We start from the raw sequence: 50,174 nt of genomic DNA on the forward strand, positions 1-50,174 counted from the left end.
TTGGGCAGGTCGACCTTGAGCCGGGTCATCTTGGCGCCCTCGCCCGGGAGGTCGCCGTAGCCGGCCGCGGCGGCGGTCCGGGCGGAGCTGGTGGCGGACCGGGCGGCGGTCGCGGCGGTCTGGGCGGCGGTGGCGGCCTGGCTGGCCGCCTCGGCGGCCTTGTCGGCGGCGGCGCCGGCCTTGGCGGTGTCCGCACCGGCGAGTTCGGTCTCCTGGGCGGCCCGAGCCGCGGCCTCCTTGGCCTGCTTGGCCGCACCCACTGCCTGGGCTGAGGCGGTCTTGGCGGACTCGCTCTCGCGCGACGCGGCCGCGGTGGCGTCCTTGGACTGCTGCACCAGCTGCTCGACCGTGGTGCGCTCGGCGTCGCGGGCGCGCGCCACGTGCTGGCCCACCCGCAGGAACTCGCGGACGTCGTCGATGGAGCCGTTGAGCGCCAGCCTGGCCGCGGCCTGGGTGTTGGGCCCGCCCGCGCTGAGGATCTGAACCAGCTGGACCCGGTCGTCGGACTCCCGCGCCGTGAACTGGCCCTCGGTCAGGAACACCCGCAGGTCCTCGGCCGAGCCCTGAAGGGCGGCGTCCGCGGCCGTGCGCACGCCCTGGCCGGCGCCGTTCTTCAGCTGCGCCGCCTGGACCTGCTGGTCCTTCAGCAGAGCGGCTCGGTAGCCGCCGTTCAGGAAGTTCTGCAGGTCCTGGGCCGTACCCTGGAGCGCCTTCAGCCCTTCGGCCTGGACGCCCGGGCCGGCCAGGGTGTTGATCTGGGCGATCGCGACCTGGTCGTCCTTGATCTGCGCATTGGCCTGTTCGGTATCCAGGAAGCGGCGTACGTCGGCGTCGCTCCCCAGCAGCGCGGCCTCGGCCAGGGCCCGTATGCCCGGCCCGCCCGACTGCCAGAACGCCAGCACTCTCGCCCGGTCGGACACCGGGACGGCGGGCGTGGTGGGATCGGCCGTCCCGGCCGCGAAGGCCGGAGCGCTGCCCAGCAGGCCGGCGACCAGCGCCAGGGGCAGCAGACGGGCCGTCAACCGGCGTCCCGGCGCCCCCCGCGCCCTCCTCCCCCGCCCCTTCAGGAACACCGATATGTCCACTCATGGCCCCCTTTTCATTGCTTCTTCGTTCACGCCTCTTCCGGGCGCGCGACGAGCGTACCGGGGGCGCTTCAACGGAATTCGGAGAAATCCTCCGCAATGCCCTGACCGCTGGCTCGAATTGGCGCCACGTTTTCCCCGTTCGATTCACTTGCGGCCCGATTTGCCCTGCGCCGGATGCCCGGACGGGTGGCCGGAAATCCGTGGCCGGACGTCATTTTCCCTGCGACAACCGTCTGTTTCCGGCCAGCCGCGGAGCCGGGAGAACCGTTTACACAGCCCCGCGCGATCTTCTAGTCTTTGGCATCTCCGGACCTGATCGCACACTTCCGTCCCAGCGGCTCCGGAACAGTTCGGACCAACCCGGACATGTCCCGTCACCAAAGCCCGCAATCGACGACGGAACCCCAATTGAGGAAATTCACGATGAAGACTCGTACCCGGTGGGGCACCGCCGCAGCAGTCGTCGCCGTCGCCGCCGCCACCGTCGGCGGCTCTTCGCTCGCCTCCGCCGACGCCTCGTCGGGCGGCGCCGAAACGGCCCCGCCGGCCGTCGAGGACTTCAGCTACCCCGGGCCCTCGCCGTACCCCGAGCTCAAGCTGCTGCGCGGCGACGGGCACATCCTCGTCGCCGACTGCCACACCACCACGCAGATCAAGCTGTACAGCCGGGTCATCGGCGGGGCCGGCCCCAGCGTGTGCTTCCGCGTCACCGCCCCCAGCGGGTACCTCTCGCTGGAACTCCCGCAGACCTTCATCGTCCAGACCACCGACTACCCGGTGCACGCCCGCCTGACCACCAGTGACGGCGCCAGCACCAGCGTCGACGTGCCGTCGAACTCCTCGACGAACGTCGGCGAGGGTCTCGGCCAGAAGCCGACCGCCGTCGTCGAGCTCCGGGTCGGCTGACCCGGGAGGCGCACCGCACGCCCGGCCGGCCGCCCCCGAAGGGGTGGCCGGCCGCTGCCGTGTCCGCGCCGGGGCCCGCCGGACGGTGCCGCGCTCGGCAGGGCGGCACGGCCGAGCTCAGCGGCGGCCGACGGCCTGGCGGGTGCGGCGGGCGAGGCGGTGGGCGCGCTGGAGGGCGACGAAGGCGGGCATGGCGTCGGCCTGGGTGAGGCGGTACTTGAGGCGCAGTTGGGGGCTGAGGCCGGCCTGGGCCTCGGGGCCGATGGCCCGGAGGAGGCGGGTGACGTGCTGCTGGTAGGCGGCGCGGTAGGCGCCGTCGCCGTCCGGGACGGTCCAGAAGAACATCGGGATCTCCTCGACCAGGCAGTTGCGGTCGTAGGCGCGCAGGTGGTCGGCGAAGGCGGGTTCGGGGCGGGCCAGCAGCCACTCGCGGACGAGTTCCATCGAGCGGACCCGGTCGACCAGGCCGCGCGGGTCGGTCTTCTTCTGGGTGATGGAGAGGTCGCCGTCCTCGCGCACCCGCCAGTGGTAGACCGGGTCGGCGAGCACGTCGACCCGGTCGGCGAGGAAGTGGTGGGGCACGCTGACCGGGGCGTCCTCGTAGAGGATGCCCTCGGGGTAGAGCAGGCCGGCGCCGTCGAAGAAGGAGCGCCGGTAGACCTTGTTCCAGGCGGTGCGGTCGGTGACCAGGGCGGGCAGTTCGCGGACGTGGGTGCGCAGCCGGGTCTCCCGGAACGGGCGGCGGTGGGCGTGCGAGGGGCTGAGGCCGGTGGTGCGCAGGCGCAGGGCGTTGCCGGCGGCGAAGTCGGAGCCGGTCCCGTCCAGCGTGCTGATCATCAGCTGGTAGGCCTGCGGCGGCAGGGTGTCGTCGCTGTCGACGAAGGCCAGGTACTCGGTGCCGGGGGTGAGGTGGCGCCAGCCGGTGTTGCGGGCGGCGCCGAGGCCCTGGTTCTCCTGGCGGACCAGCCGGAAGCGCCGGTCCTGTTCGGCGTACGCCTCGGCGATGCGCGGGCCGCCGTCGGTCGAGCCGTCGTCGACCAGGACGCACTCGAAGTCCCCGAAGGTCTGCGCCGCGATCGAGTCCAGGCACTCCCGGAGGTAGCGCTCGACGTTGTAGACCGGGACGACCAGGGAGAGACGCGGGGCCAGCGGGGCCATCGGGCGCCCTTTCGCTCAGGAGCGGACGGGCCGGGAGGCCGTTGCCGGCCGGTCACCGGCGGTGGTCCGAGCGAGCGTAGGGAGCACACGCGACCGGCAGGCGAACGGCGGGTGGCGTCCGGCCTGCGGCGGAGTGCATCGGCTGTGTCCGGGGTCAACTCCCCTCCCGGGAAACCCCCGTGGGAGGTGAACAAGGGGAAGGTCCCGGACCGCCCGACCGGCCCGGGACCTTCCGTCACCCGATGCGGATCAGGCGCTCTTGACGGCCGCGAAGCGGTCCGAGACGTCCTGCCAGTTGACGACGTCCCACAGGCGGGTGACGTAGTCCGGGCGGACGTTGCGGTACTGCAGGTAGTAGGCGTGCTCCCACGCGTCGAAGGCCAGCAGCGGGGTGGTGTTCTGGCCGACGTTGCCGTGGTGGTCGTAGACCTGCTCGACGATCAGGCGCTGCCCGAGCGGCTCCCAGGACAGGATGCCCCAGCCGGAGCCCTGCACGCCGGTGGTGGCGGTGGTGAGCTGCTTCTTGAAGGCCTCGAAGCTGCCGAAGTGCTCGGTGATGGCGTCGGCCAGCTCGCCCTCGGGGCGGTCGCCGCCCTCGGGCGAGAGGTTCTGCCAGAACAGCGAGTGCAGCACGTGGCCCGACAGGTGGAACGCGAAGGTCTTCTGCAGGCCGACCAGACCGCCGAACTGCTCCTTGTCACGGGCCTCGGCCAGCTGGTCCAGGGTGTCGTTGGCGCCCTTGACGTACGCGGCGTGGTGCTTGGAGTGGTGCAGCTCCAGGATCTCGGCCGACATCGCCTGCTCCAGCGCGGAGTAGTCGTACGGCAGGTCGGGAAGCGTGTAGGTGCCCATTTGTCCTTCTTTCGAGAGAGCCACCGGCACGGGCCGGAAGGGGAATCAGGTCTCCTGTGCGGAGCCGAGAAGCAACGAGGCCACGGTTGTCAGTGGCCCGCGGTACGTTGCACGCATTCGGTTCCTCGGTTTCGAGGGGAGGAGGGCCGCGTTGCTGCGCGCGTACAAATTCCTGCTGCGGCCCACGAAGCGCCAAGAGCAGGCGCTCGCCGAGATGCTGGCCGATCACTGTTCGCTGTACAACGGGGCCCTGCAGGAGCGTCGTGACGCCTGGCGGCACGTCTCGAAGACAACGGTCACCTACGGCGACCAGTCGGCACAGCTCAGGGCCATCCGCACGTTCGACCCCGAGCGGCAGGGCCGCTGGTCGTTCTCCAGCCAGCAGGCCACGCTCCGCCGTCTGGATCGGGCCATGCGGGCGTTCTTCCGTCGCGTCAAAGCCGGCCAAACGCCCGGTTACCCCCGCTTCAAGGGCACAGGGCGCTTCGACACCGTCGTCTTTCCTCGGGACGGTGATGGCTGCCGGTGGGACAGTGCTCCGCACCTCACCGACACCCGGGTCCGGTTCCAGGGCGTCGGGCACGTTCGCGTGCACCAGCACCGACGTGTGCGCGGCCGGGTCAAGACGGTCTCCGTCAAGCGCGAAGGCCGCCGCTGGTACGTGGTCCTCGCCTGTGACGGCATTCCGACCGAGCCGCTCCCCGCAGTCGGCGCCGTGGCGGGCATCGACCTGGGCGTCGCCCATTTCCTCACCCTCAGCAACGGTGAGCACATCGCGAACCCGCGTTTCCTGCAGGGAGCCGCCGAGGAGATCGCCCAGGCCCAGCGGCACCTCGCCACATTCCCCGCACGCACCGATCGCCGAAGCAAGAAGCACCGCGCAGCAGCGCGGAAGGTAGCTGGACTGCATGCCCGGATTCGGCGTCAACGCCTCGATCACCACCACAAGGTCGCCCTTGCACTGGTCCGCACCTACGACGTGATCGCTCATGAACAGCTGAACACAACGGGTCTGACGAGGTCCCCCGCACCCAAGACCGACCCCGGACGCCCCGGCACCTTTCTCCCGAACGGCGCGGCCGCCAAGGCCGGACTGAACGCGGCGATCCTCGACGCGGGTTGGGGCGTCTTCCTGAGCATCCTGGCGAACAAGGCTGAGAGCGCCGGTCGCCAGGTGGTTCCGGTGGATGCTCGCAACACCTCCCGCACCTGCCCCGCCTGCGGGCACGTCGCGAAGGAGAACCGCATCAGCCAGGCGAGATTCCAATGCACGGCGTGCGGCCTCACCGCGAACGCGGACCACGTCGGCGCACAGAACGTCCTCAAGAGGGCCGGGCTGGCCCGCTGCGCCGTGGCCTAGCCATGGACGTGGGAAGCCCACGGCACCAGTCGTGGGTGGAGTCACCAGGACACGGCCCCTTTCGGCGGGTTGAACGTGGTGGTGGTGCGGTGATCGTGCCGGGACAACACTATTGCGTATCAGTTGCAGGAACGAAGCATGGGCTCCTGCTTATTCCTCACGCACCGTCGGGCACAATGGTCACCGTCCTGCGTAATGACCGATGAGGGTGAGTGACTGTGACAGGGTCGCCGGTGGTGCTGGGCATCGAGTCCTCCTGCGACGAGACCGGCGCGGGCCTGGTGCGCGACGGCGTGCTGCTCGGGCAGGCGGTGGCCTCGTCGATGGACGAGCACGCCCGCTACGGCGGGGTGGTGCCGGAGATCGCCGCTCGGGCGCACGTCCACGCGATGGCGCCGGTGGTCCGGGAGGCGCTGGACCGCGCCGGGCTCACCCTGGCGGACGTCGGCGCGGTCGCGGTGACGACCGGTCCGGGACTGGCCGGGGCGCTGCAGGTGGGCGTGGCCGCCGCCAAGGGGTACGCCTTCTCGCTGGGCGTCCCGCTGTACGGCGTGCACCACCTCGCCGGGCACGTCGTCGCCGCCGCCCTGGACGGCGGCCCGCTGCCCGACCCCTGCGTGGTGCTCATCGTCTCCGGCGGCCACACCTCACTGCTGCTGGTGCGCGACCTGGCCCGGGACCCGATCGTCCACCTCGGCGACACCCTGGACGACGCGGCCGGCGAGTGCTTCGACAAGGTCGCCCGGATCCTGGGGCTCCCCTACCCGGGCGGCCCGGCGATCGACCGCGCCGCGCGCGGGGGCGACCCGACGGCCGTCCGGCTGCCGCGCCCGCTGACCGGGCCGCGGGACGACCCGTACGCGTTCTCCTTCTCCGGCCTGAAGACCGCCGCCGCGCGCTGGGTCGAGGCGCAGCGCGAGCCCCGGGTGCCGGACGCGGCGGCCGCGCTGCAGGAGGCGATCGCGGACGTGCTGACCCGCAAGGCGGTGCGGGCCTGCCTCGACCACGGGATCGGCACCCTGGTGCTGGTCGGCGGGGTCGCGGCCAACTCCCGGGTGCGGGCGCTGGCCGAGCAGCGGTGCACGGCGGCCGGGATCGCGCTGCGGGTGCCACCGCTACGGCTGTGCACGGACAACGGCGCAATGGTGGCGGCGGTCGGGGACCTGCTGGTGCGCTCGGGCGCGGAGCCGGCCCCGGCGGACCTGTCGGTGGATCCGTCGGCGCCGCTGGAGTTCGCGGCGCTCACCCCCCGGGCGCTCGTGCGGACCTGACGCCCGTACGGACCTGGCACTCGTACGGACCGGGCACTCGTACGGACCTGACGCCCGTACGGACCTGACCGCGACGCACGCACAACCCCCGGCCGTCCACGCGAACCTGACAACGTTTCGGTCTCGCCCGCCGGCAATCCGTCCCCGGGTCTTCCCTCCGCGTTCCCCGTTGTGCCATTTTACATGTCACACAGCAAGGCCCGTGCGCCCCACGCAGCACGGCCACCCCCACCCTCACGGCCCCGGAGGCCCCCACAGATGCGCAGACTCCCAGCGCTCGGCACCGCCCTCCTGCTCTCGCTCGGCCTGTTCGCACCGGCGGCACAGGCCGCCACCGGCACCCCCGCCGCCCCCACCGAGAAGCCCACGAGCTCGGCCACCCCGGCCGCCGTCGGCAAGCCCACCGCACCGCGCACCATCCCGGTGCCCAAGTCCCCCGACACCCCCGAGGACGCCCGCCCGCTCGCCTCGGACCCGCGGGCCAAGGCGACCGCCCCGACGGCGGGCAGCTCCGTCGGCGCCGCCCCCGCCGCGCAGTCCCTCACGGCCGCCTGCGACGTCTCCGCCTTCACCGGCAAGTCCGGCGCCGCGCTGGTCCAGCAGGTCAAGTCGGCCGGGCTCGACTGCGTCAACACGCTGTTCCAGCTCACCGGCAACGACGCCAAGGGCGCCTTCAACGAGGCCCAGATGGTCACCGTCGCCAACGCCCTGCGCGACACCGCCGCCACCTACCCCGGCGACAACTCCACCTCCGTCGGCCAGTTGGTGCTCTTCCTGCGGGCCGGCTACTACGTGCAGTGGTACCACAAGGACGCCGTCGGCCCGTACGGCGACAGCCTCAAGGCCGCCGTCCGCGGCGCGCTGGACGCCTTCTACGCAGCCCCGCGCACCCGGGACATCAGCGACGCCAACGGCGCCACCCTCGCCGAGGCCGTCACCCTGATCGACAGCGCCCAGGAGAACGCCCGCTACACCGGCGTGGTCAAGCGGCTGCTGAACGACTACACCGGCAGCTGGCCGGCCCAGATGACCACCGCGGTCGCCAACACCGAGACGGTCATCGAGCGCGGCTTCGACCTGCCGGAGTTCGTCTCCGCCCTCCAGGCCGACCCGACCTTCGCCACCACCGTGCAGTCCTTCGTCACCCGCAACAGCGGCCTGATCGACGGCGGCGACGTCGTCACCAAGGTCGGCATCCAGCTCGGCAACCTGGTCGCCAACGACGCGCTGCGCGCCCAGGGCCGGCCGATCCTCAAGGACCTGATCAACCGCTACCCGCTGGTCGGCAGGACCGGTCCGCTCACCATGAACCTGCTCTGGTTCACGGAGAAGAAGGACGCCGGCAACTGCTCCTTCTACGGCACCTGCGACGTCCCGGCCAAGCTCGTCCCGCTGGTGCTCCCCGTCGACCACACCTGCAACGCCAACCTGCGCATCCGCGCCCAGGAGATGACCGCGCAGCAGCTCGCCGACACCTGCACCAGCCTGGTCAACCAGGACGCGTTCTTCCACCGGATCGTCAAGGACGGCGGCCCGGTCGCCAACGACAACAACACCGCCCTGGAGGTCGTCGCCTTCGACGACTACTACAACTACAGCCTGTACGCCTGGGAGATGTACAAGATCGACGTCGACAACGGCGGCATGTACGAGGAGGGCGACCCGAGCAAGGCCGGCAACCAGGCCCGCTTCATCGCCCACGAGGCCTCCTGGCTGCGCCCCCAGTTCCAGATCTGGAACCTCAACCACGAGTACACCCACTACCTCGACGGCCGCTACGACATGTACGGCGACTTCGAGGCCGGCATGACCACCCCGACCATCTGGTGGGTCGAGGGCCTCGCCGAGTACGTCTCCTACAGCTACCGCGGCGAGCACTACGACGCCGCCGTCGCCCAGGCCGGCAAGGGCACCTACGCGCTGAGCACCCTGTTCGACACCACCTACGACAACGCGGACTCCACCCGCATCTACAACTGGGGCTACCTGGCCGTCCGTTACATGCTCCAGTCGCACCCGGACGACGTCACCGCGCTGCTCGCCAAGTACCGCGCCGGTGACTGGAACGGCGCCCGCACCCTGCTGAAGACCACCATCGGCACCCGCTACGACGCCGACTTCGCCACCTGGCTGAAGGCCTGCGCCGCCGACAACTGCGGCTCGCTGCCCACGACCGAGCAGCCCAAGGCCCCGCTCTGCACCGCCGCCGACACCCGGCAGTACGACAAGGACTGCCGCCGGGACGGCGTCGCCGCCACCACCGGGAACTACAGCTACAGCTACCTGAACCTGCCGGCCGGCGTGAAGCAGCTGACCGTCACCACGAGCGGCGGCACCGGCAACGCCGACCTCTACTACAACGGCGGCTCCTGGGCCACCACCGGCTCGTACCTGGCCAAGTCCACCGCCGGCGGCAACGGTGAGACCCTCACCATCACCAACCCGCCGGCCGGCTACGTCTTCTTCAGCCTCTACGCCCAGCAGGGCTTCGGCGGCGTCACCGTCACCACCAGCTACAACTGACGGACCCGGATCGACCGGAACGGCCGCGCCGTACGCGCAGCAGGGCCCCGCGAAGCCGCGGGGCCCTTTCGCGTTCCCGTTCCGCGCCCCCACCGTGCTTTCCGAAAGGTTATAACGATTCGACCACCGAATAGCCTGTTAACACTGCGCAGAGATCGCATACTTCTCTGCCGAAGGGGTGTCCGAGCGGCGAAGTTTCGGTTAGGGTCCATGAACAGATGAACCCGTTCGGCAGCCCGCAACGGAATGCCGGATATCTCTGACGGCCCGGGTGCGGCATTTCCGCCGCGCCCGCGATCCCAGAAATGGAGAGTAGTCATGAAGATGATCAAGGCGCTCGTCAAGAAGTTCAAGAAGGACGAGGACCTCGCGAACCACGCGTGGGTGCTGCACGTCATCTGACGTGGTCAGCCGCTGGCGGGGGCCCGGGTCGGCCGCGCCCCCGCCGGCGCCGCGGCGCTTCCGGAACCACTCCGCAGGCCGCGCCGAACGCATTTCCCGGCCATTTCGAAATGGAGGTCAGATTCCCGTGGAAGAAATGGCGACGGCGACCGCACCCAGCCATTCCATCGCGTTCGCCCCGAGGATTCAGGACCTGCTGGCCAGGACCGAGAAGGTGTTCCGGATCGACCCGGCCAAGGTCGGCGTCGCGGACTCCCGGCTCATGGCCGAAATCGTCGCGGCCCGTCCGGTCCTTTCCACCGAGCGCTCGGTCTACAAACCCGCCGCCGGCGCCGACATCCCGCACGACAGCGCGACCCGGACGATCCGGGCGCTGGGGCAGGACGCCACGGCGGGAGTCCGCCGGCCACCGCCCCCGGCGCGCGCGATGGCCGGCCCCTGGCCCTACGCGGGCACCTCCTACCTGCGCCGCTGGCTGTTCTCCGCCGACCCGCTGCCGGTCTCGCTGCTGTCGAAGCGCGGCGTCACCCGCTCCGACACCCTCTCCCGGCTCGTCGACCGCGCCGTCACCGTCTGGCCCGGCTCCGCCGACCGGGACGGACGCACCGCGCTGGCCGGGCTGATCCGCGACGCCGGCGACCCGCTGGAGCGCAAGCAGGCGATCGCGATGTACCGGCGGGCGGCGGCCACCCTCTGCGACGGCGTGGCCGCGCTGACCGGCAACGCCCTGTGGCTCCTGGGCCCGGAGCGGGACCGGCCGGAGAGCCGGCCGGACCTCACCGCCGTCCTCTGGGAGACGCTGCGGCTGCTCCCGCCGGCCTGGATGCTGTACCGCAACGGCGGCGCGGCGTACACCGAGCTGCACCCGGAGATCCGGCCGGAGGACGACGTCGCGCTCTTCCCGCTGCTGATGCACCGCCACCCCGACTACTGGCCGGACCCGCTGGAGTTCCGCCCCGAACGGTGGGACGGCGTCGCGGACCCGGAGAAGGCGCCCGGGTTCATGCCCTTCGGCTTCGACGGCGCCCGCTGCTGGGCCAAGCACCTGGTCGTCCCGCTGGCCGAACGGATGCTGAGCGTCGCACTGGAGCACAGGCTGGCCGTCCACACCCCGCAGCCGCAGGCCGAGGTGCCGCTGCGCTCCCTGCTCTCCGTACGGTTCGAGGCGCGGATCGGGGCCTGACACCCGACGGCCTGCCGTCGGGACCGCCCCCCGCGCCCCCGGGCCACTCCCCTGACACACCACGGGACTACACCATGGAATCGCCCACACTGGCCGACTGGGTCGGCGACGTCCGGAGCTTCACCGGCCGCCAGTGGCAGCGCGAGCCCGCGCTCTTCCCCCGCCAGGGCGCGGCGGCCCCCGCCCCGCCGTTCGACCTCGACGAGCTGGACGCCGCCTTCGACGGCGGGCTGCTGCGCACCCCCTACCTGGAGCTGGTCCGCTCCGACAAGGTCACCATCCCGCCCGAGGCCTTCACCACCCCGCGCGTGGTCAACGGCGTCACCCACCACGGCTTCGCCGACCGCGCGAAGGTGCTCGCCCTGCTCCGCGGCGGGGCGACGCTGCTGCTGCGCCGCGTCGACCAGTGGCACCGCCCGACCGGCGACCTGGTGGCCCGGCTGACCGAGGAGCTCGACCGGCCGGTGGAGGCCTTCTTCTTCGTCACCCCGGCCGGCGGCCAGGGCCTCGCGGTGCACCGCGACGACGCCGACGTGTTCGTCCTCCAGGCCGCCGGGCGCAAGACCTGGTACGTCCACGACGCGCCGACGGAGGCCGACTGGCGGCTCGGCGAACTCCCGGACGACGAGCGCTCCCCGCTGCGCCTGCACGGCGTGCTCGAACCCGGCGGCGTGCTCTACGTTCCGCGCGGCTTCGCGCACCGCGCGGTCGGCGCCGGAGGGCTGTCCGCCCACCTGTCGCTGACCGTCCGCGACCTCTCCGTCCAGGACCTGCGCGCCGCCCTGGAGCGGCAGTTGACCGAGGGCCTCGGCCTCCCCGCCCGGCCGCTCGGCGAGGCCGCGATCACCGACGCCTGCGCCGCCCTGCTGGAGCACGCCCGGGCGAGGCTCGCCGCCCTCGGGCCGGAGGACCTGCTGCGCGCCGCCCGCGCCCGCCCACCGATCGCCCCGGAGAGTCCGGCGAGCCCGGAGAGCTCGGAGACCCTCGCCGCAGCGGCCAGGGCCTGGGAGCCCGGCGCGCCCGCCACCGGACGCACCGGGCCCGCCTCCCTCAGCCGCACCTGGCGCCGGCTGCGCGGCGCGTCCCGCGCCCAGGCCTGACGGACCGCCGGCGAACAGGCCGGCGGCGAACGGACCGCCACCGGACGGACCGCCGCCGGACGACCGGACGGATCACGACTCCCCCGCGGCCGTCCGCTGGGCCGGCACCGCGCGGTCCCGCTGGAGGTCCAGCAGCTCACGGAACAGCCCGTCCGGCCGGGCCGCCAGCTCGGACCACGTCCCCGACTGGACGATCCGGCCCCGGTCCATCACCAGCACCCGGTCCGCCACCGCCGCGTTGGCGATGTTGTGGGTGACCAGCAGGGTGATCCGCCCCGGGGCGAGCTCGCGCAGCGCGTGCAGGATCCGGTGCTCGGCACGCGGGTCCAGGTCGGAGGTCGGCTCGTCCAGGATCAGCAGGCCGGGGCTGCGCTCCGTGCGGTAGAGCGCCCGGGCCACCGCCGCGCGCTGCCACCCGCCGCCGGACAACTCGGCACCGCCCCACCAGCCTTGGGCCAGCAGGGTGCGCCACCCCGAGCGCAGCCGGGCGACCACCTCGTCGAAGCCGGTACGGGCCGCCGCGTGCTCGACGTCCGCCATCGCCCGCTCGGTGAGGTGCCCCAGGTGGACGTTCTCGGCGGCGCCCAGCGGCCAGCGGGCGAACTCCTGCGGCACCCGGGCCACCCGGGCCCACAGGGCGTCCGCGTCCAGCTCCTCCACCGGGACGCCGTCCCAGGTGATCCGGCCGGACTGCGGCAGGTACAGCCCGGAGAGCAGCTTCAGCAGGGTCGACTTGCCGCTGCCGTTCTGCCCGATGACGGCGACCACCTCCCCGGCCCGCAGGGTCATGCTGACCCCGCGCAGGGCCGGCTCCTGCTGCTCGCCCGGGTAGCGGTGGACCAGGTCGGTCACCTCGACCGTCCGCGGGGCGGCCGGGACCCGGCCGCCGCGCCGGATGCGGTGGCCGCCGGCCTCGTCCAGGAAGGTGAAGTAGTCGTCCAGGTAGAGGCCCATCCGGTACAGCCGGGCACCGTTGCCGACCAGGCCGTGCAGGCCGGTGGCGGCGGTGCGCAGCGCGAAGGTGGCGGTGCCGGCGGCGGCCAGGTCGATCCGGCCGCTGGCGACCAGGTAGAGCAGGGTGCCCCAGATCAGCGCGCTGCCCGCGCCGGTGCCGAGCGCGGCCAGCAGCGAGACCCTGGCGGCCTCCCGGGTCGCCCGGTCGGTGGCCGCGACGATCTTCTCCTCGGCGCGCCGGTACTTGGCCATCAGGAAGGGCGTGACCTGGTCCGAACGGACCTGGTCGGCCCGGGTCTTGTCGATCAGGAACCAGCGGTAGACGCGCAGCGCCCCGCGGTCCTCGTTGGTGGTCACCGCGGCCAGGTAGTGGATCCGGGCGGTGCGGACGGCGCCGACGCCGGTCGGCACCGAGCCGAGCAGCAGCAGTGGCACCAGCCAGGGGTGGAGGGTGGCCAGGACGCCCGCGGCGGCGGCCAGCGAGACGGTGGAGGCGATCACGTCCTGGGCGTTGGAGAGCAGGTCGGGCGTGGTCGAGGCGCCCCGGTCGGCGGCCTCCCACTGCTCGTTGTACGCGGGCTCGTCGTAGGCCTTCAGCTCGGCGGCGCACCCGGCGGCGATCAGCGCCAGCTCCGCCTCCCGGGTGATCCGCGGCGAGACCCGCCCGGACAGGCCGACCACGGCGATGCCCAGGACGGCGCGCAGGGCGGCCGAGACGGTCAGCAGCAGCAGCGAGGGGGCGGCGGTGCGCAGGTGCTCGGTGACCGGGCCGGGCACCAGCAGCGCGCCCAGGGTGCCGGTGGTGGCGTACAGCGCGAGCGCTCCGGCCACGCCGGCCAGCGCCTGGCAGACCAGCAGCAGCACGGTGGACGTGCGGTCCGCCGCCCAGGCCAGGGTCATCGCCCGGCGCACCAGGTGCGGCAGGCGGCGCAGCATGGCGCTCGCCGACATCGCGGCGCCGGCCCGGGCGCGGCGGTCGCCGGGGAAGCGCAGGCGCAGCTCCTCGTCGTGCTCGGTACCGGCCGGCTCGGCTGCGGGTTCCTCGGGTTCCACGACCTGCTGGGACACGGTGTACCTCCCTGGTAGGGCGGCCGGAGGCCGCGGCGGATCCGCACGCGGGCAGCCCTGAGCGCCGGGTGGGCGTGGTGGGGTGGCAGCGGTGCCGGGGGGGCACGCTGCGAGGGGCGGTCTGCCGGTGCGGACCCCGATCCTGGCAGCGGTCCGCGGGGCCGACCGGCGTGTCCCGGGCGGTCTCACTCGATCCGGGCAAATCCGTGTCGGGGACGGCGAGTTGGTGGCAGTCGATCACCGTGGAGGTCCGTGATGTTCGATTCCCGGCACGGCTGCGGCGGACCGGTCTCCATGCGATCGGATGATCAGCGGGACAGCCTGCCCGAGCCCGTCCTGCCGGACCTCGGACCGGTCTTCAACCGCCCGTAGGGCCGGACCGCGCCGAGGCATGGCCGCGCTGCGGACGGACCGCGCCGAGGCATGGCCGCGCGGAGGGGTGCCGCGGTGGCAGCGGCCCGTACCGGGGGCCACGATGGAAGCCCGGCCACCAGCGGCCCCGGCCCGATCGGAGCGCCATGAGCGACCAGCACAACGTCGTCCTGCTGACCTTCTCCGACGCCGAGGCCTGGCACCCGGCCTTCGAGGAGGCGCAGCGGCTGCCGGGCCTGCGGTTCGCGGCGGCTCTGGAGCGCAGCACCGACGGCCTGCTGGAGGCGAAGGACACCTTCGGCCGGGGCGCGGGCGTGGCGACCGTCGGCTCGGGGCTGCTGGGCGGCCTGGTGGGGCTGCTGGGCGGGCCGGTGGGCGCCTTCCTCGGCTTCGCGGCGGGCGCGGCGCTGGGCAGCGCGGCCGAGGAGCACTACGCGACCGAGGCCGGTGCCGCGCTGATCGTGCTCTCGCCCCGGGTACCGGACGGCGGGGCGCTGCTCGCGCTGGAGGTGCGGGAGGCCTCGCCCGCGCCGGCGGACGAGCTGGCCGCCCGGCACGGGGCGACGGTCGAGCGGATCGACGAGCACGCCTTCACCGAACAGGTCCGGGCGGCGGAACAGAAGGCCGAGGAGCAGAACGCCGAGGAGCAGAACGCCGAGGAGCGGAAGCCGGACGAGGACGCCTGAGCCGGGGGGACCCGAACGGACGGACGGGAGCCCGGGGGCGGCGAAACCCCCGGGCTCCCGTCGTCAGCGGGTGCCGGTCAGACCAGGTCGAAGCGGTCCGCGTTCATGACCTTGACCCAGGCCGCGACGAAGTCCTCGACGAACTTCTCCTTGGCGTCGTCGCTCGCGTACACCTCGGCGACGGCCCGCAGTTCGGCGTTCGAGCCGAAGACCAGGTCCGCGCGGGTGCCGGTCCACCGCACCCGGCCCGACTCGTCCCGGCCCTCGAAGGTGTGGGCGTCCTCCGAGGTGGCCTTCCAACTGGTGCCCAGGTCCAGCAGGTTGACGAAGTAGTCGTTCGTCAGCACGCCGGGGGTGTCGGTCAGCACGCCGTGCGCGGACTCGCCGTGGTTGGCGCCCAGCACGCGCAGGCCGCCGACCAGCACGGTCAGCTCGGGCGCGCTGACGCCCAGCAGGTTGGCCTTGTCGAGCAGCAGGTACTCGGCCGGCAGCCGGTTGCCCTTGCCGACCCAGTTGCGGAAGCCGTCGGCCTTGGGCTCCAGCGCGGCGAAGGAGCCGGTGTCGGTCAGCTCCTGCGTCGCGTCCACCCGGCCGGGCGCGAAGGGCACCTCGACGGCCACCCCGGCCGCCCTGGCGGCCTGCTCGATGCCGACGCCGCCGGCCAGCACCACCAGGTCCGCGAGCGAGACCTGCTTGTCGCCGGCCTGCGCGTTGAACTCCTGCTGCACGCCCTCCAGGGCGCGCAGCACCGTGGCCAGCTTGTCGGGCTCGTTGACCTCCCAGCCGATCTGCGGCTGGAGCCGGATGCGGCCGCCGTTGGCGCCGCCGCGCTTGTCGCTGGAGCGGAAGGAGGAGGCGGCCGCCCAGGCGGTGGAGACCAGCTGGGACACCGAGAGGCCGGTGGCGCCGATCCGCCGCTTGAGGTCGGCGACGTCGGCCGCGCCGATCGGCTGGTACGTGACCTCCGGCAGCGGGTCCTGCCAGAGCAGGTGCTCGCTGGGGACCTCCGGGCCGAGGTAGCGGACCACCGGGCCCATGTCGCGGTGGGTCAGCTTGTACCAGGCCCGGGCGAAGGCGTCGGCGAACTCCTCCGGGTTCTCCAGGAAGCGCCGGGAGATCGGCTCGTAGACCGGGTCGAGGCGCAGCGACAGGTCGGTGGTGAGCATGATCGGCACGTGCCGCTTGGCCGGGTCGTGCGCGTCCGGGACGGTGCCCTCGCCGCCGCCGTCCTTGGGCTTCCACTGGTACGCGCCGGCCGGGCTCTTGGTGAGCTCCCACTCGTAGCCGAACAGCGTCTCGAAGAAGCTGTTGTCCCAGGTGATCGGGGTGGGCGTCCAGGTGCCCTCCAGACCGCTGGTGATGGCGTCCCCGCCGACGCCGGTGCCGTAGCTGCTCTTCCAGCCGAGGCCCTGCTGCTCCATCGGGGCGGCCTCCGGGTCCGGGCCGACGTGGTCGGCCGGGCCGGCGCCGTGGGTCTTGCCGAAGGTGTGGCCGCCGGCGATCAGCGCGACGGTCTCCTCGTCGTTCATCGCCATCCGGTAGAAGGTCTCGCGGATGTCGCGGGCGGCGGCGATCGGGTCCGGGTTGCCGTTGGGGCCCTCCGGGTTGACGTAGATCAGGCCCATCTGGACGGCGGCCAGCGGGTTCTCCAGCTCGCGGTCGCCGGTGTAGCGCTCGTCGCCGAGCCAGGTGGTCTCGGGGCCCCAGTAGACGTCCTCGTCCGGCTCCCACTCGTCGACCCGGCCGCCGCCGAAGCCGAAGGTCCGGAAGCCCATGCCCTCCAGGGCCACGTTGCCGGACAGGATGATCAGGTCGGCCCAGGACAGGGCGCGCCCGTACTTCTTCTTCACCGGCCAGAGCAGGCGGCGGGCCTTGTCCAGGCTGGCGTTGTCGGGCCAGCTGTTCAGCGGGGCGAAGCGCTGCTGGCCGCCGCCGGCGCCGCCGCGGCCGTCGCTGATCCGGTAGGTGCCGGCGCTGTGCCAGGCCATCCGGATGATGAAGGGGCCGTAGTAGCCGAAGTCGGCCGGCCACCACTCCTTCGAGGTCGACAGGACCTGCTGGATGTCCCGCTTGACGGCGGGGAGGTCCAGGGTCTTGAACGCCTCCGCGTAGTCGAAGTCCGCACCGAGCGGATTGGCCACGGCGGGGTTCTTCGCGAGGATCTTCAGATTGAGCCGGTCCGGCCACCACTGGCGGTTCCCGCCGCCCTGGGTGGGGTGCGGCGCCCGCCCGTGGTTCACCGGGCAGCCCTCCGCCTTCGCCTCTACGCCGGTTGCATCGTGGATGTCAGACATGGGAATCCTTCCCTCACAAGGCGGATCACGGTGTCTTCTCTGCTACCTACGGCACCTACTGCTGCTGTCTGGACCTAGCGCGCCACGTGGTGCCGCTGCTCGCCGTTGCGCACGGCGGCGACGGGAGTCACGTGCTGCTGCTACCCAGGCTAGCGCCGGAGCCGATCCTACGATGGACGGAATCCAAGTCAAGAATGACACCAAGCTCATATCCGATCGGGATCCGGAGGGCACCGGAAGTGCATTGGTAAACTCCGGTCCTCCCCATTACCTGAATAGGTGAACCGATATGAATGACCTGCTGGAGCGGCTGCGCGGGCGCGGCTGGCGCCTCACCTCCCAGCGGCGTGTCGTGGCCGAGGTCCTGGACGGCGAGCACGTGCACCTGACCGCCGACGAGGTGCACGCCCGGGCGGCGGAGCGCCTGCCGGAGATCTCCCGGGCGACGGTCTACAACACGCTCGGTGAGCTGGTCACCCTGGGTGAGGTCATCGAGGTGTCCACCGACGGGCGCGCCAAGCGGTACGACCCGAACGCGCACCACCCGCACCAGCACCTGATCTGCACGGGCTGCGGCGCGATCCGCGACGTCCACCCCCGGGGCAACCCGCTGGCCGACCTGCCGGCCGAGCAGCGCTTCGGCTTCGCCGTGTCGCAGGCGGAGGTCACCTACCGGGGGCTGTGCCCGGACTGCTGCACCGGCTGATCGCCCCGCCGGCGCGGACCTGCGCGCCCCTCCTCGCCGACGGTTGATCAACTCCACTGGACCGGCAGCGACTTGAGGCCGTTCTGGAAGTTGGACACCAGGCGCTTCGGCGGCTCGCCCGGGACCAGGGCGAGGCCCGGGAGGCGCTCGACCACCCGGTGGAGCGCCGATCGCAGCTGGAGGCGGGCGAGCTGGGCGCCGAGGCAGAAGTGCGGACCGTAGCCGAAGCTGACGTGGTCGTTCGGGCTGCGGGTGATGTCGAAGCGGTCCGGCTCGGGGAACACCGCCCCGTCCCGGTTGGCGGAGGCGTGGTGGACCACCACCTTGTCGCCCCGCCGGATCACCCGCCCGCCCAGCTCCACGTCCCGCGTCGCCGTACGGCGGAAGTCCAGCACCGGCGGCCAGTACCGCAGCATCTCCTCGACCGCCGAAGGCACCAACTCCGGCGCGGCGCGGAGCAGTTCGTACTGCTCCGGGTGGCGGAGCAGGGTGTACAGGCCGCCCGGCAGGCCGTTGCGGACGGTCTCGTTCCCGGCGACGGCGAAGAGGAAGAACATGGTCTCGAACTCCTCGACCGTCAGGCCCGCTTCGACTGTCCGGGCGAGCAGGCCGCCCGGGGCGGGCCGCCGGGCCAGGCCGTGGGCGTAAGCGAACATGTCCGCAAGCGCGGCGCGGGAGCGGGGGTTGACCGGGCGGCCGTCCGGGGTGGTCCGGGCGGTGGGGCGCCGGGCGAGCGCGGCCCGGCCGAGCTCGGTGAGCGCGGCCGGCTCGACGGTGCTGGAGTGGGCGTAGTCGGCGTCCTGGTACCCGATCACCCGGTTCGCCCAGTCCAGCAGCAGCCCCCGGTCCTGCTCCGGCACGCCCATCACCCGGGCCAGCGTCCACACCGGCAGGTCGGCGGCGAGCCGGACGAAGTCCGCCCGGCCGGCCGGGCGCACCTCCTCGACCAGCTCCCGCGCCCGGCCGTCGACCGCCTCGGCCAGCTCCGCCAGGGCGCGCGGGGTGAACGCCGCGGCGACGATCCGGCGCAGCCGGGAGTGGTCCGGCGGGTCCTGGTTGAGCATCATCGCGCGGGCGAACTCCAGGTCCGCCGGGGAGTCCGGGTCCCGGATCTGGGTGGCGCCCAGGTGCGAGGAGAACAGTTCCGGGCTGCGCAGCACGTGCTTGACGTCCGCGTGCCGCAGCACCGCCCAGTAGCCGGGCCCGGCCGGCCAGTCCCCCACCGGCGGCTCCTCCACCCAGCAGACCGGTGCCCGCGCCCGCAGCTCCTGGAACAGGTCGTACGGCACGCCCTCGGCGTACGTCCCGGGGAGGAAGATCCGGTTCGCCCGCGCCTGATCGAAGCCCATACCCGCCGACCGTACGCCGCGCCGGGGCGACCGGCCAGATCGCGTGGCGGCTGCGCCCTCCGGCCGCCGGCATCCCGTAGGGTCGGCCGAATGGCGAAGTACTTCGATGTGCACCCCGAGTCCCCCCAGCCGCGCACCATCGGCACCGTGGCCGACAGCCTCCGGTCCGGCGCCCTCATCGCGTACCCGACCGACTCCTGCTTCGCGCTGGGCTGCCGGCTGGACAACCGCGACGGCCTCGAGCGGATCCGGTCGATCCGGCGTCTCGACGACCGCCACCACTTCACCCTGATGTGCGTGGACTTCGCGCAGCTGGGGCAGTTCGTCCAGCTCGACAACACCGTCTTCCGCGCCGTCAAGGCCGCGACGCCGGGCAGCTACACCTTCATCCTGCCGGCGACCAAGGAGGTCCCCCGCCGGCTGATGCACCCGAAGAAGAAGACGGTGGGCGTCCGGATCCCCGACCACGCCGTCACCAGGGCCCTGCTCACCGAACTCGGCGAGCCGCTGCTCTCCAGCACCCTGATCCTCCCCGGGGACGACGAACCGATGACCCAGGGCTGGGAGATCAAGGAGCGCCTCGACCACGTGCTGGACGCGGTGGTGGACTCGGGCGACTGCGGCACGGAACCGACGACGGTCGTCGACTTCTCGGGCGGCGGCCCGGAGATCGTCCGCCGCGGCGCCGGGGACCCCTCCCGCTTCGAGTGACGGGCCCGCCGCACCCGCGTCGCCTTCCATAATGGAGGCCATTCGACACGCCGGGCGGTGGGGGCGAGCAGGTGCAGCAGGGGTGGCAGGTCCGGAACGGGATCGAGGGCGGGACGGTCAACGGCCATGCCTTCCAGGCCGGGGAGATGACCGTCCACCAGTACGCCGCGCCGGCCGCCGCCGAGGTGCGGTGGCCGGTGGTGATCGGGCGGATCCCGCCGAAGGCGACGGCCTTCCAGCCCCGCGCGGAGCTGCGGCGGGAGATCGACGAGGCCCGCGGGGAGTACGGGACGGTCGTGCTGAGCCAGGTGCTGGCGGGCGGCGGGGGCGTCGGGAAGTCGCAGCTCGCGGCCCACTACGCGCGCGCGGCCGTCGAGGCGGGCACCGACCTGGTGCTGTGGGCCGACGCCGCCGAGCCCTCCGCCGTGACCGACCTGTACGCCCGGGCGGCCGTGGAGCTCCGGGTGCCCGGGGCGAGCGGCGAGGCCGAGCAGGACGCCGAGCGCTTCCTGGCCTGGCTGGCCGCCACCGAGCGCGGCTGGCTGATCGTCCTCGACAACACCACCGAGCACACGCCCGAGCAGCTGTGGCCCGTCACCAGCCGGGGCGGCCGGGGCCGGGTCATCGCCACCACCCGGCACCGGGGCGCCGCCAGTACGGGCGGCGACCGGGTGCTGGTCGACGTCACCACGTACTCCCCCGCCGAGTCGGCCGCCTACCTGGGCGAGCGGCTGGAGCGGGCGAAGTGCGCCCGGTTCCTGGACGGGCACGCGGCGGAGCTGGCGGAGGAACTGGGCCACCTGCCGCTCGCGCTGGCCCACGCGGCCGCGTACATGGTCAACACCCGGCGCAGCTGCGGCCGGTACCTGGAGCTCTTCCGCGACCGCTCCCGCAGCCTGGACGCCGTCCTGCCCGCCCGCGCCGGCGCCGACGGGTACCGGGGGCCGGTGACGGCGGCGCTGCTGCTGGCGCTCGACGCGGCGCAGCAGGAGGAGCCGGTCGGGCTCACGGGGCCGGTCCTCCAGCTGGCCGCGCTGCTGGACCCGGCCGGTCACCCGCAGGCACTGTGGGGCACCGAAGCGGTGCTCGACCACCTCGGCGGTGTCCACGGGGCGCCCGTGACGGCCGACGACGCGCTGGACGCGCTCGCCGTGCTGCACAACTACAGCCTGGTCACCCTCACCGAGACGGCCGACCGGGAGGTGACCCTGCACGCGCTCACCGCGCGGGCGGCCCTGGACCTCCGCCCCGACACCGCGCGGACCGCCCTCGCGGCGGCCGATGCCCTGCTCGAACTGTGGCCGAGTGCGGACTACGACGTGGAGGGTCTGGCCGCAACGCTCCGGGCCAACACCGACGTGCTGGCCGGGCACAGCATGGCCGACCTGATCCCGCCGTCGCTCGGAGTCCACCCGCTTCTGTTCCGCTGCGGAACCAGCCTCAAGCGGGCAGGCCTGTACACCACCGGCATCCAGTTCCTGGACAGCCTCTGCACCATGAGCGAACGCCTCCTGGGCAGCGACCACCTGGACACCCTCACCGCCCGCAACAACCTCGCCAGCACCTACTGGAACGCCGAGCGCATCGACGAAGCCATGGGCCTCCAGGAACAGGTCCTCGCCGACCGCCGCCGCCTCCTCGACGCCGACGCCCCCGCCGTCCTCACCGCCCGCAACAACCTCGCCGCCACCTACTGGGACGCCGGCCGCACCGAGGAAGCCATGAGCCTGCAGGAGCAGGTCCTCGCCGACCGCCACCGCGTTCATGGCAGCAGCCATCCCGACACCCTCACCTCGGGCAACAACCTCGCCGCCATGTACTGGAACGCCGGCCGCATCGACGAATCCACGCGTCTCCTGGAACAGGTCTTCGCCGACCGCCATCGCGTCCTCGGCGGCGACCACCCCGACACCCTGATCTCACGCAGCAACCTCGCCGCCGCGTACTGGGCTGCCGGCCGCCATGACCAAGCGATGGAGACGATTCGCCGGGCGGCAGCGGATCTTGAACGCGTCCTCGGGCCGGACCATCCGAACACCGTGCTGACCAGGAAGAACCTGCTCATCATCGCCCGGAACCCTCAGCCCGACGCCGCCCAGGACAGCAGCACCCGCAGCCCGTCGTCCGAGGCCGAGCCCGGGTCGGCGGTGTAGGTGACCAGCGCCTGCCCGGCGTCGTCGGCCGGCCGCAGGGTGTCGTACGCGAGGTCGAGCGTCCCGGCCAGCGGGTGGCGGAAGGACTTGCGGCCCGAGGTCTTGTCGGCCACCGGGTGTTCGGCCCACATCTGCCGGAACTCCTCGCTTCCCAGGCAGAGTTGCCCGACCAGCTCGGCGAGCAGCGGGTCGTCGGGGCGGCGCCCGGCCTCCAGGTGGAGGAAGGCGACGTTCTCCCGCGCGCACGCGGCCCAGTCGGCGTAGAGCTCGCGGGAGGCCGGGTCGAGGAAGGTGATCCGGGCGATGTTGCGGTCCTCGACGGGCAGCGCGCCGTAGTCGCCGAGGAGCGCCACCGCGGCGCGGTTCCAGGCCAGGACGTCCATCCGGTGGCCCATCACCAGGGCCGGGGTGTCGTGGAGCTGCTCCAGCAGGTGCAGCAGCGAGGGGCGCGGCTGCTGGCGGGCGACCGGACGGCGGCGGGGGCGGGCCGCGGGGCGGGCGAGGCGGTGCAGGTGGCCGGACTCGTCGGGGGCCAGCCGCAGGGCGCGGGCGACGGCGTCGAGGACGGCGTCGGACGGGTTGCCGACCCGGCCCTGTTCGAGGCGGGTGTAGTAGTCGACGCTGACCCCGGCGAGGTGGGCGAGCTCCTCGCGGCGCAGCCCGGCGACGCGGCGGCGGCCGCCGTAGTCGGGCAGGTCGACGTCCTCGGGCTGCAGGCGGGCGCGGCGGGTGCGGAGGAATTCGCTCAGGGCGCTGCTCGGGTTCACGTCATGGATTCTCCCCCGGACGGGCGCCCCCGTGCCTGGCCCTGCCAGGACCAGGCACGGAACGGGGCGGCGCGCGCTCAGCCGGTCAGGGACGGGAAGGCCGGGACGAGGCCGCCGTCGATCACCACGTCCTGCCCGGTGATGTAGGAGGAGCGCTCGGAGAGCAGGAAGGCGACGGTCTCCGCGACGTCCTCGGCGGTGCCCAGCCGCCCGAGCGGGACCTGGCCGCGGATCGGCTCGTGGTCGGCCGGGTCGGGGATGGCCTCGTGGAACATCTCGGTGACGATGTAGCCCGGGCTGACCGAGTTGACCCGGATGCCGCGCCCGGCCAGTTCGGCGGCCAGGGTGCGGGCGAGGCTGAGCACGGCGGCCTTGGTGGCGGCGTAGACGGCGGCGCCGGGCAGACCGCGGTGCGGGGTCCAGGAGGCGTTGAGGACGACCGACCCGCCGCCGGCCGCGTCCAGCAGCGGCAGGGCCTGCTGGACGGTGAAGAACACGCCCTTGAGGTTGGTGGCGACGATCCGGTCGAACTCGGCCTCGGTCACCTCCTCGACGGGCTCGAAGCCGGCCACGCCCGCGTTGGCGAAGACGCCGTCGAGCCGGCCGTACCGCTCCCGCACGGTGTCGGCGAGCCGGGCGAGGTCCGCCGGTACGGAGGCGTCGGCGCGGACGGTGAGCAGCCGGTCGCCGGCGTCGAGCTGGGCCGCGGCGCGGGCGAGCCGGGCGTCGTCGCGGCCGGTGATCACGACCTGGGAGCCGGCGGCGAGGAGGTGGCGGGCGGTGGCGAGGCCCATGCCGCTGGTGCCGCCGGTGACGAGGACGGTGGATTCGGAGGTGGTGTGGTTCATGTCGTCCACCCTGGCCACCCGCGCCGGGCGGTACCAGGCCCGCTCCGACCCTGGGTCCGGGAGGACCACCCTGCCGGCCGGGAATCGGAGCGGCCGACCGGTGGTTGGGCTCAGGCGACGGTCCACTACCGCACTCACGGACGGGGCTTCCCATGAAGATCGGCATCATCGGCGCGGGCAACATCGGCGGCAACCTCACCCGGCGGCTGACCGCGCTCGGACACGAGGTCTCGGTGGCCAACTCCCGTGGCCCGCAGACGCTCCAGGCACTGGTCGAGGAGACCGGGGCGACGGCGGTGACGGTCCCCGAGGCGGCCCGGGGCGCCCAGGTCGTGATCGTCACCGTGCCGCTGAAGAACGTGCCGGACCTGCCCGCCGGGCTGTTCGCCGAGGCCGCCGAGGGCGTCGCGGTGATCGACACCGGCAACTACTACCCGAAGGAGCGCGACGGCCGGATCGACGCGATCGAGGACGGCGGGCTCACCGAGAGCCGCTGGACGGAGCAGCACCTCGGGCACCGGGTGGTGAAGGTGTTCAACGGCACCTACGCGCAGGACCTGCTGGAGCGCCCGCGCCCGGCCGGCGACCCGGAGCGGATCGCCGTGCCGGTCGCGTCGGACGACGAGGCGGCCAAGCGGGTGGTCCGGGCGCTGGTCGACGAGCTGGGCTTCGACACCGTGGACGCGGGCGGGATCGACGAGTCCTGGCGCCAGCAGCCGGCCACCCCGGTGTACGGGCTGCGCGCCGGGGTCGAGGCGGTGACCCGCGCGCTCGCGGAGGCCTCCCCGGAGCGCCCGGCGGCCCACACGGCCTGAGCCGCTGCCGTCGCCGCACCCGGCCGCCGTCACCGCACCCGGCGCGCATCACCGGACCCGGCCGCCGTCACCGCACCCGGCGCACCCCGACCGGGAGGACGAACCCGAAAGCCACGCGGAACAGCCGAACGAGACAAGCTAGCCGGGCCGCCCCGAACTCCCCCGCACCACCAGCTCGGTGGGCAGCTCCAGCCCCCGCACCGGAGCCGCCTCCCCGCGCACCTGGTCCAGCAGCCGGCCGACCAGCGCCGCGGCGATCGCCCGCAGCGGCAGCCGGACCGAGGTCAGCCCGGGGTGGAGGTGCCGGCAGAGCGGGGTGTCGTGGAACCCGGTGACGGCCACCCCGTCGGGCCCGACCGCCAGCCCCTCCGCCCGGACGGCCTCGTACACGTCCAGCGCCAGCAGGTCGCTGCCGGCCGCGAAGGCGGTGGGCCGGTCGGGCCCGCCCAGCAGCGCCCGTACCGAGGCCACCGTGGAGCCACCGGCCTCCGCCGCGGGAGCGCCCACCGTCGGAGTGCCCGTCCCGGCAGCGCCTGTCGCGGGAGCGCCCGCCGCCACTGCGGACAGGCCCAACCGCTCGGCCTCGGCCAGGAACCCGGCCCGCCGCGCCGCCATCCAGGGCAGCTCCTCGGCGGCCCCGAGGTAGCCGATCCGACGGTGGCCGAGCGCCGCGAGGTGCCGCACCACCTCGGCCATCGCCGCCTCGTTGCCGATGTCCACCCAGTGCTGCGGGTCCCCGGGCCCGGTCCGCCCGAAGCTGACGAACGGGACGCCGAGCCGGGCCGCGTGGGCGATCCGGACGTCCTCGTGCAGCACGTCCGCCAGCACCAGCCCGTCCACCTGACGGGCCGCCACCAGCTCGTCCATCGCGGCCACCGGAGAGGCCGCGCCGCCCTGCCCCGGCCGGAACAGCAGCACCCGCTGCCCCGCCGCCCCGGCCGCGTCGACCAGGGCCTCCAGGAAGCCGGCCATCAGCGGGTTGGGGTCGAGCGGGTCGTCCACCGGCACCAGGTAGCCGAGGGTGCGCCGGGCGCCGCTGCGCAGCGAGCGGGCCGACTGGTCCGGCTGGTAACCGAGTTCACGGATCGCCGCGTTCACCCGGTCCAAGGTCTCCGGACGGACCCGCTGCGGCGCGTTCAGGGTGTTGGAGACGGTCTGCCGGGAGACCCCGGCCGCCCGGGCGACCTCCTCGATCGTGGTGGCGCCGCGGCGCGGCCGGTGCGGTCCCTCGGGCATGCTGTGTTCTCCAGGGTGGTCGGGCTCGGGGCTCGGGGCTCGGGGCTCGGGGGCGGGGGCGGGCGCCGGCGCCGGACCGGCACCCCGAACGGGTCGGCCTCGGCACGGTGGTCGGGCTCGACGCGGGGTCAGGCTCGGCGCAGGGTCAGCAGCCCGCCGCGCGGCACGGGGATCGCGTCCGCCCGGTCCAGCTCGACCTCGCCCTGCCGCACGATACGCCCCCGGGCGTCCTGCACCGTCACCGCCACCTGCCCGCGGCCGCCGGTGAGCCGGACGTCCGGGTCGGCGTCGGCGTTGGCCACCAGCAGGGTGCGCCAGTCCTCGCCGGAGGCGTCCACCGGCAGCGCGGCGTAGCGGGCCACGGCCACGGTGCCGGCCCCCGCACCGGCTCCGGCGCCGGTTCCGGCGCCGCGCGCGGTGACCATCGGGTAGCCGAGGTCCGGGCGGGCCGGGAGCAGCTCGCCGAGCTGGAGCGTGGCCGCGTGCTCGCGGAAGACGCCGAGCCAGAAGGCGAGCGCCTCGCGCTGGCCCTCGCTCTGCGCGGCCAGGTCGACGGAGACCTGCGGCACCGAGAACAGCACGTTGATCAGGTGGCAGGCGATCTGCTCCGGCGGCTCGGCCCGGTGCCACATCAGCATGTCGGCGTGGACCGGGACGGGCCCGGCGGCGAGCCGCACGTCGACGGTCCGCTGCCGGTTCTCCTGCGGGCTGAGCGGGCAGTCGGTGGCGCGGATCATGGTGGCGTACGGCCACAGGCCGGGGCTGACGTACGGCTGGCGGTGCTCGATCATCGCCTCCGGGTCGGCGGCGGTGATCCGGCCCCGGATCGCGGCGAGCAGCCGCTCCACGCCCTCCTCGACGCTCGCGCAGTCGGCGCCGGGGCGGGCCGGCGGGGCGTCGGCGCGGGCGAACCAGTCGACGAAGTCCACCTTGAGGCCGTCCATGCCCCACTCCTCGACGGCCCGGGCGAGCCGGTCGGTGAGGACGGCCCGGACCTCGGGGTGGCGCGGGTCGGCGACGACCGCGCCCATGTGGGCGACGTCGGCCAGCGCGAGGTGGCCGATCTCCCGGTACGCGGCGCTGTCCTTGCCGATGAACGGCAGCGCGTACCAGAGCATGTACCGCACGCCGAGTTCGTGCACCCGCCGGACGTGGGCGGCGGTGTCGGGCAGCGAGACCGGCTCCCAGTCGCCGCAGTGGGCGTAGCCGCGGGTGCGGTCGGCGGTCATCCAGCCGTCGTCCACGATGATCACGTCCAGGCCCAGCTCCTTGCCGAGCGCGGCCTGGGTCTCGATGCGCTCGGGGGTGACGTCCTGGTGCATCGAGTACCAGGTGGAGTAGGCGGGGCGGCGGGCGGCCTCCGGTATGTCGGCCGTGCGGCCCTCGCCCCACCAGGCGGCGAGGTCGGCCAGGGCGCGGCCGAAGTGCCGGCGGGAGGTGTCGATCCGGACGGTGAGCCGGTCGGCGGCCTGGGCCCAGAACCGGAACTCGCCGGTCTCCTCGACCACTCCGGCCCCGGCCAGCACGTCCGGGCGCCCGGCCGCGAAGGCGCACAGCGCGACGTCCCCGGTGCCGACCAGCGCGGCGATCGGCGCGCCGTTCGCGAGGCCGGTACGGCGCGGGGCGCTCCAGGCGGCGGGCAGCCAGCCGGTGCCGCGCGGTTCGGGGGTCCACAGGGCGGTGGCGTCGACGCAGGGCACCCGCCACTCGATCCGCACCTCGCCCGCGCCCTCGGCGGTCACCTCGACCACCCCGTCGGCGATGCCCCGGGCCGTCCCGGTGCCGCTCACCCGCAGGTCGAGCCCGTCGGCGTACAGCGGGCGCAGGCCGCCGGCGGCGGTGGGGGCGTGCGGCTCCCAGACCTCGGTCATGGTGGTCATCCCTTCGTCGCGCCGGCCAGCAGGCCGGAGATGAACTGCCGCTGGAGGACCAGGAAGAGGACCACCATCGGCAGGGTGGACAGCGCGGTGCCGGAGAGGATCGCGCCGTAGTCGGTGTTGGACTTGTTGCCGTGCAGCGTCGCCAGGGCGACCGGCAGGGTGTGCATCTCGGGGCTGCGCAGGGCGATCAGCGGCCAGACGAACTGGTTCCAGGAGCCCAGGAAGAGGAAGATCGACAGGGCCGCCAGCACCGGCCGCATGACCGGCACCACCACGCTGAACAGCACCCGCAGCTCGCCGGCGCCGTCGACCCGGGCGGCGTCCAGGAGTTCGTCCGGCAGGCTGCTCAGCGACTGGCGCATCAGGAAGATCGCGAAGGGCACGCACAGGCCGGGCAGGATCAGCGCCTGGTAGGTGTCCAGCAGGCCGAAGTCCGTCATCATCGTGAACAGCGGTACCAGCGTGACCTGTTCGGGCACCACGAGGGTGGAGAGCAGCAGGGCGAAGAGCAGGGTGCGGCCGCGGAAGCGGAACTTGGCGAAGGCGTAGCCCGCGAGCAGCGCCACGACCAGGGCGCCCAGGGTCTGGACCCCCGCCACCAGCAGGGAGTTCCCGACCACCCGGAGCAGGCCGATCTTCTGTTCCAGGTGGCTCAGGTTCTCGCCGAGGCTCCCCCCGGGCAGCAGCTTGGGCGGCCAGTCGAAGACCTCGGTGTCCTTGCGGGTGGCGGAGACCACCAGCCAGTAGAAGGGGGCGATCGACAGCCCGGTGATGCCGGCCAGGAGGAAGGTCAGCGGCCAGCCGCGCAGCTTCTTGAGTTTCACTTGTCCTTCTCCCCCATCAGACGCATCTGGGCGGCGCCGAGCACCGAGACGAGCAGGGTGAGCGCGTAGGCGATGGCGGAGGCGTAGCCGAAGTCGAAGTACCGGAAGCCGTTCTGGTACAGGTACATGGAGACGGTCAGGGTGGCGTTGTCCGGCCCGCCGCCGGTCAACACGTACGGCTCGTCGAAGAGTTGGAGCGTTCCGATGGTCGAGAGCACGACGGTGAACAGCAGCACCGGGCGCAGCGCCGGGACGGTGACCGAGGTGAACCGGCGGATCGGGCCGGCCCCGTCGACCATCGCGGCCTCGTACAACTCCTTCGGGATGGACTGGAGTCCGGCGAGGTAGATGACGGCGTTGTAGCCGGTGTAGTGCCAGGTGAGCACCACGACGACGGCCATCCGGGCCCAGACCGGCTGGCCCAGCCAGTCGACGGAGGGCAGGCCGACGGCGTTCAGCAGCCAGTTGACCGCGCCGTCGTCGGCCTTGAGCAGGTAGGCGAACATCACGCCGGTGGCGACCAGGCCGGTCACCGAGGGCATGAAGACGCCGAGCCGCCACACCGTGCGCCAGCGCACCAGCGCGGAGTTGATGGCGACGGCCATCAGCAGGGCGAGGCCGAGCATCAGCGGGACCTGCACGACGAGGATCTCGCCGGTGTTGCGCAGGGCCGTCCAGAACAGCGGATCGTCCAGCAGGCGGCGGTAGTTGGCGAGGCCGGCATTGCGGGTGGCGGAGCCGGAGCCGGTGGTGAAGGAGAGCAGCAGCGAGTCGACGACCGGGTAGGCCTTGAACACGGCGAAGGTGAGCAGGGCGGGGGCGAGCAGCAGGTACGGCACGGCGGTGCGGCGCCAACCGCCCGGTCTCGCCCTGCGGTTGAGGGCGGTGGGGGAAGCGGCGGCACTCATGCGATCCCGCGCCCGGTCTGCTGGGCGAGCTGCTTGGCGGCGTCCTGGAGGACGGCGGCCGGGTCGGCGCCCTTGAGCAGGACCTTGACCTGGGCGTCGCTGACCAGCTTGAGGGCGCGGGCGTAGTCGCCGGAGTAGTTGGTGGGGTCGCCGCCCTCGGTGGCGAGGTCGGCGAAGGTCCTGAGCACCGGCTGGCCGCCGTAGAAGGCGCTGGGCGCGGAGTACAGCGGGTCGGTGTAGGCGGCGGTGAGCGCGGGGAAGACGCCGCCCGCGCCGAACATGGCGTTCACCGAGGCGGGGCGGGTGACGGCGTACTCGACGAACTTCCAGGCGGCGCGGCGGCGCGGGCTGGAGGAGGCGACGGCCAGGTGGGTGGAGTTGACCAGGGCGGTGCGCCGGCCGCCGGGGGTGACCGCCGGGGGCTTGGTGAGGCGCCAGTTGCCGCTCTGGTCGGGGAACTTCTTCTCCAGGTAGTGCGCGACCCAGGCGGGCATCGCGGCCACCGCGAGCTTGCCGGTCTTCATCACCGGCGGCCAGCTCTGGACGCCGGGGGTGTCGCCGATCAGCCCGGCCTCGTCCAGCCGCTTGACGATGGTCAGCGCGCGCACGGCCGGCTCCGAGCCGACGGTGATCTTCCCCTGGAGGTCGAAGTAGAAGGCGCCCTGGAGCTGCATCAGGGACTGGAGGAAGTCCAGGTCGGGCGTGGGGTTGGCGGCCCGGTTGAGGCCGATCAGGGCGACGCCGGGGTTGGCGGCCTTGAAGCGGTCGGCGGCGGCGAGCAGGTCGTCCCAGGTGGCGAGGGACTCGGGGTCGATGCCGGCCTTGTCGAAGTAGTCCTTGCGGTAGAAGAAGCCGAGCGGGTTGACCTCCCAGGGCAGCGCGTAGGCGTGGCCGTCCTTGCCGGAGACCACCGGCCACAGGCCCTTGGCGAACTTCTCCCGGTGGGCGTCGGCGCCGAGCGCGGAGAGGTCGGCCAGGCCGCCGGGGAACTTCTCCAGGTACCCGGGCAGGTAGTCGCAGCCGATGTGCAGGACATCGCCGAGGCCCTGGCCGCCGGCCGCCATGCCGACGGTGATCTTGTCCCAGATGGCGGGCTCGCCGATGTCCTGGACGTCGACCTTGATCCCCGGGTTGTCCTTCTCGAAGGCCGGGACGATCCCGCGCAGGGCCTCGGCGGCGGTGGCCCAGGACCAGACGGTGACCGTGCCGGTGTCGGCGTCCCCGCCGCCGGCGCCTGCCGAGCCGGAGCCGCCGCCGCAGGCCGCGAGGGTGCCTCCGGCGGCGACGGCCAGCAGGCCGGCTCCGGAGGCGCGGAGGAGGTCGCGACGGGAAAGGTGTGACATTGCATTCCTCTCGGTGGGGTGGCGCCGGAAGGCCGTGGGGCTGCGGGGGGTGGTGGTGGCGGCGCGAGTGGGGCACGGGGTGCGATGGGGAGTCGACACGGTTTGAACGTTCAAACACACACAACAAACCAGAACCGAACATTCCCCAACGGGCGGGACACAGCAAACGCCCGCCCTCCCCGTGCCGTCAAGCCCCGGACACGGGAAGGGCGGGCTCCGCAACCGTTCCGTTATCAGCCGGGGTGCCGGCCCTGCGCGCCGTCCGCCGGGCCGAACACCGTCCCGGGGGTCACCGGGATCCCCCGGGACATGGCCTCGAAGTCCAGGATCGGGTGGGTCAGGATCTCCTCGACCTCGTCGGTCAGGAGGTTGCCCAGGATGAACTCCTCCTCGGCGCCCGAACCGAAGGTGACGACCTGCCCGCTGGACTGGATCATCCAGTTCAGCAGCTCCCGCTCGCTGCTCTCCGCGAGATGGATCTCCCGGCCGGGGTGGTCCCGCCGGATCCCGTCCAGCACCGCGCGGACGTCCTCCACCGCCACCCCGAGCCGGCGGACCGTGGCCGGCGACGCCCGTCGGCCCCACCACTGGAAGACCACCCACTGGGCGACCGACGGATGGGACATGATCTCGTCTGCCAGCTCCGGCAGTTGGTGGAGGTTCTCGGCGCTCGCCACGGTGTGCACCCGCACCCGGTCGAAGCCCTCCGCGTCGCACAGGGCGAGCGAGTCCAGCAGCGCCTGGAGGAGGTTCGCGTCCGGGCTGCGCCGGAAGGCGCGCTGCACGTCCGCGGTGACGGCGTCCAGCGGCAGCCGCAGCGAGGACAGCCCGCGCAGGCGCTCCAGCTTCGCGGCGGTGAGCGTGTAACCGGTGGTGTCGAGGCCGACCTTGAGGCCGGCGGCGACGGCGTGGTCGACCACGTCGAAGATCGGCGGCCAGAGCAGCGGGTCGCCGCCGGCCAGCACCAGGTCGCTGGTCCCGTGCGCGGCCAGCTTGCCGATGATCCGGTCCGCCTGGGCGAGGTCGATCTGCTCGGCGGCGAACGGGTTGTAGCAGCCCTGGCAGGACATCGGGCAGCGGTTGTTGATCGACCAGTTGACCCGCCGGACGCGGCGACCGGCGCGCGGCCGGTCGGCCCGGCTCCGGATCCCGGCCACCAGGTGGGCCAGCCGCCGGCCCTGCGGGAGCGTGGTGCCCGCGAGGAGTCCCTCGGCCCGTTCGACGGAGGCCGCGGTGGCGTTGTTCTGGAGCAGCAGGAACGCCAGGCGCCAGCGCATGGTCTCGTCCGCCGGGTCCTGGCGCAGGGCGTGCTCGACCCGCTCGGCCAGGGCGCCGAGGTGGCCCGGGTTGAAGCGGTCGGGCTCCAGGCGCCGCTGGAAATCGTCGGCTATCGACCCGCGCTCCAGCGACCGGTCGTAGCCGGCCCGCAGCGGGTGCGGGGGCAGTATCTCCACGTGCTGCCGAGTGGACATGAAGTGCGCTCCGGTGGTGGTCAGTTCGGGACGGACGGCAGCAGGACCAGCATCGACTCGGCGGACGGCAGGCCCATGCTCTCGACGAAGACCGCGTCGCGGACGAGCTGGGCGACGGCGGGGTGGGTGGGGGTGTCGAGGTAGCGGGCGGTGGATTCCAGCGGGGCGAGGCCGCGCTCGGCGATCAGGGTGCGCAGGGCGCGCGGGAGGTTGTCGAGGCCGTCGCGGATCAGCGGGAGGTCGAACCGGTCGGCCAGCCGCAGCGCGGCCCGGCGGGCCTTGGCGAGGTTGGTCGTCGGGTCCACGACGGTCGCCTTCGCCAGGTAGTAGGGGACGGGCTGGATCATCCAGGCCAGCGCCGTGCGCGGGTCGTCCTCGGTGCGGCCGGGGTCGTCGAAGGCGTCCGGCCCGAGCCCGAGCCCGTCGCAGAACCACTGGGGCCGCATGCTGATCCGGTAGTGGGCGTGGCCGGCCTGCCGGAACGCCGGGAGCCTGGCGATGACGGAGGTCGTCTCGATCCGGAAGTCGTCGGTGATCCGCTTCATCTTCCGCCCCACCAGGGCGCGGACCTCCGGCACGTCGGCCCCGTCGGGCACCACGTGGATCAGGTCGAGGTTGGAGACGATGTCGCCGCTCGGCCCGGTCCGGTGGTCGCCGCGGGCCAACGATCCGGTCGCCGCCACCGACATGCCGGTCACGTCGGCGTACTCGCGGGCCAGCTCCTGGAACAGCAGGGGGACGTCTTCGGGTCTCACGTGGCTCCTCGGGTCTCGGCGGCGGTGACGGGGCGGGAAGGAGAGCCTTCACGCTCTCTTCCAAGTCCTTTTACATCGTGGAGACTTCGTATTCAGGCGCGCAGCCTAACAGCGGCGCGCCACAAATGGTCGAGATCGCACCAACTGCCTCAGGCGTTATGGCCGACGGAGCGACAGAAGCGATCAGATCCGGTCAGCCGAAGGCCGTCGGACGCCCGTGGCGGCGGGCCGCACTTGCACTAATACTTCATATGATCAACCATGTAGGGTATGTACAAAGACTCCTCGGAGCCGGTTCCCGTCACGCCACGGCCGGCTGTACAGATCAACTCGTACATGGCCCTGGGCGACAGTTTCACCGAGGGGCTGAACGACCACGCGGCCGACGGCGCCTTCGCCGGCTGGGCCGACCGCCTGGCCGGGATGCTCGCCGACGAGCGCGGCCGCGCCGACTTCCGGTACGCGAACCTGGCGGTGCGCGGGCGCCTCCTGGACCAGATCGTCGCCGAGCAGGTGCCGCAGGTCCGCGCCGCCCGCCCCGACCTGGTCACCCTGTGTGCGGGCGGCAACGACATCCTGCGGCCCGGCGCCGACCCCGACGAGGTCGCCGAGCGCTTCGACGCCGCCGTGGTCGAACTCACCGGGCACGCGGGCACGGTGATGGTCTTCACCGGTTTCGACACCCGCGGCATGACGCTGCTCAAGCACCTGCGCGGCAAGATCGCCACCTACAACGGGCACCTGCGGGCGATCGCGGACCGCCGCGGCTGCCTGGTCGCGGACCTGTGGTCGCTGCGCTCCGTCCAGCACCCCCAGGCCTGGAGCGAGGACCGGCTCCACCTCTCTCCGGAGGGCCACCAGCGGGTCGCCCTGATGGCCGCCCGCACCCTGGGCGTGTCCACCGCCCAGGACCCGGAGGCGCCCTGGCCCGCCGCGCCGGAGCTCTCCACCGCCGAGCGGTACCGGCAGGATGCGCACTGGGCGCGGGAGCACCTCCTGCCCTGGGTCGGACGGCGCCTGCGCGGCGAGTCCGCCGGGGACGGGATGGCGGCCAAGCGGCCCGACCTCCTCCCGCTCTGACACCACCCGCCACCGCGGCCGCGGGCACCGGCCGGCCGCTCCCGAGGCGGTCGGCCCGCCCTTCGGCTGCTAGAGCCCCCCGGGCCTACGGGAGCACCGGGCGCAGCACCTCGGCCACCCGGGCCCTGACCGCCGCGGCGTGGGTGAGCGGGACGGGCCGGCCGCCGCGCTCGGCGGCGACGCCGAGGTCCGCCAGCAGGTACAGGGCCCGCAGGGTGCGCACGGTGTTCGACGCCCAGGCCGGCATCGGCCCGCGCGCGTACGGGGCGATCGCCCCGCCGACCGGCGTCAGCCAGCCGGTCGACCGCTCCGGCGTCAGGTCGGGGCGGGTGAGGACGAGGGCGACGGCCTTGGCGAGCCGCTCGTCCTCCCGTTCGGCGAACAGGTACCCGGTCGGCGCGAGCAGGCGCTCGGCGGCGAGGGCGAGCAGCGGCTCGGGGTCCGCCTCGGGCCGCAGGCCGACCGCCCCCAGCAGGTCCGCGCCGTGCGCCACGGCGTGCAGCCAGCCGAGCTGGTCGTCACGGCCCCGCAGGTCGGCCTCCGCGCGGTACCAGGCGGCGAACGCGTCGAGCCACTCCGGCCTGAGCACCCCCTGGCTCACGATCATCCTCAGGACGAGCGGGGCGAAGGTCCGGGCCTCGGTCCGCGGATCGGTGAAGCGCTCCGCCATCACGTCGCCGAGCGCGAGCCGACGCTCGCCGTCGATCACCCCGCGCCGGATCCACGCGTCCAGGACCGCGTACGGGTAGCCGTCCCGGACCTCGGGGTCCGGGCTCCCCAGGGCCTCGGCCAGCTCCGCGACCAGGTCGTCGAGCCGACGCCCCTGAGGACGTGCGCAGTCGGCCTCGTAGATCTCGCGCCAGTTCGTCACGCGCGGGACTCTACCGACCGCCGCCACGCCGCTCACCTGCTTTTATGCCGGCTGCCATGGCTGCCCGGGCGCCTCGGCGGGGAGCTCCGGCGAGCGTTCCAGCCGGCCGGCCGCTCGGCGCCGCCCCGACCCTGTACGGCGACCAGCGGACACGCGTGCGCGAGAAGTCGGCCGGGCCGACTTCTCGCGCACACCCTCGGCTTCGACGTTCAACGCCGGGCTCAGCGCCCGACCTCCCGCAGCCGGAAGTCCTCCACCGTCTCCCGCCGGATCAGCAGCCGCGCCCGGCCGTCCCGCACCGCCACCACCGCCGGGCGGCCGACCAGGTTGTAGCCGGAGGCCATCGAGAGCTGGTAGGCGCCGGCCGCCGGGACCGCCAGCAGGTCGCCCGGGCGCAGGTCCGCGGGCAGCAGGGCGTCGCGCACCAGCACGTCGCCGGCCTCGCAGTGCCGGCCGACCACGTCCACCCGGGCGTCCCCCGCCTCCGGGCGGCGGCCGACCAGCCGCACCGCGTACGGCGATCCGTACAGGGCCGGGCGCGGGTTGTCGCTCATGCCGCCGTCCACCGCGACGAAGCAGCGGCCGTCCGCCGAGTGCTTGACGGACAGCACCCGGTAGACCGCCACCGCGGCCGGCCCGGCGACGGCGCGGCCGGGTTCGACGATCAGCCGCGGCACCTCCAGCCCCGTCTCGGCGCAGCGCACCGCCAGCCGGTCGGTCACCCGGACGGCGAACTCGGCGAGGTCCAGCTCGGCGTCGCCGGGCAGGTAGCGGATGCCGTGGCCGCCGCCGAGGTCCAGCTCCGGCAGCTCCACGCCGTGCCGCTCGCGCACCTCGGCCAGCAGCCGCACCAGCGCGTCCACCGCCCGCAGGTAGGGCTCGACGGAGGTGATCTGCGATCCCAAGTGGCAGTGCAGCCCGGCGAGTTCCAGCCCCGGCTGGTCGAGCACCCGGGCGATGGCCTCCGCCGCGTCACCGCCCTCGATCGGGAAGCCGAACTTCTGCCCGCCGATCCCCGTCCGCACCGCCGCGTGGTGGCCGGCGGCGATCCCCGGCACGACCCGGACCAGGACCTTCTGCGGCGTGTCGGCGGCCACCAGCGCGGCCAGCCGCGCGATCTCCGCCGGGCCGTCGATGACGATCCGTCCGACCCGCAGCCGGCGGGCCAGCCGCAGCTCCTCCGGGGACTTGGCGTTGCCGTGCAGCAGGATCCGCTGCGCCGGGAAGCCCGCCGAGACCGCCAGCCACAGCTCGCCCGAGGAGCAGACGTCCAGCCCCAGGCCCTCCTGCTCCACCCAGTCGGCCATCGCGCTGCACAGGAAGGCCTTGGCCGCGTACAGCACCTCGGCGTGCGGCAGCGCCCGCCGGTACGCCCGGGCCCGGCCGCGGACCTCGGCCTCGTCCAGCACGTACAGCGGGGTGCCGAAGCGCTCGGCGGCCTCGGCCAGCCCGACCCCGCCGACCAGCAGGTCGGCTCCCCGGCCGGGCCGCGCCGAGGCCGGCTAGGGGCCGCCGAGCGGTTCGGCGGGGGCGGTGGGGACGGGCGGGGCGACGAGCTGGGTCATGGCGGCTGCTCCTGTGGCTGCTGGGCGCGGGCGCGGGTGGGTGGACGGGCTCAGTCCTCGTAGTGCACGGCGAACCGGCAGTGCGCCGGGCGGGTGCGCTCCCGGTCGGCCGCCGGGGCCGGTTCCGGCGGCTCGGGACGGTCCCGGCGGTCCCGGCGCCAGGCGGCGGGCAGGGCGCGGACCGTCCGCTCCAGCGGCTCGTCGACGTCGATGACGGCGGTGACAGTGGTCATGGCAGGTCCCTTCGAGCGGCGGCCCCGTACGGCCGGACACCTCCAGTGGAGACCCTCCGCGGACCGGTCGCACCCGTCCTTGACGGATGGTGTACGCCCCGGCCGCGCTCCTTGACGCTCCCCTGACAGCGGCTCGGCGGGGGTGTCAGGGGTCCGTCAAGGACGGCCGCCGCGCCGCCAAGGCCCCGTCAAGGCCGGCATGTCCGCCGGTCCTCCGGTGGTGGGCTGTCCGCCGTCCCCGCAGCCCCACCCGAACCCGCCGCCCCGGTCCACCGGGCCGGCCCGGAAGGTCCCCCGAGACGATGCGCCGTTCGGCCCTCACCACCCCGGACACCACCCCCGGCAACGCCCCTGGCCAGGCCCCGGACACCGCCGCCGCCCAGCAGAACTGGTTCCGGCGCCAGGCCCCCGCGCCCGCGCCACCGCCGAGCCACCGGCCCACCTCGCCGGGCGGCCGCCGCCGGCTGATCACCCGTCGCCAACTGGCCGAGGCGCTGCCCGCCGCCGTCCGCAAGCTCCACCCGCGCACCATGATGCGCAACCCGGTGATGCTGGTGGTCGAGAGCGGCTCCGCGCTCACCACCCTCAGCGCCGTCGTCCACCCGGGCGTCTTCGCCTGGGTGATCTCCTTCTGGCTCTGGCTCACCGTGCTGTTCGCCAACCTCGCCGAGGCCGTCGCGGAGAGCCGTGGCAAGGCGCAGGCCGACTCGCTGCGCCGCGCCCAGTCCGCCACCACCGCCCGGCGGTTGCTGCACTGGCGGGTCGGCACCCGCGACCACCGCCACGAGGTCATCCCCGCCGAGCAGTTGCTGCTGCACGACATCGTGCTCGTCCCGGCCGGCGAGGTGATCCCGCAGGACGGCGAGGTGGTCGAGGGCGTCGCCACCGTGGACGAGTCGGCGATCACCGGGGAGTCCGCCCCCGTCGTCCGGGAGTCCGGCGGCGACCGCACCGGCGTCACCGGCGGCACGAAGGTGCTCTCCGACCACCTGGTGGTCCGGGTCACCTCCCGCCCCGGGCAGAGCTTCGTGGACCGGATGATCTCGCTGGTCGAGGGCGCCAACCGGCAGAAGACCCCGAACGAGGTCGCACTCAACATCCTGCTCGCCTCGCTGACCATCGTCTTCCTGCTGTCCGTCGTCTCGCTCCAGCCGATGGCCATCTACGCCGACGCACCCCAGACGACCATCGTGCTGGTCGCGTTGATGGTCGCGCTGATCCCGACCACGATCGGCGCGCTGCTCTCCGCGATCGGCATCGCCGGGATGGACCGGCTGGTGCAGCGCAACGTCGTCGCCCTCTCCGGCCGGGCGGTGGAGGCCGCCGGGGACGTGGACGTGCTGCTGCTCGACAAGACCGGCACCATCACCTACGGCAACCGCCGGGCCGTCGCCCTGCACGCACTGCCCGGCGCGACCACCGAACAGCTGGCCGAGGCGGCCCAGTTGGCCTCCGTCGCGGACGGGACGCCGGAGGGGCGCTCGCTGATCGAGCTGACGAACCGTCAGTACTGGGTGCCGCCCCGGGCCGCCGGCGAACTGGGCGAGCAGCGGCCCGTCCCGTTCACCGCGCAGAGCCGGATGAGCGGCGTCGACCTCACCTGGCCGGACGGCACCACCTGCCTGATCCGCAAGGGCGCGGCCAGTGCCGTCGCCCGCTGGGTGGTCGACTCCGGCGGCCGGCTGCCCCGGGAGGCCGAGCCGCTGGTGGACCGGATCTCCGAGGCCGGCGGCACCCCGCTGCTGGTCGCCGTCCACGACCGGCACGGCGCACGGGCGTTGGGCGTGGTCGAGCTCAAGGACGTGGTGAAGGAGGGCATCGCCGAACGCTTCGCCGAGCTGCGGCGGATGGGCATCCGTACGGTCATGGTCACCGGCGACAACCCGCTGACGGCGCGCGCCATCGCCGCCGAGGCCGGGGTGGACGACGTCCTCGCCGAGGCCACCCCGGAGGACAAGCTGGCCCACCTGCGGCGTGAGCAGGCCGCCGGGAACATGGTCGCGATGACCGGCGACGGCACCAACGACGCCCCCGCGCTCGCCCAGGCCGACGTCGGCGTCGCGATGAACTCCGGCACCCCGGCCGCCAAGGAGGCCGGCAACATGGTCGACCTCGACTCCAACCCGGCAAAGCTGATCGAGATCATCCGGGTGGGCAAGCAACTCCTCATCACCCGAGGCGCGTTGACCACCTTCTCGATCACCAACGACGTGGCCAAGTTCTTCGCGATCATCCCCGCGATGTTCTCCGACGCCTACCCCGGGCTGCACCACCTCAACATCATGGAGCTGCACAGCCCCACCTCGGCGATCGCCTCCGCGATCATCTTCAACGCGCTGATCATCGTCGCCCTGATCCCGCTCGCCCTGCGCGGAGTGCGCTACCAGCCGGCCTCCGCGACCGACCTGCTCCGGCGCAACCTGCGGGTGTACGGGTTGGGCGGGCTGGTGCTGCCGTTCCTCGGCATCAAGGCGATCGACCTGCTGATCCAGTTCGTGCCGGGGCTGGGCTGATCGGGAGGTGTCCGGGCCTGCGCCCGCTCCGACCGGGGCAGGCCCTGTCAGGAGGCCGTCAAGATGTGCACGACCCGCGTCATGGTGGTGTCAGCGGCGGCATGACGGGGCCCGTTCCGGGGTTCACTGGAGTCATCCGAACCAAGGAGTGCCGAACCGGCGGAGCCCGACGGAGAGTTCTGCCGGAGAGACGGAGGCGAACGGCCATGACCGGGACCACCCGAGTGATCGTCGGACTGAGCGGATCACTGAGCAGCCTGGCCGCCCTCTACCACGCCGTCGGCGAGGCGGCCCGGAACCGGGCGGTGCTGGTGCCGGTCGCCGCCTGGACCGCGAACGAGCGGGACGGCCTGCGCCCGCTCTCCGAGCTGGAGCACGCCGCCCGCCGCCGCCTCGACGTCGCCTTCGAGCAGGCCTACGGCGGCTACCCGTCCGGCCTGATCATCCGCCCGCTGGTGGTCCGGGCCGAGCCGGGCCCCGCCCTGGTCGGCGCCGTCACCGGCCCGGAGGACCTGCTCGTCCTCGGCGCCGCCACCCGCCGCCGCCTGGAGCGCCTGCGGCACGGCTCGGTCGCCCGCCACTGCCGCCACCGGGCCGGCTGCCGGGTGGTCGAGGTCTCCCCGTCCGCTCTGCTCACCCGCCTCGAACTCCCGGCCCGCACCGGCGCACCGCTGCCCCTGCTGGCCCGCTGAGGGCGCTTCGGCTCCACGGCACGGCCCGGGCGCGCCGGTTTCGACAACCCTGCCGAAGTTGGCATGTCCGGGCTATGCTGGCTCGGCGCCCCAGCGGCCCGAACCTCCCGCTGACAGCCAACCAGCCGCCCGCTTGCCTGATCTGATGCTCCGTCAATTCCGATCCGTGATGTCACCACCTGAGCCATGATGCGTGCCCCGGGCCGCCCACCGCCGTTGTACGGAAGGTGAATCGCCGCACCCGCCCGAAACCCCCGGCCACCCTGCCGAGGAAGAGGTTTCGCATGACGACGTCCCGGACCCACCCGCGCTCCGCCGAGGCGGCGGTGCTGCTCACCGTGCTCAGCCTGCTCGTCCTGGAGGAGATCGCCCTCGGCCTGGCGAAGGAGGACGACCGCCCGGTCATCGGCGGCATCCTGATCGGCGTCTCCGGCACCGGCCTGCTGGTGGTCGGCGCGGTGCTGCTCAGCCGCTGGCTCGACCTGCGCCGCCCACTGCCGCTGCCCCCGCCCGGCCCCCACGGCCGCGAGTACAGCGCCCGCGCCCTCGAAGGCTTCCCGATGGAGGCCGTCCGCCCGCTGCTGCTCGCCGAGAACGCGCCCCAGCTCGGCCACCTGTACTCCGGCTGGATGCTCGCCCGGGCCGGCCGCCCCGCCCCCTGGATCGCCCGCCGCCTGGCCATCCCCGCGGACGCCGCCCGGCTCCTGGTCGACGCCGCCCGCTCGGCGAGGCTCGACCAGGGCTGATCAGAGCCGCTGCCCGGGTGCGGCGTTCGCCTGCGCCACCAGGTACGGCACCAGCCCGCGCTCCGCCAGCGCCGCCCGCCAGGCGTCCCGCGCCCGCAGCAACTCCCCGGCCCCGTCCGCCACTTCCCCGGCGCCAGACCGCTTCGACCGGGCCGCCCCCAGCAGCCCCGGCCCGCCCACCAGCAGACTCACCGCCCCCACCCCGGCCGACACCCACCCGGCGTCCACCAACGCGCGCGCCAGCACCTCCAGATCCTCGACCAAGCCCAGTACGGACCCCAGCAGCAGGAAGATCACCGCCGCCGTCACCGCGATGACCGGCACCACCACCCCCAGCACCCCCCACCACCCCGACGCCCGCTCCCGCGCCGGCGCGTCCACCGGCAGCCGCGCCACCGCATCGGCATCCGCCCGCAGCGCCGCGTACCGCTCGTACTCCGGCGCCGCCGCGGCCAGCACGAACTCCGCGTTCTCCCGCGCCACCCGCCGCAACCGCTCCACCTCCCGCCCCTCGGCCCCACCCGCACCCAGGGCGGCCCGCACCTGCGGCGCGGCCAGCGCCCGCCCGAGCTCCGTCTCGAAGTCCGCCCGATCCTGCTGCGGCAGCCTGAGCGGCCTGTCCATGCTCGTCCCCGATCGCCGTACTGTTTGTTCTACAGAACTGTAGAACATGGCGGCGGGTCGCTGCAGCCCTGTTCACGGGTGGATTCGGTGCTCAGGACGGGTCGGCCATCGGGACCCGGGCCAGGGCGGCGCGGATCGACTCGGCGACGTCGGGGACGGGGATGCCCCACTCCCGGTACCAGCCGGCGATCTGCGGGATCGACCGGCCGGTTCGCCGGGAGACCTCCATCAGGGTCGCCAAGGAGATGCCCTCGCCCACCATGTGCGGGCTGTTGTCGAGCTCTCCGACGATGTCCAGGGCCTGTCGGTGCGTCAACTCCCGGGGCAGGTCGTCGCAGGAGACGGCGATTCCGCGGGACTTCAGATGGCGGGCCAACTCCCCCGGGCTCCGGTCGAGGTGGTACCCGGCCGTGATCAGCTTGGCCAGGGGAACCGTGTCCCCCATCGCCAGGTCGTCCCAGTCCATGATGCCGCCGGACTGGAAGAGCTCCCGGTCGAGGCGCGTGGCCGGGGCCGGAAGGGACATCGAGGATCCGTACGCGCGGTACCGCTCGACCAGCTCCTCCAAGGAGATGTCCTCGTACCTCGGCAGGGAGAACGCGTACCGGAAGTGGACGTCCCCGGGATCGCCCCAATCCGACATTCCGTCGAAGAGGAACAGGTCCTCCGGTGTCGCGTCCTGCGGCATCCGAGGGACCGGGAACCCGAGCCCCGCGAAGGATGCGAGCACCTCGGCCGTGCCGGCCCCCGTCCGGTCCGCCACGCGCAGCACATGGGCGACGGGAACGGCCTGCGCCCGGCTCAGCCACGGCCACGCCCCGTCGAGGCGGAGGCTGAGCATCACGGCCACGTCGCTCGACGGCAGGTCGGGAAGTCCCGTGAGGTCGGCCTCCAGTCCGTACGCCGCCATGGCCTCGGCGACCTCGGCGACGGGGACACCCAGCGTCGCGCTGGCCTTGGCGAGGTACCCGGGAGCGACGGCCTCCCCCGGCTCCGGCCACCCACGGAGCCACCGCCCCTCCTCGGTCGCCCTCAGGAAAACCCGGTCCGACTCGACGGCGAGCGCCAGGTCGAGCACGGCCCGGGGAACGTCCACCCCCGCCCGCGACCAGTCCGCGGCTACCTCGGCAACCGGCCCTGCCTGCTCGTCCGCTGCTGTCAGCAGCCCGGTGACCGTGGCCGGCCGGCCGCTCACCACCGGGATGCCGTCCAGCCGGCCGAACCCGTGGAAGCGCCGCCAACTCGTCGTACTGCTGCCACGGGTCACGGTCATGGCGAGCTGGTCGGAGGGCATCCCCGCGCGCCCACGGCCGGCCGCCAGGAGCGGCGGCCAGATCTCCGCGAGTTCCGCCAACTCCTCCTGCCGATCGTGCGCCAGGAGCCTCCAGAGGACCACGGAGTCGTCCGGCGCGCCAGACACCCGCCGCCCCATGGCGCCGCTGCCGTCGGGCCATGGAATTCCCACCGCGCCGAACAGGTCGACGTCCACGGAGCAGCACCCCGTCCGTCGGGTGTCGAACTCGAAGCCGAGGTGCTCGAACTGCCGCCCCTGCCTGATGCACTCGGCCGCCAGCACGTCGGCGACGCCGACATTGGCGAGCGTCACGCGCCCGAGCCACAGCATGCTCAGCAGGGTCGTGTCGGTCCGGACCAGATCGACCGCCGCCGCCTCCAGCAGTCGACGGACCCGGTGGGACACGTCATCGATGACCAGGCGCCGGTCGACCGACAACCTGCCCGGCGACCACGCCCCCGAGAGGTTCACGACGACCCCCGCCAGACCCCTGCCCTGGCCCAGGAGTTCCCCTGCCGCCGAGGGCCGGACGAACAGGCCGTCCACCAACAGGCTCCCGCCGTACTGGCACCACATCACCTGCGCGCCGTCGGGAGCGTTCTCCCACGGGACGACCGTGCCCGTCGCGTGGTACCCGAACTCCTTCTCCGACCCCGAGTCCCTGGCCCGCAGCGTGCCGGGCCTCCACTCCGCGTTCCGCTCGCCGTGCACCGCCGTGGTGCGGAACTCCGCGATGCCCAGCAGGCGTTCGAGGACGTCGAGGGCCGACCAGGAGGCGCCCAGGTCGATGTCCTCCCGCAGGTACAGCCGCACCGTGGTGCCGGGCTTCCGGGCCGGCTCGGGCCTGGGGAGGATCCGGAAGAGGTGGCCCGGGCCGTAGATGGAGACGCCCAGGTTCGCGCCCAGGTGCCCCTTCTCGTCCATCCGGCAGGTCGTCACCCGGATCTCGTCGGCGAGCATGAAGTAGCTCAGGACGCCGATGCCGAAACGGCTGTTGGGGTGGAGCTCGACGGGCGGCTCCGTCTTCCGCCACTTGGCGCGTTCCACCTTGAAGTCCAGCTGCTCGGCGAAACGGGCGCCGGCGTTGGAGAAGACGCCTCGCAGCTCCTCCTCCCCCATGCCGACACCGTCGTCCTCGCACTCCAGGTAGGCGCGGCCGTCCTCGTCCACGCCCTGACGGAACTGGATGAGACCGTCGTAGCGGAAGTCGGCCAGCGGGTGGGTGCGGTCCAGGAACTCGGTGCGGGCGCGCCGGTACCGGCAGGCGTCGAGGGCGTTCTGGTAGAGCTCGCGGACGGCCAGGTCCCGGTCGCGGTAGAGCTCGACGCCCATCAGCAGGCTGCGGACCCGGCGTTCGTCCATCCGGAAGCGCGCCCAGCCCGTGAAGGCCCCGGCGGCGGGCGCGGCCTCGTCCGAGGTGAGGCGGGTGGGGAGCGGGTGCGAGGTGAGCACGCGGCGGACGGCGTGCAGGAGTTCGTCGGCGCGGGCGGTGTACTCGCGCAGGCCCTCCACCACTGCCTCGTGGCGGCATTCCGCGCGCAGCACCGGAAGGTCGTAGGAGCCGCCCCACGCGGCCTCGTCCAGCGTCCGGCGCAGGTCGGGGAGGTCCACCTCGTCCGGGATGCCGAGGTGTTCCGCCACGATCTCGGGCAGGGCGGTCAGCTCGATGGCGGTCCCGTACGCCAGCGCCAGCAGAAGCGCCAACCTCGGCTCCCGGACGTGCTGTTCGCCTGGAGCCCGAAGATGGTCGTCCGTGCTGAGGCCGGCGAGGTAGTCACGGTTGCCGACGTCGGGACCTCGCCGCAGGCCGTGCAGCAGGGCGCAGACGCGCTTGAGTGCGAAGGTCTCGCCGAGGTCGGCGAGCACCGGGAGTCGGTCCAGGATCTCGCCGACGCCCTCGGGATCGGCGAGATCCTCGTGCTGGTCGAGCCAGCGGTGGAAGAGCCACCAGCCGAGTACGGAAGCTGAGGCGGGGCGGGTTCGGGTGCGGCCCACGAGTAGGTCGTAGGACTCGATGAACTGCTCGTAGGCCGCACGGTCGGCGTCGGGCTCGGGCGCGGGCAGCAGGTCCGTCGGACGGACGGAAGCCCGCGCCGCCGCCAGGTGCAGCGAGCGGACCCGGTAAAGGAAGGGCAGCACCGCCAGCAGCGCGGCCTCGGCCGGGTAGAGGTCCAGCCGCTCGTTGCCGAGCAACCAGTCGACTCGTGCGGCAAACCGCACCGCGATCCCAGGGTCCTGCCACGGATCGTCCGCCAGGTCGACCGAGTCCCGCAGCACGGCCAACTCCCCGACGGCCTTCAGCACGACGCACCGGTACGGCTCCGCATCCCGGTCCTCCCGGACGTGCTGCCACACCCGCGACTCCGCGGCGGCCCGCACCCACGCGTCGGCCCCGTTCGGTACGACCGGGGGCCGGCTCCCGCCCAGGTAGAGGTTCTCGATGCTCCCGGCCTGGACGACCGGCCCGGTCACCGTGCCGTTCACCGCGTTCGACGTGCTGTCGGCCATCCCTCGTGCCCTCCCCGTGTGCAGGCCACGAGCGTAGGGCAACGCCCCACCCCGGTGCCCTCACCGCCGGGGCTTCACCGCCGTCGGAGCCAGACCGCCCAGGTCAGCACCGAGCAGCCCGCGTACGCCAGCAGGAACCCCGTGTACGCCGCGTCCCCGTTGCCGCCGGCCAGGAAGGACTGCCGGAACGTCAGGTTCACCAGCACCCCGCCGAACGCCCCGATCGCCCCCGCGAGCCCGATCAGCGCGGCGGAGCGGCACCGGGAGTCGGCCTCGGCGGCCGCCGGGTCCGCCCCGGCCGCGACCGCCGACCGGGCCACGGCCTGGTAGTGCGCCGGGATCATCTTGTACGTCGAGCCGTTGCCGATCCCGCTGAGCACGAACAGGGCGACGAACCCGGCGAGGAACAGCGGCAGCGAGCCCGCCTTGGAGGCGGCCAGCACCACCGCCGTACCGGCGCCCATGGCGGCGAAGGTGGCCAGCGTCACCCGCGCACCGCCGTACCGGTCGGCGAGCCGCCCGCCCACCGGTCGCAGCAGCGAGCCGAGCAGCGGCCCGAGGAAGGTGAGCGCGGCGGCCTTCACCGGGGTGTCGAAGCGCTCGTGGAACTGCACCTGAAGCACCTGCCCGAAGGCGAAGCCGAAGCCGATGAAGGAGCCGAAGGTGCCGATGTAGAGGGTGGAGACGGCCCAGCCGTACGGGTCGCGGGCCACCTCGCGCAACGCCCGCCCCTCGCCCGAACTACCCTTCGACACCGGCAGGTTGTCCATCCGCCACCACGCCCCCGCCGCCGCCAGCAGGATCATCGGCAGGTACAGCAGCGGCAGCAGCCGGGGGTGGGCGGCCCCGGCGGTGGCCAGCACCAGCAGCCCGAGCAGCTGCACGGCCGGCACGCCCAGGTTGCCGCCGCCCGCGTTGACGCCCAGCGCCCACCCCTTGAGCCGGTGCGGGTAGAAGGCGTTGATGTTGGCCATCGAGGAGGCGAAGTTGCCCCCGCCGACGCCGGCCACGCAGGCGACGGCCAGCAGCGTTCCGTACGGGACCCCGGGTTCCAGCACCAGCGCGGTGAGCGCGGTGGGCACGAGCAGCAGCAGGGTGCTGATCACCGTCCAGGTGCGGCCGCCGAAGCGGGCGACGGCGAAGGTGTACGGCAGCCGCAGCAGTGCGCCGAGCGCGGTCGGCAGGGCGGTGAGGGTGAACTTCCCCGCCGTGTCGATGTGGTACTCGGGACCGAGGAACAGCACCAGCACCGACCAGAGGCTCCACACCGAGAAGCCGATGTGTTCGGAGAGCACGGAGAACACCAGGTTCCGCCGGGCGATCCGGGCGCCGCCGCGCGCCCAGAACTCCTCGTCCTCCGGGTCCCAACCCGCCAGCGGGGCGGGCGATCTGGTGTCGAGGACGGCCGTCATGCCGCCACCTCCCCGGCGCCGGACCCGACGGACGCGACGGACGCGACGGACCCGCCGGACCCGACGGACCGGACCGGCCAGCGCCGCAGCACGGCGGGGGTGCCGTCGGGGGCGGTGTCCTCGTCCAGGCAGCGGCCGTCGGTGAGGTCGTACACCTGCTTGTACATCGGCGAGATGAGCGTCGGCCGGTCGCCCCGGCTGCCGAGCAGGCCGCGGGCGAGGACGGGGGCGCCGCTGAACGGGTCGAGGTTGTCGACGGCGTACAACGTCCCGGCGCGGTCGCGGAAGAGCGCGACCTGTCCGGCGTCGGGGAGCAACACGGCGACGCCGCGGCCGGGTTGGAGGTCGTCGAGGGAGCAGACGGTCTGCCAGCGGGTGCCGTCGTGGATCTGTACGGTCACGGGGTGAGCACCTCCGGTCGGGCCCCGGCAACCAGCACCGGGGCGTTGAGGGTGTGGCCGGCCTCGCCGGGGCGGGCCGGGCGGATCTGGCCGCGTTCGGGGACGAAGGTCACGGCGGGGTCGGGGGTGCCGGGGGCGTTGACGAAGGAGGTGAAGCGCCGCAGCCGGTCGGGGTCGGCCAGGGTCTCGGCCCATTCGTCCCGGTAGCCGCCGGTGTGACGCTCCATCAGTTCATCCAGTTCGGCGGCGATGCCGAGCGCGTCGTCGAGGACCACGGCCCGCAGGTGGTCCAAGCCGCCCTCCAGCCGCTCCAGCCAGACCGAGGTGCGCTCCAGCCGGTCGGCGGTGCGGATGTAGAACATCAGGTAGCGGTCGATGGTCCGGATCAGCGTCTCGCGGTCCACGTCCGCCACCAGCAGGTCGGCGTGGCGCGGGGTCGTGCCGCCGTTGCCGCCGACGTAGAGGTTCCAGCCGGCCGAGGTGGCGATGACGCCGAAGTCCTTGCTCTGCGCCTCGGCGCACTCGCGGGCGCAGCCGGAGACGGCCGCCTTGAGCTTGTGCGGGGAGCGCAACCCCCGGTAGCGCAGCTCCAGTTCGATGGCCAGGGCGGTGGAGTCCTGGACGCCGAAGCGGCACCAGGTCTCGCCGACGCAGGACTTCACGGTGCGCAGCGACTTGCCGTAGGCGTGTCCGGACTCGAACCCGGCGTCGACCAACTTGCGCCAGATGAGCGGCAGTTGGTCGACGGTGGCGCCGAACATGTCGATCCGCTGGCCGCCGGTGATCTTGGTGTACAGGCCGTGGTCGCGGGCGATCTCGCCGATCGTGATCAGGCCCTCGGGGGTGATCTCGCCGCCGGGCACCCGGGGGACGACCGAGTACGAGCCGTTGCGCTGGAGGTTGGCGAGGAAGTGGTCGTTGGAGTCCTGGAGCGCGCCCTGCTCGCCGTCCAGGATGTGGCCGTTGCCGAGGCTGGCCAGGACGGAGGCGACGGTCGGCTTGCAGATCTCGCAGCCCTCGCCGCCGCTGCCGTGCCGGGCGAGCAGCTCGGAGAAGCTGGTCAGCCCGGTGACCCGGACGATCTCGTACAACTCGGCGCGGGTGTGGGCGAAGTGCTCGCACAGGCCCTTGACGGTGGAGACCCCGGCGGCCTCCAGCTCCTCGGTGACGACGGTGCCGAGCTGCTTGAGGCAGCTGCCGCAGCCGGTGCCGGCCCGGGTGCACTTCTTGACGGCGGCCACGCTGTCGGCGCCCTGCTCGCGGACGGCGGCGCGCACCGCGCCCTGGGTCACGTTGTGGCAGGAGCAGAGCACCGCGTCGTCGGGCAGCGCGACCGGTCCGGCGGCCCCCGCGAACCCGGCGGGCAGCACGAGCTGTTCGGGCGCGACGGTGAGCGGCTTGCCGGCGACGGCGAGCGGGCGCAGGGTGCCGTAGCCCTCGGTGTCGCCGACCAGGACGCCGCCGAGCAGCGCGCCGTCGGCGCCGATGACGAGCTTGCGGTAGACGCCGCTGCGGCTGTCGCTGTAGAGCACGTCGAGGGCGCCCTCGGCAGTGCCGTGCGGGTCGCCGAAGCTGGCGACGTCCACGCCGAGCAGCTTGAGCTTGGTGGAGGTGTCGGCGCCGGTGAAGCCCGCGCCGGCCTGCTCCGCGACGGTGCGCGCCGCCGTCTCGGCCATCTGGTAGCCGGGGGCGACCAGACCGTAGACCCGGCCGTCGACGGCCTGGGCGCACTCGCCGATGGCGAGCACCGCCGGGTCCTCGGTGCGGCAGTGGGCGTCGACCACGACGCCGCCGCGCGGGCCGACCGGCAGTCCGCAGTCCCGGGCGAGCTGGTCGCGGGCGCGCACCCCGGCGGAGAACACCACCAGTTCGGCGGGCAGTTCGCGTCCGTCGGAGAGGGCGAGGCCGCGGACCCGGCCGTCCGGGCCGGTGAGCACGCCACTGGCACCCGCGCCGGTGTGGACGGTGACGCCGAGGTCCTCGATCTTGCGGCGCAGCGCCGCGCCGCCGCCGTCGTCCACCTGGACGGCCATCAGCCGGGGTGCGAACTCCACGACGTGGGTGTCGAGTCCGCCGGCCCGCAGCGCGCCGGCCGCCTCCAGCCCGAGCAGTCCGCCGCCGACCACGACGCCGGTCCGGGCGGCCGCGGCGCCGGCACGGATCGCGTCCACGTCCTCGATGGTCCGGTAGACGTGGCAGCCGGGCGCGTCGGTGCCCGGAACCGGCGGCACGAAGGGCACCGAGCCGGTCGCCAACACCAGGACGTCGTACCGGACTTCGGTGCCGGAGGCGGTGCGAACGCGTCGCGCCGAGCGGTCGATCGCGGTGGCCGGGTCGCCCAGGCGCAGGTCGATGCCGTGCTCGGCGAGGAAGCCGGCCGGGCAGAGCGCGAGGTCCTCGGCGGTGCTCCCGGCGAACAGCGAGCTGAGGTGGACCCGGTCGTACGCGGGCCGGGGCTCCTCGGCGAGCACGGTGACCCGCCAGCCGCGGGCGGCGGGCTGTTCCGTCCAGGCCTCCAGGAAGCGCTGGCCGACCATGCCGTGGCCGACCAGGACGAGGTCCCGGACGGCGCCGGCGTCTCGGGTGCTGCGGTGGTCAGTGGTCAACGCACGTCTCCAGTCATGGCAGTTCCTCGGGTGAGCAGGTGCAGGGGGTGGCCGGCGAGCGCGCCGCCGTCGGCGAAGGCGCCGGCCAGCGCGTCCACGGTGGCCAGGTCGCCGAGCAGGATCGCGCCCACCAGGCGGTCGCCGCGCAGGACGAGCTTCTTGTAGCTGCCGCGGGTGGCGTCGGTGAGCCGCAGGACGTGCAGGCCCTGGTCGCGGGTCTCGTCCACGGCGCCGAAGGCCGCGTACTCCAGGCCGCCGGTGCTGAGCCGGGCGCGCGGGCCGGTGCCGGGGTAGCGGGCGTCCGGCTCGGCGCCGGAGAGCCGGCGGGCGAGCACGTCGGCCTGCTCCCAGGCGGGGCCGGCCAGGCCGTGGACGGTGCCGCGGTGCTCGGCGCAGTCGCCGATCGCGTGCACGTGCGGGGCGACGCCCAGCCCGTCGTCGACCGGCACGCCGGTGGTGACGGGCAGTCCGGCGGCGTGCGCCAGCGCGGTGCGCGGGCGGGTGCCGCAGGCCAGCACCACCAGGTCGCAGTCGAGGCGGTAGCCGTTGGCCAGCTCGACGGCCTCGACCCTCCCCCGGCCTTCGGCCGTGGGGGCCCCCGGGGCGCCGGGGACGGCGCGGGGGGGGGTGGCGGTGTGGCGCTCG

The 50,174-nt window shown here is 73.6% G+C and carries 38 protein-coding genes and 1 pseudogene; 15 read left to right on the forward strand and 24 right to left on the reverse strand.

All coding sequences use genetic code 11. From position 1 onward, the window contains the following. On the reverse strand, positions 1-1,022 hold a 1,022-nt coding region (locus ABZW03_RS03705; RefSeq protein WP_355251631.1), incomplete at its 3' end, for an ALF repeat-containing protein. Positions 1,023-1,511: 489 nt separating this feature from the next. Here ABZW03_RS03705 and ABZW03_RS03710 point away from each other — a divergent pair. After that, a complete protein-coding gene (locus ABZW03_RS03710; protein ID WP_355251634.1) occupies positions 1,512-1,994 on the forward strand; it encodes a hypothetical protein in 483 nt (160 codons plus the stop codon). A 117-nt stretch (positions 1,995-2,111) separates the two neighbouring features. Here the strand turns inward: ABZW03_RS03710 and ABZW03_RS03715 are convergent, their stop codons facing one another. Further along, positions 2,112-3,152: a glycosyltransferase family 2 protein gene (locus ABZW03_RS03715; protein ID WP_355251637.1), complete on the reverse strand. Its 1,041-nt coding sequence runs from the start codon at positions 3,150-3,152 to the stop codon at positions 2,112-2,114. A gap of 249 nt (positions 3,153-3,401) precedes the next feature. Then, on the reverse strand, positions 3,402-4,004 hold the full coding sequence (locus ABZW03_RS03720) for a superoxide dismutase (RefSeq protein WP_355251640.1): 603 nt from the start codon (positions 4,002-4,004) through the stop codon (positions 3,402-3,404). Positions 4,005-4,155: 151 nt separating this feature from the next. On the opposite strand from ABZW03_RS03720, the gene ABZW03_RS03725 reads away from it, so the two are divergent. The 5 genes from ABZW03_RS03725 (at position 4,156) to ABZW03_RS03745 (ending at position 11,843) form a co-directional block, all read left to right on the forward strand. Further along, positions 4,156-5,364 carry a transposase gene (locus ABZW03_RS03725; protein WP_355251643.1) on the forward strand — a complete coding sequence of 403 codons (1,209 nt, stop codon included), beginning with the start codon at positions 4,156-4,158 and terminating at the stop codon, positions 5,362-5,364. A gap of 218 nt (positions 5,365-5,582) precedes the next feature. Next, a complete protein-coding gene (gene tsaD, locus ABZW03_RS03730; RefSeq protein WP_355251646.1) occupies positions 5,583-6,635 on the forward strand; it encodes a tRNA (adenosine(37)-N6)-threonylcarbamoyltransferase complex transferase subunit TsaD in 1,053 nt (350 codons plus the stop codon). A 258-nt stretch (positions 6,636-6,893) separates the two neighbouring features. Next, positions 6,894-9,158, forward strand: a complete 2,265-nt coding sequence (locus ABZW03_RS03735; protein WP_355251649.1) for a collagenase — start codon at positions 6,894-6,896, stop codon at positions 9,156-9,158. A gap of 538 nt (positions 9,159-9,696) precedes the next feature. Continuing rightward, complete coding sequence (locus tag ABZW03_RS03740; protein WP_355251652.1) at positions 9,697-10,743, forward strand: cytochrome P450; 1,047 nt, start codon at positions 9,697-9,699, stop codon at positions 10,741-10,743. A 74-nt stretch (positions 10,744-10,817) separates the two neighbouring features. Continuing rightward, the gene (locus ABZW03_RS03745) at positions 10,818-11,843 is read left to right on the forward strand and encodes a cupin domain-containing protein (RefSeq protein ID WP_355251655.1); all 1,026 of its coding nucleotides are present in this window, start codon (positions 10,818-10,820) and stop codon (positions 11,841-11,843) included. A gap of 72 nt (positions 11,844-11,915) precedes the next feature. Here the strand turns inward: ABZW03_RS03745 and ABZW03_RS03750 are convergent, their stop codons facing one another. Further along, a complete protein-coding gene (locus ABZW03_RS03750) occupies positions 11,916-13,865 on the reverse strand; it encodes an ABC transporter ATP-binding protein (RefSeq protein ID WP_355251658.1) in 1,950 nt (649 codons plus the stop codon). A 518-nt stretch (positions 13,866-14,383) separates the two neighbouring features. Here ABZW03_RS03750 and ABZW03_RS03755 point away from each other — a divergent pair. Then, entirely contained in the window at positions 14,384-14,923 is a 540-nt protein-coding gene (locus ABZW03_RS03755) for a hypothetical protein (RefSeq protein WP_355251661.1), read from the forward strand. Positions 14,924-15,000: 77 nt separating this feature from the next. Here ABZW03_RS03755 and katG read toward each other — a convergent pair whose 3' ends face one another. Continuing rightward, positions 15,001-17,217, reverse strand: a complete 2,217-nt coding sequence (gene katG / locus ABZW03_RS03760) for a catalase/peroxidase HPI (protein ID WP_355251664.1) — start codon at positions 17,215-17,217, stop codon at positions 15,001-15,003. Positions 17,218-17,506: 289 nt separating this feature from the next. On the opposite strand from katG, the gene ABZW03_RS03765 reads away from it, so the two are divergent. Beyond that, positions 17,507-17,923 (forward strand): Fur family transcriptional regulator, encoded by a 417-nt coding sequence (locus tag ABZW03_RS03765; protein ID WP_355251667.1) that lies wholly within the window; start codon positions 17,507-17,509, stop codon positions 17,921-17,923. A gap of 47 nt (positions 17,924-17,970) precedes the next feature. On the opposite strand, the gene ABZW03_RS03770 is transcribed toward ABZW03_RS03765, so the two are convergent. Then, on the reverse strand, positions 17,971-19,272 hold the full coding sequence (locus tag ABZW03_RS03770) for a cytochrome P450 (protein WP_355251670.1): 1,302 nt from the start codon (positions 19,270-19,272) through the stop codon (positions 17,971-17,973). A 90-nt stretch (positions 19,273-19,362) separates the two neighbouring features. On the opposite strand from ABZW03_RS03770, the gene ABZW03_RS03775 reads away from it, so the two are divergent. Then, the gene (locus ABZW03_RS03775) at positions 19,363-19,983 is read left to right on the forward strand and encodes an L-threonylcarbamoyladenylate synthase (RefSeq protein ID WP_355251673.1); all 621 of its coding nucleotides are present in this window, start codon (positions 19,363-19,365) and stop codon (positions 19,981-19,983) included. 71 nt (positions 19,984-20,054) lie between these two features. Then, positions 20,055-22,136 (forward strand): tetratricopeptide repeat protein, encoded by a 2,082-nt coding sequence (locus tag ABZW03_RS03780; RefSeq protein ID WP_355251676.1) that lies wholly within the window; start codon positions 20,055-20,057, stop codon positions 22,134-22,136. On the opposite strand, the gene ABZW03_RS03785 is transcribed toward ABZW03_RS03780, so the two are convergent. Together ABZW03_RS03785 and ABZW03_RS03790 are read right to left on the reverse strand one after the other, a co-directional pair. After that, positions 22,064-22,903 carry a helix-turn-helix transcriptional regulator gene (locus ABZW03_RS03785; RefSeq protein ID WP_355251679.1) on the reverse strand — a complete coding sequence of 280 codons (840 nt, stop codon included), beginning with the start codon at positions 22,901-22,903 and terminating at the stop codon, positions 22,064-22,066. The two genes, ABZW03_RS03780 and ABZW03_RS03785, sit on opposite strands and share 73 nt — an antisense overlap. A gap of 77 nt (positions 22,904-22,980) precedes the next feature. Then, positions 22,981-23,751, reverse strand: a complete 771-nt coding sequence (locus ABZW03_RS03790; RefSeq protein WP_355251682.1) for a glucose 1-dehydrogenase — start codon at positions 23,749-23,751, stop codon at positions 22,981-22,983. A gap of 152 nt (positions 23,752-23,903) precedes the next feature. On the opposite strand from ABZW03_RS03790, the gene ABZW03_RS03795 reads away from it, so the two are divergent. After that, positions 23,904-24,566, forward strand: coding sequence for an NAD(P)-binding domain-containing protein (locus tag ABZW03_RS03795; protein ID WP_355251685.1), 663 nt, complete (start codon positions 23,904-23,906; stop codon positions 24,564-24,566). A 138-nt stretch (positions 24,567-24,704) separates the two neighbouring features. On the opposite strand, the gene ABZW03_RS03800 is transcribed toward ABZW03_RS03795, so the two are convergent. From ABZW03_RS03800 to ABZW03_RS03830, 7 genes are all read right to left on the reverse strand, one after another. Continuing rightward, positions 24,705-25,802 carry a LacI family DNA-binding transcriptional regulator gene (locus ABZW03_RS03800; RefSeq protein WP_355251688.1) on the reverse strand — a complete coding sequence of 366 codons (1,098 nt, stop codon included), beginning with the start codon at positions 25,800-25,802 and terminating at the stop codon, positions 24,705-24,707. 128 nt (positions 25,803-25,930) lie between these two features. After that, complete coding sequence (locus ABZW03_RS03805) at positions 25,931-27,673, reverse strand: glycoside hydrolase family 36 protein (RefSeq protein WP_355251691.1); 1,743 nt, start codon at positions 27,671-27,673, stop codon at positions 25,931-25,933. Positions 27,674-27,678: 5 nt separating this feature from the next. Continuing rightward, the gene (locus ABZW03_RS03810) at positions 27,679-28,506 is read right to left on the reverse strand and encodes a carbohydrate ABC transporter permease (RefSeq protein ID WP_355251694.1); all 828 of its coding nucleotides are present in this window, start codon (positions 28,504-28,506) and stop codon (positions 27,679-27,681) included. Further along, positions 28,503-29,414: a sugar ABC transporter permease gene (locus ABZW03_RS03815; protein ID WP_355251697.1), complete on the reverse strand. Its 912-nt coding sequence runs from the start codon at positions 29,412-29,414 to the stop codon at positions 28,503-28,505. The genes ABZW03_RS03810 and ABZW03_RS03815 overlap by 4 nt, the downstream gene beginning before the upstream one ends. Beyond that, the gene (locus ABZW03_RS03820) at positions 29,411-30,757 is read right to left on the reverse strand and encodes an extracellular solute-binding protein (RefSeq protein WP_355251700.1); all 1,347 of its coding nucleotides are present in this window, start codon (positions 30,755-30,757) and stop codon (positions 29,411-29,413) included. The genes ABZW03_RS03815 and ABZW03_RS03820 overlap by 4 nt, the downstream gene beginning before the upstream one ends. Positions 30,758-30,990: 233 nt before the next feature. Continuing rightward, positions 30,991-32,229, reverse strand: a complete 1,239-nt coding sequence (locus tag ABZW03_RS03825) for a radical SAM protein (protein WP_355251703.1) — start codon at positions 32,227-32,229, stop codon at positions 30,991-30,993. Positions 32,230-32,249: 20 nt separating this feature from the next. Next, on the reverse strand, positions 32,250-32,984 hold the full coding sequence (locus ABZW03_RS03830; RefSeq protein ID WP_355251706.1) for a hypothetical protein: 735 nt from the start codon (positions 32,982-32,984) through the stop codon (positions 32,250-32,252). Positions 32,985-33,320: 336 nt separating this feature from the next. Here ABZW03_RS03830 and ABZW03_RS03835 point away from each other — a divergent pair, with 336 nt between their 5' ends. After that, on the forward strand, positions 33,321-34,064 hold the full coding sequence (locus tag ABZW03_RS03835; RefSeq protein ID WP_355251709.1) for an SGNH/GDSL hydrolase family protein: 744 nt from the start codon (positions 33,321-33,323) through the stop codon (positions 34,062-34,064). A gap of 85 nt (positions 34,065-34,149) precedes the next feature. Here the strand turns inward: ABZW03_RS03835 and ABZW03_RS03840 are convergent, their stop codons facing one another. The 3 genes and pseudogenes from ABZW03_RS03840 to ABZW03_RS03850 form a co-directional block, all read right to left on the reverse strand. Next, the gene (locus ABZW03_RS03840) at positions 34,150-34,935 is read right to left on the reverse strand and encodes a DUF2785 domain-containing protein (protein WP_355251712.1); all 786 of its coding nucleotides are present in this window, start codon (positions 34,933-34,935) and stop codon (positions 34,150-34,152) included. A 221-nt stretch (positions 34,936-35,156) separates the two neighbouring features. After that, a pseudogene (lysA, locus tag ABZW03_RS03845) lies at positions 35,157-36,500 on the reverse strand (diaminopimelate decarboxylase). 50 nt (positions 36,501-36,550) lie between these two features. Next, on the reverse strand, positions 36,551-36,733 hold the full coding sequence (locus ABZW03_RS03850) for a hypothetical protein (RefSeq protein ID WP_355251715.1): 183 nt from the start codon (positions 36,731-36,733) through the stop codon (positions 36,551-36,553). A 302-nt stretch (positions 36,734-37,035) separates the two neighbouring features. On the opposite strand from ABZW03_RS03850, the gene kdpB reads away from it, so the two are divergent. From kdpB to ABZW03_RS03865, 3 genes are all read left to right on the forward strand, one after another. Continuing rightward, complete coding sequence (kdpB, locus tag ABZW03_RS03855; RefSeq protein ID WP_355251718.1) at positions 37,036-39,246, forward strand: potassium-transporting ATPase subunit KdpB; 2,211 nt, start codon at positions 37,036-37,038, stop codon at positions 39,244-39,246. Positions 39,247-39,452: 206 nt separating this feature from the next. Next, on the forward strand, positions 39,453-39,938 hold the full coding sequence (locus ABZW03_RS03860; RefSeq protein ID WP_355251721.1) for a universal stress protein: 486 nt from the start codon (positions 39,453-39,455) through the stop codon (positions 39,936-39,938). Positions 39,939-40,222: 284 nt separating this feature from the next. Further along, on the forward strand, positions 40,223-40,684 hold the full coding sequence (locus tag ABZW03_RS03865; protein ID WP_355251724.1) for a hypothetical protein: 462 nt from the start codon (positions 40,223-40,225) through the stop codon (positions 40,682-40,684). On the opposite strand, the gene ABZW03_RS03870 is transcribed toward ABZW03_RS03865, so the two are convergent. The 6 genes from ABZW03_RS03870 to ABZW03_RS03895 form a co-directional block, all read right to left on the reverse strand. Next, entirely contained in the window at positions 40,685-41,308 is a 624-nt protein-coding gene (locus ABZW03_RS03870) for a hypothetical protein (protein ID WP_355251727.1), read from the reverse strand. Positions 41,309-41,399: 91 nt separating this feature from the next. Further along, the gene (locus ABZW03_RS03875; RefSeq protein WP_355251730.1) at positions 41,400-45,110 is read right to left on the reverse strand and encodes an ATP-binding protein; all 3,711 of its coding nucleotides are present in this window, start codon (positions 45,108-45,110) and stop codon (positions 41,400-41,402) included. 74 nt (positions 45,111-45,184) lie between these two features. Continuing rightward, positions 45,185-46,522, reverse strand: coding sequence for a nitrate/nitrite transporter (locus ABZW03_RS03880; protein WP_355251733.1), 1,338 nt, complete (start codon positions 46,520-46,522; stop codon positions 45,185-45,187). Further along, positions 46,519-46,923 (reverse strand): nitrite reductase small subunit NirD, encoded by a 405-nt coding sequence (gene nirD, locus ABZW03_RS03885; protein ID WP_355251736.1) that lies wholly within the window; start codon positions 46,921-46,923, stop codon positions 46,519-46,521. Before nirD ends, ABZW03_RS03880 begins: the two co-directional genes overlap by 4 nt. Further along, entirely contained in the window at positions 46,920-49,460 is a 2,541-nt protein-coding gene (gene nirB / locus ABZW03_RS03890) for a nitrite reductase large subunit NirB (RefSeq protein ID WP_355251742.1), read from the reverse strand. Before nirB ends, nirD begins: the two co-directional genes overlap by 4 nt. 65 nt (positions 49,461-49,525) lie before the next feature. After that, a partial coding sequence (locus tag ABZW03_RS03895; protein ID WP_355251739.1) for an FAD-dependent oxidoreductase occupies positions 49,526-50,174 on the reverse strand: 649 nt, incomplete at its 5' end.

Source organism: Kitasatospora sp. NPDC004799, from assembly GCF_040609095.1.
Lineage (GTDB): Bacteria > Actinomycetota > Actinomycetes > Streptomycetales > Streptomycetaceae > Kitasatospora.

Excerpts from the sequence above, each read along its gene's own strand:
- ABZW03_RS03735 (WP_355251649.1), top strand. The coding sequence starts at position 6,894 with ATGCGCAGACTCCCAGCGCTCGGCACCGCCCTCCTGCTCTCGCTCGGC.
- ABZW03_RS03745 (WP_355251655.1), top strand. The coding sequence starts at position 10,818 with ATGGAATCGCCCACACTGGCCGACTGGGTCGGCGACGTCCGGAGCTTC.
- ABZW03_RS03795 (WP_355251685.1), top strand. The coding sequence starts at position 23,904 with ATGAAGATCGGCATCATCGGCGCGGGCAACATCGGCGGCAACCTCACC.
- ABZW03_RS03820 (WP_355251700.1), bottom strand. The coding sequence starts at position 30,757 with ATGTCACACCTTTCCCGTCGCGACCTCCTCCGCGCCTCCGGAGCCGGC.
- ABZW03_RS03765 (WP_355251667.1), top strand. The coding sequence starts at position 17,507 with ATGAATGACCTGCTGGAGCGGCTGCGCGGGCGCGGCTGGCGCCTCACC.
- ABZW03_RS03800 (WP_355251688.1), bottom strand. The coding sequence starts at position 25,802 with ATGCCCGAGGGACCGCACCGGCCGCGCCGCGGCGCCACCACGATCGAG.
- ABZW03_RS03740 (WP_355251652.1), top strand. The coding sequence starts at position 9,697 with ATGGCGACGGCGACCGCACCCAGCCATTCCATCGCGTTCGCCCCGAGG.
- ABZW03_RS03850 (WP_355251715.1), bottom strand. The coding sequence starts at position 36,733 with ATGACCACTGTCACCGCCGTCATCGACGTCGACGAGCCGCTGGAGCGG.
- ABZW03_RS03815 (WP_355251697.1), bottom strand. The coding sequence starts at position 29,414 with ATGAGTGCCGCCGCTTCCCCCACCGCCCTCAACCGCAGGGCGAGACCG.
- ABZW03_RS03775 (WP_355251673.1), top strand. The coding sequence starts at position 19,363 with ATGGCGAAGTACTTCGATGTGCACCCCGAGTCCCCCCAGCCGCGCACC.
- ABZW03_RS03875 (WP_355251730.1), bottom strand. The coding sequence starts at position 45,110 with ATGGCCGACAGCACGTCGAACGCGGTGAACGGCACGGTGACCGGGCCG.
- katG (WP_355251664.1), bottom strand. The coding sequence starts at position 17,217 with ATGTCTGACATCCACGATGCAACCGGCGTAGAGGCGAAGGCGGAGGGC.
- ABZW03_RS03805 (WP_355251691.1), bottom strand. The coding sequence starts at position 27,673 with ATGACCGAGGTCTGGGAGCCGCACGCCCCCACCGCCGCCGGCGGCCTG.
- ABZW03_RS03860 (WP_355251721.1), top strand. The coding sequence starts at position 39,453 with ATGACCGGGACCACCCGAGTGATCGTCGGACTGAGCGGATCACTGAGC.
- ABZW03_RS03720 (WP_355251640.1), bottom strand. The coding sequence starts at position 4,004 with ATGGGCACCTACACGCTTCCCGACCTGCCGTACGACTACTCCGCGCTG.
- ABZW03_RS03770 (WP_355251670.1), bottom strand. The coding sequence starts at position 19,272 with ATGGGCTTCGATCAGGCGCGGGCGAACCGGATCTTCCTCCCCGGGACG.
- ABZW03_RS03880 (WP_355251733.1), bottom strand. The coding sequence starts at position 46,522 with ATGACGGCCGTCCTCGACACCAGATCGCCCGCCCCGCTGGCGGGTTGG.
- nirB (WP_355251742.1), bottom strand. The coding sequence starts at position 49,460 with ATGGTCGGCCAGCGCTTCCTGGAGGCCTGGACGGAACAGCCCGCCGCC.
- ABZW03_RS03870 (WP_355251727.1), bottom strand. The coding sequence starts at position 41,308 with ATGGACAGGCCGCTCAGGCTGCCGCAGCAGGATCGGGCGGACTTCGAG.
- ABZW03_RS03825 (WP_355251703.1), bottom strand. The coding sequence starts at position 32,229 with ATGTCCACTCGGCAGCACGTGGAGATACTGCCCCCGCACCCGCTGCGG.
- kdpB (WP_355251718.1), top strand. The coding sequence starts at position 37,036 with ATGCGCCGTTCGGCCCTCACCACCCCGGACACCACCCCCGGCAACGCC.
- ABZW03_RS03710 (WP_355251634.1), top strand. The coding sequence starts at position 1,512 with ATGAAGACTCGTACCCGGTGGGGCACCGCCGCAGCAGTCGTCGCCGTC.
- ABZW03_RS03755 (WP_355251661.1), top strand. The coding sequence starts at position 14,384 with ATGAGCGACCAGCACAACGTCGTCCTGCTGACCTTCTCCGACGCCGAG.
- ABZW03_RS03835 (WP_355251709.1), top strand. The coding sequence starts at position 33,321 with ATGGCCCTGGGCGACAGTTTCACCGAGGGGCTGAACGACCACGCGGCC.
- ABZW03_RS03715 (WP_355251637.1), bottom strand. The coding sequence starts at position 3,152 with ATGGCCCCGCTGGCCCCGCGTCTCTCCCTGGTCGTCCCGGTCTACAAC.
- ABZW03_RS03790 (WP_355251682.1), bottom strand. The coding sequence starts at position 23,751 with ATGAACCACACCACCTCCGAATCCACCGTCCTCGTCACCGGCGGCACC.
- ABZW03_RS03865 (WP_355251724.1), top strand. The coding sequence starts at position 40,223 with ATGACGACGTCCCGGACCCACCCGCGCTCCGCCGAGGCGGCGGTGCTG.